The organism is Halobacillus sp. BAB-2008 (assembly GCF_000328325.1).
Lineage (GTDB): Bacteria > Bacillota > Bacilli > Bacillales > Halobacillaceae > Halobacillus.
In genome coordinates this window covers 1-57,671 of sequence record NZ_ANPF01000028.1, presented here as the reverse complement: position 1 = coordinate 57,671, position 57,671 = coordinate 1, and the positions used below count along the sequence as shown (strand labels likewise).

Sequence of the window (57,671 nt, the reverse complement as noted above, 5' to 3'; positions counted from 1 at the left end):
ATTTGTTCGGCGGCAACGTATAATGGAGGTTTCCAACCATAGGCATCTGCAACATTTTCATAACCCCAGTGAATATTCAGGTAAATGAATAACGGTCGGTTGCTGTCTTCCGGAAGCGTCGTATACTCATCACGAATGTACCCCGTAAATGAATTTCCCTTTACTTTGATCAATTGAAGGTCGGTCAGAGAGCTGCGTTGTTTGTTTATGACCGTTCCACCGTCTGCTGTACGGATAAATTCCGTCGAAGCGGATACCCGCTCATTCCGGGAATGCTTGAAAACGACATCGCTCTTACTCCTGCCGTCAGAAAGGGATCGTGCTGAGGTCTGCTCAAAAGGGATTTCTTCCCCTGACATTTCCACCCGCTCAAAGTGGGGATACCGATCCAGGAAAGCCTTGGCTGCGTAAGCAAGGAATCCCTCCGTCGTTGCTCCTTCGTAGGTGGCAAGGTGCCTTAGAATGAAGTTTTTCATAGAATCCGTCGCGACAACTTTTGAATTATCCCCTTCGGTAAAAGAGGATAAAAATTCCTTCCCTCCGACAGATACGCTTGCATTGAGGCCGTACACGACATTGTCACGGCCACTGAAGTCCGATTCCGGGATTTCCTTTACTCCTTCGAGCGGTTTCATATAGGTGCGGTAAGCAAAGACATCTTTTTTCCCATAATACATTAAGCGGTCATTATCCATTGAATCTCTCCTCTATTCTTCTATTTTGTCTATAAGACGAAAGGAAGCGATCGCATAGACTTCTTCCAGCGCCTTCTGAAATTCCGCTCGTCTGTCATTAGCAACCCGCGTTCGCAATGCGGCGTGAATCTCAGTTTTACGTTTTCCCTTCACCGCAAAAATGAAAGGAAACTGAAAACGCTGCTGATAGATTTCATTCAGATGATGGAAACTCCTGAATTCTTCTTCTGTTAAATCTCTCAGTCCCGCCTCTTCTTGTTCAGAAACAGATTGACTGCTCATTTTAATGTTTGCACCCAAGTCGGGGTGAGAACGGATAAGCTCCAGCTGTTCCGTTTGAGGAGAATCAGCCACGATTCCGACCATTTTCTCATGAAGGTCTTTCAGGGAGGTGAAAGGCCGGAACTTGACTGCTTTTTTCGCCACCCACGGGGAGCTTTCGAACACTCCACCGAGCTCCTGGATAAATTGCTCGTCATTCCAATCATTCAATTCTTGTAATCGGACCATCGCTTCCTCCTCCACCATGCTTTATTTACCTGAATTTTACTTAATATTCTGACAAAAGTCATTATGCAGCATCCACAAGTTTCACACACAATTTTAATCATAGTAACTAAATTCAGGCGCCTCTAGTAAGTGTCTGATTCGTAGTGCAAGTCGAAGACGGATGGTGACCTCTGAATCCGATACACGTTCCCCCAGCAGCTCTTCACATTTCTCAAGACGATACACCACTGTATTTCTGTGAACGTACAGCCGTTTTGCCGTTTCAGAGATTTGACAATGTGTTTCAAGAAAAACAAACAAAGTCTGAAGCAGCGTCTCTTCTTTATCCATCCCCCTGGAGAGTAAAGGCTTCAGGGAATGAGCGCAGAACTCCTGTAAATCTTCCCGAGGAATAATGCGCAGCAATTCTTCGATATCTTTCGTTTGATAGAGTTGAATAAACCCGTGCTTCCCGGCTAACGTTCCCGTCTTCATAGCTCTCTCAGCTTCCTTGAAGGCATTCTTCACCTGCAGAAGCCCCCTCGCAATATTGCTGACTCCAAAAGACAAAGAACGTTGAAAACGCTGTTCTATTTTCTTTTGAACCAACCCCAGGGAGGACCGGGCATAGGCATTAATATTTTCTACCGTGTCCTTCACTTCAAAGATGAGGACACACAGATCCCCCTTCGTGAATAAATGAGTGGATGAAGAAAGCCGGATTACTTCATCTTCCATATATTCATAGATGGCATCGATCGCTCTCTGATTCTGAGTATAGCTCCCTTCAGCAAGACTCCCATCTACTTTTCCTGCTGCACATATGTAATTCGCTTCCCTCTGCAGCGAGAATTCTTTCGCTCGGCTTACGACTTCATCATCGGAATGGTATAAACCCTCTGTGAAATGGAAAAAGAAATCATTCTTTACCCGTTTGGAGTACTGCTTCAGTGCATTTTCCTTTACGAGTTCAAAAGATATGACGTTGACAGCCTGTTCAATGGTAAGCATCTTTCCATGATCGGTCGGATGAAGTTCCCCCATGACAAGGAGGTACCCTGCTCTTTTCTCGTGTGTATGAACGACAAACACAGAGTAACACTCCCGATCAGACACGATGGAAAAACTGAAGAACGGAGTATCCGGAAAATAAGCAGAAAAATCTTTGAAATACAGCTCTCCAATCCCTTTTTTCAATCGTGTACTGACATTTGAATAAGCGATCGGCTTCGCATAAGGATCAAGCAGAACAACTGGATGGTCGATCGTTTCTGCAATGTTCCTCATCAATCCCTCCATCCCCTTGCCTCTCATCACATGATCGGTAAAGCGTTTATGCGTCTCCAATGCTTCCTTCAGCTCATTGGTACGCCGGTCGAGAATACTGCTCAAAATTTCATTGACAATATCCCCAAGAGAATTATCTGCAGGAATTTCAATGATTGGAAACCCGAGACTATCTCCTTCCCCCAATACCTCACCAGGGATCTCCTGTAAAAAACGTTTCGTTTTAATTCCGAGTGCAGCACATCCCTGACTATCCATATGTCGAACGAGGTCTACGAGCTCCGCAGGATTTTTCCGAACATGATAGGCAGTCGTGACAAGCATTTCATCCTGTTTCAAAAAGCGCGCGATGTCAGGTGCATCCATCATATTGACATGGAGCACTTCCCGGTCGATCCCCGTGACACCGGCAATCACTCTGCTGCCGCTCAACGCCGGAACATCTAAAACATTTTTTACTTTCAAACGAGTATCCCCCTAACTATTATTGCGTACATTTTATCACAAATTTCTGATAATTTATTGATGTTGCACAAATAAATGAGCAAAATCCTACATAATTGCTAATGATGTTCTTCCTGTCTATTGATACACTTACAACTACTATTATGGTTACAGGACCTTTCCTGTCTCCATTACCAGACAAAGGATGGATAGGAATGAATACCAATACGGGAAGAGATCAAATCAATATTCCTGCAAACGAGGAACTGATCGAATGGCTGGCATCCTACGGTAAAACAAAAGATGGAGGTGTCGAACGTCTCCTCTATACGGAGGCTTGGCTGAGTGCCCAGAACGCTTTGAAGGAACGCATGGAATCTATCGGACTCACTTCCCGCTTTGACAGTGTCGGCAATCTTTTTGGGAGATTGGAAGGAAGTGAGCCGGAAGCGGACTGCGTCCTGACCGGTTCTCATATCGATACCGTAAGGAACGGAGGCAAATATGATGGCGCCTACGGAATCATTGCGGGTCTGATTGCCGTTCAGCGACTAATGAATGAATTCGGAAGACCGAAGCGCTCGATTGAAATCGTTTCTCTCTGCGAAGAAGAGGGCAGCAGGTTTCCCATTACCTTCTGGGGTTCCGGACACATTACAGGACGATATGGTTTGGAGGATGGATCCAACATCCAGGATCATAACGGTATTTCCTTATATGAAGCGATGAAAGCATGCGGCTTCGATCCTGCCCGGTACACTTCCCCCGTTCGGAAGGATATCCATCGTTTCTTTGAGTGTCATATTGAACAGGGAATCGTCCTTGAAAAAACCGGATCAGCGCTGGGTATCGTCCGCCATATCGTCGGACAGAAACGCTTCACCATAAAAGTTAATGGAGAAAGTAATCACGCAGGTACGACACCAATGCCTTTTCGAAAAGATGCCCTCGCCGTTTCAGCGGATATCATTCATTTCATTACGAAAACGGCTGCATCCACACACCCGGACCTCGTCGCCACAGTCGGGCAGATCCGGCCGGTACCGAACGTTCCCAACGTCATTGCAGGGGAAGCCCTTTTCACCCTTGACGTCCGCCACCAGGATAAAGACATTCTCCAGGAATATTGTGAGGAAATCCACCGTTACTGTCTTCACTGCGAAGCCGCCTATCTCATGTCTGTCGATATGAAGCCCTGGCTTGAGGTAACGCCGGCAGAACTGGATCCGTCTCTGTTTCAATTAGCCTGCCATACGGCTGACAGGATGAACATTAACGCGAGAACGATCATCAGTGGAGCCGGACATGACGCACAGGTTTTCGCTCCTTTCTGTCCAACCTCTCTCCTATTCGTCCCGAGTCGAAATGGACGAAGCCACTGCCCGGAAGAATATACACCCCCCGAGGAACTGGAAAAGGGAATTGAGCTGCTCACAAGTATGCTTTATCAATCTGCTTATGTATAAGAAGGGAGAAAGAATATGACCTACCGTGACTTAAACACTCCAATACGAACCATTATGACACCAGGACCTGTGGAGGTGGACCCTCGAGTGCTTCGAGCCATGAGCACACCGATCGTCGGACAATTTGACCCCGCCTTTACCGCCATTATGAACGAAGTAATGGAAATGCTCCGGCAAACGTTTCAGACAAAGAACAAATGGGCATTTCCCGTCGACGGTACATCGAGATCCGGAATAGAAGCGATGCTGTGCAGCATCATCGAGCCGGGCGACAACGTTCTCGTCCCTATTTTCGGACGGTTCGGCTATCTTTTGACGGAAATCTGCGAGCGGTACGGAGCAGAGGTACACACGATGGAATGCCCCTGGGGAGAAGTGTTCGAGGAGGAGCAGGTAATCAAAGAAATAGAACGAATTTCTCCTAAAATCGTTGCCCTTGTCCACGGAGAGACATCGACCGGCCGGATGCAGCCTATGACGAAGATAGGACACGCATGTCGACAGGCGGGCGCCCTTTTTATTGTCGATGCTGTTGCCTCCATAGGTGGAGTGGAAATTAAAGTAGACGAATGGGAGATCGACGGAATTGTCGGCGGAACACAAAAATGCCTTTCCGTACCTTCCGGAATGGCACCGCTCACTTATAACGAACGAATTGAGGAACTAATCCGAGCGAGGAAGAAAGTCGAACGCGGCATCTCGACAGAAGGGGACCGCGAAAAAGAAGGACTCAGATCCAAACCATTTATTAAGAGCAACTACCTGGATTTAAGTATGCTGCAGGAGTATTGGGGGCCTAGAAGGCTGAATCACCACACAGAAGCTACGACCATGCTGTATGCTCTGAGAGAAGGCTTGCGCATCGTTCTGGAAGAAGGGCTGGAATATAGGTTTGAACGCCACAAGCACCATGAGTCCGCCCTCATCAAAGGATTAGAAGCAATGGGGCTGCAAATCTTCGGCAATCCAGCCTGCAAACTTCCGACCGTAACGTGTGTGACGATACCTTCTGAGATTGATGGGGAATCGGTACGAAGGATGCTGCTTGATGAATTCGGAATCGAGATCGCAAGTTCATTCGGTCCTCTCCAAGGAAAAATATGGAGAATAGGGACGATGGGTTACAGCTGCCGGAAGGAAAACATCCTTCACACATTGAGCGCGTTGGAAGCTGTTCTCATCCGACACGGCACAGATATCCAGCCTGGAAAAGCACTGCAGGCTGCTTTGGACAGCTACGGCGTACAGACATTCAGAAAGTCAGCGCAGCACTGACAGAAAGGGGACAGCTGATATGAATGGAACGTTGGACTTAATAATAAAACAGGCGTCCGTCGTTTTAGAAAGCGGTATCCTACAGAAGGATATCGGTATTAAAAACGGGAAGGTCGTCTCTATCGAAGATACGCTTTCCCAACCGGCCGCCGATGTGTATGATGCCTCCGGGCTGCACCTGTTCCCGGGGATGATTGACACCCATGTCCATTTCAATGAACCGGGACGGGAAGAATGGGAAGGGTTCGCTACCGGCTCACGCATGATGGCCGCCGGGGGCGCAACGATGTTCTTCGATATGCCTTTGAACGGCATACCGTCCACCACCACACGCGGAGCCCTCATCGAAAAGCAAAGAGTAGCAGCTCAAAAATCACTCATAGATTTCAGATTATGGGGTGGTTTGGTTCCCGGAAATGAACACCACCTCGCGTCCATGGCGGAGGAGGGGGTGATCGGCTTTAAAGCCTTTCTTTCTGAGACAGGAAACGATGAATTTGAAGCAGTCGATGACCATACCTTGATTCAAGGAATGAAAGAAATCGCAAAAACAGGAAAAGTCCTGGCTTTGCATGCTGAAAGTGGACCAATGACTGCATTTCTAACAAAGGAATTTTCAAAAAGAGGTAATGGTACACCGGAGGAATACCTCGCTTCCAGACCTGTCGAAGCAGAACTGGAAGCAGTGGAAAGAGCTATTTATTATGCGGAGATAGCGAAATGCCCTCTCCATTTCGTCCATATAAGCAGCAAGAGATCCTTAGAAAGAATTGAAGCAGCGAAAGCAAAGGGCATGGACATTACAGCCGAAACATGTGCCCACTATTTATTATTCAACCATATTGCATTAAAACAAAAAGGAGCCATCGCTAAATGCGCTCCTCCACTACGCTCCGAAGAGGAGCAAAAAGAATTGATTGAACTGGTGATGGAAGAGCGATTCGATTTCATTACTTCCGATCACTCTCCATGCCCCCCCGATATGAAATCATCGGACAACTTGTTTGAGTCATGGGGCGGTATCAGTGGTGGACAATTCACCCTACTATCTATGGTCGAGCTTGCCGTCACTTATAATATTCCTTTTGAAAAAATTGCTTCGTTGACTGCCGGCAATGCTGCAAGGCGGTTTCAATTGGAAAACAAAGGACATATCCGAATTGGTAACGATGCAGATTTCGCCTTAGTGAACACCAGAAGACCCTTCACCGTGACAGAGGACAACTTCCGGGCTAAGCATAAGCACAGCATATATATGGGACACACTTTCCCGAGCACGATCGAAGCATCTCTGTCACGAGGGAGGATGGTTTTCAAGCAAGACTACGAAAAGCAACGCACTCATTAAAAAAACCAGGGCTCCATCCTGCTAAAGGACGGTCACCCTGGTTTCTTTTCTTTCTACTGGATTTTCCAATGGATTTAAACCGGTGATTAAGCAGCCAGGACGGTCACCTGGATGAATCATGTTTGAACCCGGCGTCCCGGTCAAAATGACATCCCCGGGCTGTAACGTCATGATTTTCGAGAAAAAAGAAACGATGAAAGCTGGTGAATACATCATATTTCCTACTGTATTCTCATGCGTAACTTTTCCATTTAAGGTTGTCTTCACTATGACGTCTTCAAGAGAAGACCAATGATCTCCAGATACGAGATCGGACCCAAGGGAACAAAAGGTATCAAAGCTTTTGGACCACTGCAGATACTTATCATCGGCTCTATGAATGTCTTTCTCCGTCATATCAAGAGCTGTCGTGTACCCGGCAATAAAGCGCTGAGCCTCCCTCACCTCTATATCCCTGCAGGTTTTTCCTATAATAATAGCAAGCTCTCCTTCCGCTGCTACAGAAGTCGATCCCTTCGGAAGCTGCACCGCCGCTCCAGGACCGATCAACGTTGTTGGAGGCTTCATAAACGTAACCGGCTCCTTTTTCGGCGCTTCGCCTGTAAGCTCCATCGCTTTCTCTACATAGTTCATACCTACACCAAGAGTTTTCCCGGGACAGAGAAGCATATCATCCGGCTGAAGGTTCTCTAATTTCCGATAAGGAAAAGAGGAAAGCTTGTTTCTTCCGGAACTCCGATACCAACCCACAAGCTCTTCCCATTGTCCTTCCTTCAACAGCCCGTCCAAATCAATACTCCAGTTCTTTCCTTCTATATAATTGATTGTCTGCAGAGAAACAACCTTGCCTTCATGCACGATTCCACAGTAACTCTTCTGGTGTTCCTTGAACGCTGTCAGTTTCATAAGCATCCCCTTTTCGTAGTTCTTTACTAATCAAGCACGCCGTTTCTAATAATTTCAGATCCTGTCCCTTTGCCGCTATGAGCGATATGCTAACCGGTCCTTCGACCGTAGAAGGAAGAGGAATAGTAACCTGAGGGAGGCCGGCGAGACCGGCGATGCATGACAATTTCATTGTTTTGGTACGAATATCCTCCAAACGCGATGCGGGGGTACCTCTCTTCGGCGGGCCCGCAGGAGTAGTCGGAAGAAGAAGTACTCCGTCATCACCGATCCACGCATTCGTCCAAGCCTTGATTTTATTCCGGTAAGCCTTTCGTTCCGTCATATCCTGACCAGAGATAGAACGGGCCCAAAGAAGGCGTCTGTATATATCATAAGCAAACCTTGGACGAACGTCTGTTATCCACCCCCCGTGTTCCTGCCATATTTCCTGCGCCTGGAGCACCCGGAACGTATCCGCCCATTTCCCAAGACCATCCTCAGAAAGAAGGCGTGTTTCTTCTTCCTTAAACATCGCTTTCACTTGACGAAGCGGAGCGGCATAGCATTTATGTAAGTCGGGATCGAGCAGCTCCCATAGATCTGATGCGATTTTTATCTTTTCCAACCGCGGACTCCCTTTTCCCCTTCGGAAGAAAATATCCCCGACACGTGACAGTATCACAGGATCATCTGCCATCCAGCCTATCGTATCAAAACTGGGAGCCAGGGGGATGACCCCTTGAACGTCGATTGCTCCATGCGTCGGCCGAAATCCATATATTCCGCAGTAAGAACTTGGGATCCGCACAGATCCGCCCGTATCCGTCCCTAATGCGAAATGGACCTCACCACCCGATGCCGCTGCCGCCGATCCACTTGAGGAACCACCAGGAATACAGGCAGGGGACTTTGGATTGATTGGTGTACCATAGTGAACATTTTCTCCGTTCAAACTGTACATCAGCTCATCTGTATGAGTCATCCCGTGAAGTAATGCTCCTTCCTCAAGCAGCCGGTCTATGACAGGCGCATTGTACTGTGCAGGAGCATGGGTATTTAACCAATCCGGGTTACCTGCTGCGTTTGTGTGACCTGCCACAGAAATAACATCCTTCACACCGAAGGTTAAGCCGTCAAGAATCCCGGACCCAGTCGGTTCCTTCCGCATATCTTCTTTTATGAAAGCATCAGTCATCTCCTAAACTCCCCCATCTTAAAGATGTATCTTTCACAGGATCATAAGAAATCTTTCACTCATACACCCTCTATACCACTGAGATACCACGGCTCTTCCTTTTTATATCTTGACTTGACGAAGCTCACGTGCCGCTCTTTTAACAGCACGGATAATCCCTACGTAGCCTGTGCAGCGGCAGAGGTTTCCGGACAAACCTTCTCTAATTTGCACTTCTGTCGGTTCGGGGTATTCTGCCAATAATGCCTGAACGGCCATCACCATCCCCGGTGTGCAGTACCCGCACTGGAAACCTCCATCCTTCAGGAAACTTTCTTGGATTGGGTGAAGCGCCTTTTCTCCCTTCAATCCCTCAATGGTTTGGATGGACTTACCGGCAACCTGATACACATTCAGCAAACATGCGTTCATTAACACCTCGTCCACAAGTACTGAACAAGCACCGCAACGGCCGATTTCGCAGGAGATTTTTGTTCCTGTCATACCCAGGTAATCACGAAGGAAATCTACAAGCCGCATAGAGGGGTCGACGTAATACTCCTCATAATCCCCATTAATTGTAATACGGAGCGGAGAAGCGTCCTTTCTCCCCCTGGTTTCATCTTCCATTTCTCTCATATCCATTGCTTGTTCCTCCTGTCAGCAAGCGCTCCAAGGACGGCAGCAGGTGAAATAGGAAGGCGGTCCACCCAATGACCTGTTGCATGAAATACGGCGGAAGCAATGGCAGGTGCTGCTGCCACGGTGCCTATTTCCCCTACACCTCTCGGACCGTATTCATCCCCAAATTCCAATTCCTGGATTGGTTCCACCAGCATTGTCTTGGGAACATCCTTTATGGTAGGTATTAAATACTCATCCAAGTTCTCTGTCACATACCTCCCCTTATCCATAATGGCGTCTTCCATCAAGGCGTACCCAAGCCCCATAATGCCGCCGCCCTCGATTTGTCCACGATAGCCAATTAAGCTGACAACCGGCCCGGCGGCAACGATTTGATCCAAGTCCGTCACCGTCACCTGCCCTGAACACGTATCAACTTCCACCTGTGCATAAGCTGCACTGAATGTATAAAGAAAATGACCGCCATCTACTGGATCAGAAGTCGTTGGAAAATCAAATTCTGTTGTCACGCAAAGGGGTTTTCCGTTTGCAGCGTGTTTTGCTATTGTCTGAAAATCAAGCAGTCGTTCCTCCGATAAACGCTTATACACGCCACCCGGCCCGAGCCGTAATTCTTCGTACGGGTCCCCTGTTAATCTTGACGCTTCCTGTGTAATAAGCCTCTGGAACGGTTCCTTCATCCGGCGAAATGCATGCCATACCATGCTCGTTCCTCTCGATGCTGTCGTAGAGCCGGTCGAAGGTACTTTATCGGTGTCCCCGATAATAATTATCAAATCTTCGGTAGTAATATTCAGCTCCGCTACCCCGATCGTTTCTATTACGTTTAAAATCCCCTGCCCTACTTCTTCAAAACCAAAAGCCGCTTCGATTTTGCCGTCCTTCTTTAAAGTAAGACTCCCCCCTGCAGGATCAAGACGCCCATAACCAAGACCACCTCCATGCATGGATATGGAGATACCACTACCAGTGAGTTTCCCATTCCCGGGGACATTCAGTTCCTTTCTCTTTACATGTTCCACCACCTTTTCAAGAACAGCGGACGCTCCGTTTGTCGGGGCAATGCGATGATTGAGGGGGCCCGGATCGTCCACTCCCCGGATATTGATCTTCCTGAGTTCAAGCGGATCGATCCCAGCTGCCTCTGCCAGCCGGTCCAACTGCCCTTCAAGCGCAAAAGTCACCTGGTTTCCTCCGAATCCACGAAATTCGCCGGACACCCCGTTATTTGTAAACACGGCTTTCCCTTCTGTTTCGACATGCGGTACGATATATGGGCCGACGGCATGTTCTACAGCAAAGTCAAGGATCGCCGGACCTAGCGTGGCGTATGCTCCTGTGTCAGAGAGAATCTTAACCTGATGCGCTTGGAGTCTCCCCGCGCTGTCCATCCCGGTTCTCATGGTGATTTTCATTGGGTGCCGCTTGAGACCGGAAACAATGGACTCCCTCCTCGTCTGATGAATCTTGACCGGCCGCTTTGTCTTTAAAGCCAGAAGAGCAGCGTACGGCTGAATATTCAATTCATCTTTTCCACCGAACGAACCTCCCATAGGACTTGATATGATTCGAATATCTTCTTCCTTCATGTCAAGAATCCTCGCTAATTGGAAACGGTCTTTGTATCCATGCTGTGTCCCTACATAGACCGTCAACTTTCCATCAGCTTCGGGGACAATCACTCCCCCCTCTGTTTCCATATACGTATGCATCTGGCGGGGAACGGAATAAGTTTCTTCAATAATAGTCGTACAATAACCAAATCCTTCTGCTACATTCCCTTTTCTATGAGATGCCTCATGAAGAAGGTTCCCGGTTGGATGGAGAAGGATCGCAGCCTCATCCATGGCTTTTTCAGGATCATCGATTACAGGTAAAGGGGCATACTCTACATAGATCCGGGACAATGCTTTTTCTGCGATGGTCATAGAATCAGCCGCCACCGCCGCAACGGCATCTCCCACATATCGGACTCTATCTTCACAGAACACCGGTTGATCCGGTGTGATAATACCAAATCCATTAAGACCCGGAATATCGGCTGCTGTAATGACTGCCTGCACTCCTGGAATCTTTTCAGCAGCTGTTGTATCAATGGAGAGAATCTCCGCATGCGGATAACCACTTCTCAACACCTTCCCATAAAGCATGGAGGGGAAAGACAGATCACTTAAATATTGCAGTTCTCCTGAAACTTTCGCCTTTCCATCCGGACGGATCATCTGCTTATAAGATGACAATGTTTCCATTTTCTAGATTCCTCCAGTCCAAAGTTCATTCCTAAGCCTCTCCATCTCAAAGGCAACAATGTTCACTACGACCTGCCGGCAATATTCCTCGGATGCGAAAGGTGTAGGAGCCGGGTGGTATTCCTCTTCTATTATCTTTGCAACATCCTCCCATCGGTCTCGGCGAATCGCATGATCCCTGAGAAACAGCTCCGTCCTCTCCAGACGTCTCGGCTGGTATCCTCCTCCACCGACCGCTATACGTACTTTCTTTACGTTCTGATCGGAATCGATTTCAATGCCTCCCGCTACAGTAACGACAGATGGAATAAACCCCTCTCTCCTCCCTACTTTCCGGTAAAAGCATATTCTCTCTTCATCAGGTAGTCGAAAGGATACAAGAATCATATTTTTCGGTTTCGGTGACCGAATAAATGAACGAAGAGGTTCAACCATTTCTTTACCACCATGGAACCAAACAACTTTCGCTCCCAAAACCAGCAGCGCAGGCACAAGGTCGCCGATTCCATAGCCGACATTGCCTCCGATGACTGCCTGATTACGGACAGCCGGGGAAGCGATTCTTGAAGCTGCTTCCGAAAGAACTGGCCACTTCGCCTGAATCAATGGGTGAGAGGCACATTCCTGGAGCTTCGTCATCGCTCCAATAGACAATTCCCGTTCTCCATTCCTTACCAAATAGTCGACTTTATCAAGGTTTGGAATTGCTGACAGACTTACGATATGAAAGGGGATATCTTCACCTTTCTCCCGCTGTAACTGGAGGATCGTCCCTCCGGCTGTATAAACAGCATCAGATCCGTGCATGGTTTTCAACCGCCATGCTTCTGTTAATGTAACCGGAGAGGAAACGGCAGGGGGGTCAGTTGTCGTCATTTCGCTTCCACCTCCATACTTCTAACCCACGCATAATCCGCTCTCGTGTCAACGTCGAAGAAGCTCCATCCGTTTCGAAATGGTACACGCCTGCCTCTTTCTGCAAATTGCTTCAGTAATCGACCTGCCCCAGCATCTCCTTCCAAAGAAAGTAAGTGTTCGAAAATGGGAGCGCCCATTAATACAGGCGGCTGCACAATTCCCTCATGAACGGAAGCGACATAATAAATACCATGCTCCTTCTCAGCACTGTAGCAGGTGATCAGTTTATTGATGATACTCGCAGACAGGAATGGCTGGTCAGCAAGAAGCGTAATGACAAAGGATGCGCCATAAGCTTGAGCTGCCCGAACACCTTGGGCCAAGGATTTCGACTGTCCGTCAGCAGGTTCGGTGCATCGGACAGCACTCCACTTCTCAGAGAAAGACGGGTCTTTCAGGAGAGGATCGATCCAATGGAGCGTATCCCCCTTCCTTACGACAACAAACACATGATCCAGCGCCGAATCTAAGGCTCTGCTCAAAGCTCTGCTTCCAATCGTGCTTCCTTCAAAGGGTAGTGCAAGCTTGTTTTCCCCCATTCTCCTGCTCTGTCCAGCCGCAAGGAGGATCCCTACTTTATTCCAGCGTTTCACGGGCGACAGCCTCCTTCGAAACACCATGTACGATTTTGGATAAAGGAATGAGCTCCGCCATGATGCTTACTGCTATTTCTTCGGGCCCCTCCGCTTTGATTGATAAGCCGATAGGAGTGGTGATGAAGGGTGGAATCTCCTTGTTTCCCAACAGACGTTTCGTCCGTTGTTTTGAACCCAGGATCCCCAGATACTTCAATTGCTTCCCTATTAATTCCTGAAGGAACTCCCGGTCTTTTTGAAAACTGTGAGTCATAATCATTACACAGTCATTTGGCTGCCAATGGATATGCTTGATTATATCGGCCGGGGAGGCTGCTATTCTTTCATCTGCGGGACAGCATGAATCTTCTACAATCAAACCCGGACGCCAGTCTGCGAGAATCGTATAGTACCCGACTTTTTCAGCCAGTTCCAGCACCGGACGTGCATCTCTACCTGCACCGAGTATGACCAACCGCTGCTTAGGCTGGAAGGTATGGATGAATATATCTTCTTTCACGGACGTCCCCTGAATCCGCTGACTTCTTTCATTCGAACGGTAGGTTACCTCATGAAGAAGCTTCTGTTCTGCTGAATGAGAAAGCCAGTGATCACCGAATCTATTTCCTTCGCTTCCTTTATACATCACAAACGACGGTGATCCTTTTTCCGGGAGCGTCCGGATCATGGTTATCTGCTCCCCGCGTTCAAGAGCATCCCTTAAAGCAGCAAGCTCCTTCTGAACTTTGGGTGTAACCCATTCGACAAGAACATGAATGACACCATTGCACCCCGATCCTTCCCCCCAGGAAAGCATGTCAAATCCCCGCATATCATAGATAATCACTTCAGGATCTTTTGGTATTTTCCCCTGCTCCATCCTGGCAGCAAGATCCTGCTCGAGACAGCCTGCACTAAGCATGCCGTATTGGCAGCCGTCTCTGTCAATGATCATCCTCGCCCCTTCTTTTTTATAGGCGGAGCCTTCCACATAAACAATCGACGCCATCACACTGCCCAGGGACGGAATCCCCTTTAAATCTCTAAAAATTCCATGGATGTCGTCCATTCCGGCCTTCCCTCCTAATTTAGTCTTTTGTTCATTGTTATAATATTCCGATAATTAAAATTACAGAGATGTAATTATTTGTAACATTTGGTGTTATTACCATCAGTTTAGACCAAACGACTACTCAGGTCATTGTTCAAGATGACCAATAAAGCTCCGACTCTTCAGCACATTAAACAATTACGTTAACACAGGCGTACGCTTTATGAGTCTTTTAATCGATACGTCAGCTTCTTTTAAAACGACCGCTTTATCCATCGTATTCATTTTTCGATTTTCCATCAAAAACCTGCCCCCAACCATAGTCGATTCCACATCCGCCCGGGTAGCGGAATAGACAATTCTGGAAATCGGGTCCACTCCATGCATTGGATAGGTATGAAAATCTTCCAAATTCAATATCGACAAATCTGCTTTCTTTCCCACTTCGAGACTGCCGATCTCTTTTTCCATACCAACAGCTTTCGCGCCACCGATCGTTGCCATTCGAAATACGGTTCTGGCATCCATAGCTGTCGGACCATGAAAAGGTTTCGGCAGTAAAGCAGCAAGTCTCATCTCCTGAAACATATCCAGATTATTGTTACACGGTGCTCCGTCCGCACCTAAACTGAGCGAAATGCCGCGATCCAACATACCTTTCGTATCAGCAATGCCTGATGCAAGCTTCAAGTTCGACCCTGGACAATGGCTGACATGGACCCCTTTTTCCTTAATGATTCGTTTTTCCACTTCATCCAACCATACACAATGAGCAAGTATTAAACGCTCGTTGGCAAGGCCCAGATGATCCAGATAAACGACATTTCTCATACCGGTCTCCGCTTCAACGATGGCAATTTCCCCTCGATTTTCAGACGCGTGGGTGTGGACGAATATTTGACGTTCTTTTGAAAGGCGCGCAACTTCCCTTAACAACTCCTCCGTGCAAGAGACAGCAAATCTAGGCGAAAAAGCATAACGGATTCTTCCCCCGTCGTAGTTATGCCATTTATCCAACAAGTCGAGACTATCCATGACGGATCTCTCCGTCGTTTCCTGAAGCTCACGCGGCACCTCATCCCCCTTATCCATCATCACTTTCCCTGAGAGCGCTCGAATACCACTCTCCGACAAGGCCCGGAATGCCGAATCTGTATGATGGACCGTTTCCATATCCACTACAGTCGTCGTTCCGCTTTGAATCAATTCACCAATCCCAAGCATGGCGGAATAATACACAGATTCCTCATCATGAGCTGCTTCCAGCGGCCATATCCTGTTCTTTAACCAATCCATCAACTCCAAATCATCGCCGCGCCCCCGAAAGATCGTTTGACATAAATGGATGTGCGTTTGCACAAAACCGGGGATGACCGTTCTGCCACCGGCGTCCACCATTCGATGAGCACGGGATTCATGGAGATCTTTTCCAATTCCCGCAATAACATCCCCTTCTATTAATATATCGCCGCACAAAACCTCTTCGTCCGCATTCATCGTTACGATTTCCGCATTTTTAATTAACGTTATCTCCAACAAACCCACCCCTTCATTTAATAAGAGAGCAAGGAGATACTCCACCCCAACTGATCCACAGAGATCCCCCTCTGCGTTGCGTAGCCGGGAATTTACGGTTCCCTGTAGAAACACCCGAACCAATTATCAGGTTTATACGAACACTTTCAGCAATCGTACCCTGGTTTTTCCAATCACTCAACAGTTATGTCACATTATGTAACAAACAAATTCAATGGTTCCTTCGCCCTCCTTTGTTGATGAAATCCAAAAATTCAGAAATATTATAGTCAGTTTAACTAATGACCATCATCCATTCGTTAGATATAATGTCAACAAATCTTACATAACTTGTAATGAAACAGGAGGAGATCTTATCAGTTTACCTAATTTGGCATCTCAAACACCCCGTCCAGCACAGAAAAATCTGCCTGAAGGGGCTCCAAGGAAATTTCAAATGCCCCATATCTACGTCATCTTGTTTACATTCAGCGCTCTGGCAGCCATTGCTACCTACTTCATTCCCGCAGGAACCTACGACAGGATTGAGGGACCGGAGGGCAGAACTACGATTGATCCCACCTCTTATCAAGCAGCCGAATCCAACCCCACCAGTTTAATGGACTTTATGCTGGCTTTCCCCCAAGGATTGGTTAGCGCCGGTTCCGTGGTATTCTTCACCTTCATTATTGGCGGCTTATTCATGGTTCTTAGAAAAACGGGCATTATCGAAAACGCAGTAGATGGATTGACGAGGACATTTGCCGGCAGAAGCCTGGCGGTCGTCCCGGTTCTGATGATCACCTTTGCAGTCGTCTGCAGTTTAATAGGAACACAGGAACTGAGCCTCGTCTATGTGCCTGTCATCCTTCCTCTCATCATCGCACTGGGTTACGACTCCATGACCGCTGTAGCCATAGCCCTCTGTGCGACAACAGCAGGTTTCACTGCCGGATTCTTAAACCCGATTAACACGGGGCTCGGCCAGCAGCTTGCCGGTGTCCCTTTATACAGCGGCCTCGGTCTGCGCCTAGGAATATTCCTTATCATCATTACTATTGGTATCCTTTATGTCATGAAATACGCGAAGAATATACGCACTACTCCATCTGCCAGTTTTGTCTATGAAGAAGACAAAGAAAAACGACAGCTCTATTCTTCCGCCGATCAAACAAAACGCTACAAGGCAACAAAAAGACAAAAAGCAGCAGCCGTTACAGCGCTCCTTTTCTTCGGAATTCTTGTTTATGGTGTCCTGAAACATGGTTGGTTCATGATGGAAATGGCCGGGCTGTTCATTATGATGGGTATCGTGGTCGGTCTCGTGGCAGGATTGTCGACCAGTGATATATGCGATGGCTTTAATGAAGGCTTTAAAAACGTCCTGCTCGGCGCATTCATCGTAGGTGTCGCAAGAGCCGTAGCCGTCATCATGGAAGAAGCGCAAATTATGGATACGATTGTTTTTTATCTCGGAGAATGGGTCGGGCATTTCCCTTCCATTTTCAGCGCCATCGGCATGTTCGGTGTGCAATTACTGTTCAACTTCCTCGTGCCGTCAGGAAGTGGTCAAGCGCTCGTGACCATTCCGATCATGGCTCCTCTTGCCGAAATCATCGGCGTCACAAAACAAACAGCCGTACTCGCTTATCAATTAGGGGACGGGCTCGGAAATATTCTTTACCCGACGTCCGGATATTTCATGGCAACTCTGGTACTAGCCGGCGTGAAGTGGCAGAAGTGGGTCAAGTTCTACCTGCCACTGTTCGGGATGTGGGTGGGCGTCAGCATCCTCTTTCTCATCCTGGCACAATGGCTTCAGTGGACAGGAGTATAAAAAAAGAACAGCACCGAATTCGGTGCTGTTCTTTTTATGTTTGTTTCACCATTACAATCCGATTTTCTTTTTCCACAAAGCCGTTCTTTATGTAAAAATCGGCAGCGTCACCTGCATGGCTTGTCAGTAGATTAATAGAAGAAACACCTTTCTCCTCTAGGAATTCTTCTAAAGACCGCATTAAAAAAGAACCGGCACCCCGGCCCTGCAAACGATTGTCGATACAGAATTCCGCTATATAGAAGTTCCACCCTCCCGACGTCCGCCTGCTGTTTCCAATAGTAAAACCGATCATTTTCCCTTCCGCATACAAAGCCAGACCGAAACTTTTAGGTGTATTCATTAAATCGCGCAATCGTTCCTCTACAGCCGGCACGGACCATGATTCAAGCCAGGGGGCTGACTGAAAAATAGTCCGAAACAGCTCCACACAGGATACGAGGTCTTCTCCTTTCAAAGAAGCCGTGCTGTAGTTCAAACCTATCCCTCCATTAATTGAAAAAGCCGTAATAAATGAAACCCGCCAGCGAAAACAGCGGAATGACGAAGAGCAGCGACCCTCGTAAAGCCCGAAAATAAGAGCGGAAGCCTCCACCCTCATCACTAACGGAAGCGATCTCCATCGACAGCCAGATGATCGTAAGCAATCCCAGTCCAATACCCGCCAGAACATTCATTACGTCCACCTCCATTTTTTCCCTTTCCACTAGTTTACCACAGTCTCCCTTTTAAATGACCGAATTTTCAGTTTAATAAGGAATTAGTGGACGTATATTATATCTTTTTTCCGGTATACGCTGAGGACGAGTCCGAACACTAAAGCACTCATAACCGTCGGATAGAAGCCGTAGCTGAAAAACGGCAAAGAGATTCTCGTAATAGGAAGAAGACCCACGATCATCAATATATGATAGAAGGTTTGAACAGTGAAGAACACTCCTCCACCCGTCACCAACATTTTCCCGAACGGATCCCTTACCCTTAGATGAACGAGGACAAGACGTATGATAAGAAGGACGAGAACGAACAGGACTATGAACGCAGTAATCCAGCCAAAGTGATAGACGAGACTGGCATACATGAAATCTTCATATGGAGAAGTCAAAACATCCGGCTCACTCCTGTGTCCGAACCAGCCGCCGTTCAAGAGCATATATCTGACTCCCATATAGACAGCTCCACTTCCTTCTGTAAATTGCTCCGGATGAAGGAAGGCGAGCAATCGTTCTTTTTGATATACTTCCATGTGTTTCCATACCCATACACCACCACCAACTATAACTGCTGATCCACCGATTAATACCCCCGCAATCATCCTCCTGTGCCAGTTTGCATTCCATGCCATTGCAATAAAGGCAGTCAGTAATAGAAACAGCGATGCGATGTCGGGCATCATCACATAGAGAAACAAAGGAAGAGCAATCATGGCAAGACCTATCCATCTATTTGAACTTTTCTTTACGAAAAAGGCAGCGAATCCAACCAGCAGCAACGGGAGGAACATGAATGCTTTGAAAGAGAGGGGACCAGCCTGCAAAACTGGAGCTCCGTTGACAAAAGATACCGGAAGGACCAGTAAAGAAAACAGCCCTGCCACCCCGAATCCATACACTAACCCACCCCACTTCCTCAACAAACGATAGTCCAGAAAGAACAAAGCTGTCATAATCGCTATGCCTAGCGTTGTGTACAACACTTTGTTCCAAGTCGAGTATCCTTGGTCTATTCCGTAAACAAAAACCGGAAGAAAACTAAGAGTGATGGCGATACCGAGAAGCAATACCATCCACCAATCTGTCTTCGGACGATGAAGCTTATTTAAATCCATACCAAGGGAAACCGGGTTCCCCATTTGTTCCACCGCCTGTTGTTCTGCATGATCATGTGGGATACCTTCCTTAACGAGACGCTCCCTTTCGGTCTCTAAATGGCGAGCCAACTCTTCTCCTACCAGTTCCCTCGCTTCTTTGTTTTTAATATGTCCCTTTACTTGGTGTAAGAAATCACTTTCGACTCTGGTCATACGTGAATCACCGACTCAAGCAAGGGTTGAAACAGAGTCTTTTTCGTTCCAGGGGTAGTTTCGTACTTCTTCAGGAGTCTTTGACCTTTAGGTGTCAGTCGATAATATTTAACGTCCGATTCCCAGGATGAAGAGAGATAGGACTGGTTCTCCAGTTTGTGCAACAGAAGATAGAGTCTGCCTTCCTCGCCGTCAAACCTTGTAATCCCTCTCACTCTAAGCTGCTGCGTCAAATGATGCCCGTTTTTCTTATACACAAGCAGTTGGAAGACAACAAGTAACACATCAATATCCCTTTCTCCCTCCTGTTTCCGTATATGGTTGATAACGGTCTCCATTTTTTCTTCACTAAACCGAAGCCTGCCTAATGCTGTTTCATCTAGAGAATGTTTTAATCTCTTCAATCGTTCATCCATCATACAAATCTCCTCCCAATTGATTTTCAAGCAGTTCCTTCGCCCGTTTAAGACGGGTTTTGATCGTATTTTCACTCTTCTTTGTCACGTTTCCAATTTCCTTGGCAGTCATCTCTTCGTAATAATAGAGATAAATGACTTCCCGATACTTCGGAGGGAGCTGCATGACAGCCGTTATTAGTTCTACATCCATAAAGCCCCGAACAACCTTTTCCTCCGTGCCCAAAGGCTCCTCTTTCTGCCTAAGCGTCTCTTCTCCTACAGCGATGACTTTTCTGTTGTACCAGCTCTTTAAATAATCTTTGCATTGATTGATTGCAATTCGCCACAACCACGTTTTCAGTTTTGAGGTACCGTTATATTTATGCAGATTTGTATAGCACTTAATGAAAATCTCCTGGGTGAGGTCCTCCGCTATTGCCTGGTTTCTCACATATGTATAAACAAGCCGAAGCACATCATCTCCATACGTATGCATAATTTCCGCAATTGCCCGTTCCTTGTCTTCTAACATCGTGTATTTCTCGATTGATTGTTCCACATTCTCGCCTCCTGCCTATTTAACGACACTACCTGACTTATAGTTTTCTTTTTCACATAAAAAAAAGAAATTCCCGTTGAAAAGGAACTTCTTCTAACGATGAAAGATGGGGCGCAGTTCTTTCCAGTCCTTCCATATGTAATCCGTCGGTACTCCCTTACTACGACCGTCGTCTTTCCACGCTGTCTGCATACCGGCATTCCTTGCTCCTTCTATATCGTTCACGGGGTGATCGCCGAGGAATACACAAGTTTCTGGAGATACACACAAGGCATCCACAGCTCGTTGAAAAATACCAGGTTCAGGTTTCTTCATCCCTTCCGCTTCCGATACAAGAATAACATCCATATACGGATCCAACCCGAGCGCGGTGATGTTGGCCCTTTGAAAACCGCTTTTGCCATTAGTAATGATCCCGATAAGAAGCTTCTCCGCTTTCCACTTCCTGACCGTTTCCATCATGCCGGGAAAAGGAATGCAGTAGCACGGAAAATGGTTAATGTAGTCGGCCAGCAGCCACTCCCATGTCAAAGAGGAGATAGAAAACTCCTCGATGAGCTGCTGATATACAATATCCTTCCAAACGTATCCATGGTTATCCAGTTCGATGAAACGATCCACATAGTCCTGTTTTGGTACGTGAGACAATTGCTCCGTCAAACGGTCATACTGTGCCGTGACAAACCGTTTAAGGGAAGAATCCCTATCAAGCATCGTTCCATCTAAATCACAAAGAACGGCTTTAATCATGAACCAGAACCTCCATAAAAAAAGTAATGATAGTACTCCACCGGTTACAATCTCCCTAAAAAGAAAGGCAGATTCGGCGGCCAACCTCTATCGGTTTCCATTAAAAAGAATCACCATTCTCAATCATAGAACACCTTCCGATAGAATTGTATGATTTTAGTACCGATATAGCTGGAACGATCCGGGTACTCCTCCCTGTAATAAGCATTCCAATAGCTGATCACTCGGCTCTCGATAAGCTGATGGAAGACAGGGTTATCCAAAAGGAACCTGTTTAATTCCTCTGTATCGAGCCTCCGCCTGTTGTCATATATGACATGGAGGATTTCCTTCACATACTCCCCGGACAGACGAATTACATATGGCAGTACCCAAGGATACACGTTTTTAAAGCTCAGGATTTTCTCCAGCTGATTCTGTCTTACAAACCCATCATGATGCCTTGAAAAAAGGCAGGCCGCAATCATCTGCTGCTGATCCGTCATTTTATTAACCAGCCGAGAGGAGATTGGCTTATCGTACATTCGTTCAGGGATCACGAGTTCTGTTTCATGAAACCGTACACAAAAGGTTCCGGAAACATGGAACGGTTTTTTTCTCCATAAAGATAGAACTACCCGTACATCTTCTGCTAAACACGGTGGGAAGGCTTTTTCCAAGCAGCTTATACTGCGCTCCCTATTCAATTAAAAACCTGGTAAATGACATACCCGACGATCAGCAGCACGAGAAGCAGTGCCGTCCACTTTGCCCCGAGTGCTCCGACCAAATCCGGCAGTACCCCGCCTCCGGATGCACTCGATGAGTTACGCTTGATGTCCTTCGCACGCATACGTTCTCTTCTTTCTTCCGGTGTTTCCTTTGCTTCACTCATCCCCACTCCTCCTTTTTACAATTATTTCAAACGAATCTTTTTATCACAAGAAAAAAGATCACCACCACAGCGGAAACCGGTGTGGCAGTGACCTATTGTTTTAAAAGAAACCTACCGAGGATTCGTGAGTTGGCGGCTCTACAAAAACAATTCCTAATTCAAAGTGTTCCCCTTCATACATAGCACGCTGTACGTAGCGGTTTTCCCCCTCCGCGTCACGGACCTCCAGCTTCGTAAAAGCTCCGGTATTCTGCAGGGCTTCATAGAACTGATTCTCTGTACGGACAGGGATACTGTTCACACGCTCAATCACTTCACCGGGAACAAGCCCCATCTGACTGGCCGGGCTTCCAGGAAGAATACCCAGAATCCGAACGCCCTTTGGATTGGAGGAGAAGAAAGCCGGTCTGTCTTCCCTCACGCGGTGCAGGATATGAATCATTTCCCGCCCTAAAAGACTTACTATTACTGCCGCAAGGGAGAGGGCGTGGATGTAGAAGCTGGCACCCGCCAGGCAAAGGACCAGAAACGCAAGAAGGAACGTATGTCTTCCTAATGCCTTTGCTGCCACTTCCGGCGCCTGTCCCCGTGCCGTCCATTCCGATCCCATGACGAACGGAATAAGAATGAGGCCAAAGCCGTCCTGTCCAATCGGAAACAGCGGCCACCAGGAGGCGAGCGATTCGATACTTCCCGAAGGTAGAAGGGCAAAGAAAGGCACAACAGCGATATTCCGCGAACGGTGCTGTCCGATCCACATGCCTCGGCTTCCCATCACCCGCTCCGGATAAGTGTGAGAAGGTGTTGTCTTCAAAAAAAGAAACGCTTCGACAAACAATAACACCGCCAACACAAGGACTACCCCTGTCAGCGGAGTTTGTTCCAGAGATTCCACCCAGCCATTGGAACGATATCTTTCCGGCAGGAGCGGAAGGAACAAAAGCAGCAAATAACTGATTCCAAGCGTATAAGCCGGCGAGTACCAATTTGATTTTCCCGTCAAACTAACCAGAAGAAGAACGACCGATACAAGCAGAAGAAAAGAAAAGCTGATAACTATTCCTCCTCCGACAGCAAGAATGGATAACAGCAGCCCTGCAGCGATCGATAGTACGACCGTCCCGCGCCAATCGGAATATCGATCAAAAATACGAATGCCGAAGGTGGCACGCTCCTTCTTTATACGCTTCACAGCAAACCAAGCCATTCCAAAAAATGCTATGTACAAAAAGGGCTGGGCGAATGCTCGCCCGATCCCCCGCAAAAGCTCCCAAATCCAAACGTCCAACGTGATTCTCCTTTCTGAATCTTCTTGATGTATTATGTACGAAAAAATCCGCAGTCATCGACTACGGATATAGTTCGGCAAACTTCAACAGAATCCTCCTTATTGGAACAAGACGTCCAAGGCTTTCTGCATCTGTTTATCATTGTCCTCGTTACGAACTTCCTCAATAATTGCCTCTTCCAGTTTTCCACCGGTCTCTTCGTCGACTTCACCGGTTACGGAAAGGTCCGCTTCCTTCTGAAAATCTTTGACAGCGGCTTCCGTTCCTTTACTGAAATAGCCGTCCGTACGGCCGGGATCGTGACCGAGCCCCTTCAGCATCTTCTGGATGTTTCCTACTTTCTCATCCGTGTCATTGTATTTCAACGGTTCTTTGATTTCCACCGGATTGGTATAAAAATAGGCCGGCTGTTTTACTTCCACCGTCGGTTTGATCCCTTTTTCGTGGATCCAGTTACCGTCCGGTGTCAACCATTTGAAGAGGGTAAGTTTGATGGTGCTTCCATCCCCCATCGGAATCGCCTGCTGAACCGTACCTTTACCGAAACTCTTCGTTCCAACAAGGTCATAGCCTCCTGCTTCCTGCATCGATGCCGCTAATATCTCAGAGGCGGAAGCACTGCCTTCATCCATCAATACCGTAATCGGATAGTCCTTCTTCTTACTCTTACTGGAATATTCCTTCGAAATTTCTCCATTCCGATCTTCCACCTGTACGATCGGTTTATCATCCGTGAGGAATTCTTTCAGAATATCTTTGACATCCGTGAACAATCCCCCTGGATTTCCACGGACATCGATCACAAGACCTTCCATTCCATCCCCTTCCAGCTTCTGCAGGGCTTCATGAAATTCATCAGACGTCTGTTCCGAGAAGGAAGTAATCTCAATCACTCCGGCCTTTTTACCATCGATCGTCTTCATATCGCTGTAGACGGTCTCCAACGGAATATCGTCACGTACCAGCTTAATACTGAGCGGGTCCGTCACCCCGGGGCGGTCGATCTCGAGCGTTACCTCTGTTCCTTTTTCCCCACGGATCTTAAGAACCGCATCATACAAATCAAGGCCTTCGACACTTTTACCGTCCACCTTCAGAATCTGATCGTTCGGCTTCAGACCCGCTTCTTCCGCGGGGGAACCTTTAATTGGAGCAACAATGGTCACTTTATCATTGACCATGCTGACTTCTGCGCCGATTCCTTCAAAAGAAGACTCGATCGTCTCATTGAACTGCTCCATCGTTTCCTGATCCATGTAAACACTGTATGGATCTTCGAGCGTATCAAGCATACCCTGAACGGCGCCTTCAACGAGCTTCTTATCGTCTACCTCTTCTACGTAATTCTTCTTGATGACACCCATTGCCTGCTCAATTTTCTTCAAATCCTCCGAGCCAGCCATGTCCTTCAAGAATTCTTTCTGTTCATCTGCAGATAAGCTGCCAAAGTTCTCCGCGCCTTTATCTGCGACTTGTGCGGACTGCGATTGTTGTTCCCCACTGCCGAAGTACTCTATCCCTATGTAAGAGCCTGCTGCTCCCACGAGGACCGCAAGCGCCATCAACAGCGCGATGTAACGCGGTTTCCAATTCATCGCATTCACCCTTCTATAATGGATTTCCCTATGCTGATCGTGCTACCGATGAGCTCGGTGATCATAGACCAATGCCTCTATGTGCTACTACTATATGCATCTTTCCATAAGAGCATGTCCTCTCCATTATAAGTCATCCTCCGCCATCTATCTACCGGTATTTGGATGATATAGCAGGCCTAAAAAAAGAAAAACCACCTCTTTCAGTAAGAGGCAGCCTTCATCTGTCAGTATTGATATCCGTATTCTCCACGGCTTTCATCACGCACGATCATGCCGTCTTCAATCGCTATGACCCGCTTACGAATCGTATTCACGATTTCCTGGCTGTGTGTCGCCATTAACACAGTCGTTCCACCGGCATTAATCTCCTCCAGAATGTGCATGATCTCCCAAGACGTTTCCGGATCGAGATTTCCTGTCGGCTCATCTGCGATGACGACCTTCGGATGATTGACGATTGCACGGGCAATGGATACCCGCTGCTGTTCCCCGCCGGACAATTCATCCGGAAGAAAACGTGCCTTGTTTTTCAGGCGTACTTGATCAAGTACATCCATGACACGGCGGCGGATATTGGCCGGGTTCTCTTCGATTACTTCCAGAGCGAAAGCAACATTCTCATAGACGCTCAGCGTCGGCAGCAGTCTGAAGTCCTGGTAGACAACACCAATCTGCCTGCGCAGTTGAGGAATCTTGCGCTGCTTCATTGTGGACGTATCCATATTGTTTATCGTCACTTTGCCTGTTGTCGGCTTTTCTTCTCTGTAAATTAATTTCGTAAACGTAGACTTACCTGCTCCACTCGGACCGACGATATAGACGAATTCACCTTGATCAATCTTGACATCGACACCGTTCAGCGCTGTCACACCGTTGGTATAGGTTTTATATACCCCTTGCATTTCTATCATATAAGAATCACCTGTATTTCTATATTTGTTAATCCAGTTATCATTGACAAACAAGTCCATTATAACATTAATATTCGATGAATTTAGACATGAAATTATTACAATTGTTTTTCAATGTCGAAAAAAAAGAGCCCGGTACAACCCGGACTCCTTCGTTCTATTCTTCCATTGTAGACAACCAGTTGGCCACCAGGTCTGCATCTTCTTCTGATACATCCTGCTGCGGCATGCTGCCACGCCCATTTAAAATAATTTCCTTTATTTCGTCTGCAGAATACTTGGAACCGATCGTTGTCAACGAAGGCCCGAAGCCGCCTTCCAGATTCCCACCGTGACAGTTTGTACAATTAGCTTGATAAACGGCTTCCGCTGCTGAAGCGTCACCATTACTATCCGCACCCGCATCTTCTTCTGTCTGCTCATCTGATCCGGTATCATCCTGTGTTCCGTCTTCCTGTCCACCGCCACAGGCAGCAAGGACTAGTACAAGCCCTAAACATAATACCAACCACCACTTCTCCATCCAAAAAGTCCCCCTTCATGAAACGTACATTCTACTAACCTGTATTATAACCGAGTCACGTCGTTTTGAAACCCTCACCGAGAACTTCGGTCGCATTCATGGCGACAACGAATGCCCGCGGGTCCACCGTTTTAACCGTTTGTGTCAATTTAATGAATTCATTCTGCTGAACGACGCACATAACGACCTGTCTCTCTTTATCCGTATATCCGCCCGATCCGCTTAAAACCGTTACCCCGCGGTCGATCCGCTTGAATATGGCTGCCCTTACTCCATCCACTTCATCCGTTATAATGAGAACATTTTTTGATGTGTTTAATCCAACCTGAACGAAATCAATCGTACGGCTTGTTACAAACAATCCAATCAAGGCGTAAAGACCGGATTCAAGCGAAAAGACGAAAGCCGAAGTGATCACAATCGTTCCGTCCAGCATTGCAACGCAAATTCCGAGAGGGAGGTGTGTATACTTATGTACGACTTGAGCTGCCAGGTCAATCCCGCCTGTAGAAGCTCTGCCGCGAAATACGATGCCGAGACCCAGTCCTACTCCCATACCTCCGAAAATTGCCCCAAGAAGAGGATTGGGAGTCGCAGGGGCAAGTTCACTTGTCAGAAGCACGAATAGCGGGAGTGTAACCGTGCCGACAAACGATTTGATGCCGAAATTTTTGCCGAGAATCAGCAGTCCCATTATAAATAATGGGATATTCAGCGCCCATTGAACAATGCCGGGTTCCCATCCGAAGACGTACTTCGTAATGGTACTAATTCCAGCAACACCACCGGAAGCGATATTATTTGGCAATAAGAATAAATTAAATGCCAGCGCAACGAAGAATGCGCCTACTATAACCAACACATAATCGAACCCATGCCGGAGCAGCGGCGGCATCGGTTCTCTACGGTATTTTTTGCCATCATCATATTGTCCAACTCTCCCTGAACATTTGTCCCGTTTATTTAACCGATTGGAGTATAACACTAGGCACCCACCGTGTAAATGAATGCCGGATAACGTGTTACCAGAGTAAAGCGTCTATGTATAGTCTCATTCATTCCACCGTTTCTATCCATGAAAAAAAGCAGGGCACCCCTGCTTTTTTCACCGTTGGATTGACTCCTGTTCTTCCAACACCTCATGAAGAAGTTTCAGGACATCATCTCTCATATGTTCCCTCTCCATAGCAATAGAAAGAGTTGTTTTAATAAAGCCAAGTTGATCACCAACGTCATATCGGTCGCCAGTGAATCGATACCCATACACCGGCTGCTCTGCATTCAAACGTTCAATGGCATCGGTCAATTGAATCTCACCGCCGGCGCCTGATTCCTGCGTGGACAACAAACCCATGATATCGGGTGTGAATATGTAGCGGCCGATGATGGCAAGATTGGATGGGGCGTCTTCCACATTCGGTTTTTCAACGAAGCGCTTCACCCCGTAACGACGATCCTGCTGCTCCTCAGGGTCGATAATACCGTACCGGAAGGTCTCTTCTCTCGGCACTTCTTTAACACCAATCACAGAAGCCCCTGTTTCTTCATACTGTTCCATCAACTGCTTTAAACATGGCTTATCGGCACGCACAATATCATCACCAAGCAGAACCGCAAAAGGCTCATTACCTATAAATTTACGCGCGCACCAGACAGCATGACCGAGCCCCTTCGGCTCTTTCTGGCGAATATAGTGGATATCAACCTTCGCGGATTGCTTCACTTCCTGAAGCAGGTCAATCTTCCCTTTTTTGAAAAGGTTCTCCTCCAGCTCAAACGCGTGATCGAAATGATCTTCAATCGCACGTTTTCCTTTCCCTGTTACGATAATGATATCTTCTATCCCGGACTCAATGGCTTCTTCTACAATGTACTGTATAGTCGGCTTATCAACGATTGGCAGCATTTCTTTCGGCATCGCTTTCGTCGCCGGAAGAAACCTTGTCCCGAGCCCGGCAGCCGGTATAATTGCTTTTTTCACCTTCATCCTTCCTAACGCCTCCTCCGTATGTATCTGCTTTCATAGTAGCAGAATTTCGTTCTTCAGGAAAATCATCTATAATGACAAACAAAAAAAGCTTCCCGCCTTTTGGGCGGAAAGCTTTTATATCATTTATCCATTTGAGAACGAAGGTACGCATTGATGAACTTATCAAGGTCTCCATCCATGACAGCTTGTGTATTTCCATTTTCAATATTCGTCCGGTGATCTTTCACCATTGAATACGGGTGGAAGACGTAAGAACGGATCTGACTTCCCCAGCCGATTTCTTTCTGTTCTCCACGAATATCGTCTAGCTCCTGCTGCTGACGCTCAATCTCAAGTTGATAGAGCTTTGCCTTCAACATCTTCATAGCCTGCTCACGGTTTTTGATCTGAGAACGCTCAGACTGACAGGTTACAACTGTATTCGTTGGCAGGTGGGTAATCCGGACAGCGGAATCTGTTGTGTTAACGTGCTGCCCGCCGGCACCACTGGAACGATACGTATCGATCTTAAGATCTTCTGTTTTCACATCGATTTCCACTTCGTCATTGAATTCCGGCATTACTTCGCACGATACGAAAGATGTGTGACGACGGCCCGAGGAATCGAACGGAGATATCCGTACAAGGCGATGAACGCCTTTTTCCGCTTTCAAGTAGCCGTACGCATTATGACCTTTAATAAGAAGCGTGACACTCTTGACACCAGCTTCTTCTCCCGGAAGGTAATCCATCGTACTGACGGAAAAACCTTTCTTCTCTGCCCACCTGGTGTACATACGCAGCAGAAGGCTCGCCCAGTCTTGTGACTCTGTTCCACCTGCACCGGGATGAAGTTCGAGAATCGCATTATTTTTGTCGTAAGGCTCGCTGAGCAAAATGTTAAGCTCATACTCGTTCAAATCCTTAGAGAGCTGCTGGACTTCTTGTATAAGATCTTCCAGCAGTTCCTCATCCGCTTCCTCTTTTACAAGCTCATAGGAAACTTCAAGGTTTTCGTGGGATTCCTCGTGTGCTTCCAGTGTGTGGACTAAACCTTTCAGCCCGTTCACCTCGTCAATGACTTTTTGAGCCGTGTTTTGGTCGTCCCAAAAACCAGGCTCTGTCATTTGTTCCTCTAATTCTGCAATGCGGGTCTTCTTATGATCGACGTCAAAGAGACCCCCTGAAGTCCGCTAATCTCTTAGCTGTATTATCTAACTCGTGGCGAATTTCTGCCATATCCATAAATGATCACTCCTCTTAATATCTAACACACAAGGGAAGACACCCTCTTATATAAAGAGAGTGTCTTCAACCTTATTGACCGTGGCAATTCTTGTATTTCTTACCGCTTCCGCAAGGACAAGGGTCATTTCGACCGACTGTATCTTTCTTCACGAAAGGGGTCTTTTTCTTCGCTTCCTTGCTTTCCCCGCCGCCGGAGACGGCTTTCGCCCCCTGCGCAACTTCCTGTCGTTGAAGGTTGTTGCGAATCTGCGCTTTCATAATATAACGGGCCGCTTCTTCATCAATGTTTGCAATCATCTGTTCAAACATACGGAAGCCTTCAAAGTTATATTCACGAAGTGGGTCGTTCTGCCCATAAGCACGCAGATGAATTCCTTGACGAAGCTGGTCCATCTGATCAATGTGATCCATCCACTTCTGGTCGACGGAACGAAGCAGGATAACTTTCTCAAATTCCCGCATTTGTTCGGATGAAAGCTCTTCTTCCTTCTCGTCATAGCGCAGCTTGACTTTATCGAGGATCAGTTCCTTCATTTCTTCCGGATCTTTACCTTTCAGGTCATCAGCAGTAACGTCCCCTTCCTGAAGAAGGTTAGCTCTCAAATACTCTGCAACTGCTTCCAGGTTCCAGTTTTCGTCCTCGTCATCTGCCGTATGAACATCGACTGTTTGAGACACGACACGTTCTATCATCTGTTCTATGATTTCACGCAGGTTCTCAGAAGTCAGCACTTCATATCGTTGTTTATAGATAACTTCACGCTGCTGGCGAAGCACATCATCATAGGAAAGAACGGTTTTACGAGCATCAAAGTTGTTTCCTTCCACCCGTTTCTGGGCAGATTCAACAGCGCGGGAGATCATTTTACTTTCGATCGGTTGAGAATCATCCATACCGAGACGATCCATCATACTGCGAATATTGTCTGAGGCGAAGCGCCGCATCAATTCGTCATCCGTCGCCAGATAGAACTGGGACATACCAGGGTCCCCTTGACGACCGGAACGACCACGGAGCTGGTTATCGATCCGACGTGATTCATGACGCTCTGTACCGATGACAGCCAGTCCGCCAAGCTCTCTGACGCCTTCGCCTAACTTGATGTCCGTTCCACGACCGGCCATGTTAGTTGCGATTGTCACCGCACCTTTTTGACCTGCATTCTCAATGATTTCCGCTTCTCTGAAGTGGTTCTTCGCATTGAGGACGTTGTGCGGAACGCCGGCTTTATTCAAGTAGCGGGAGATAATTTCAGACGTCTCGACAGCAACGGTCCCGACAAGGACAGGCTGCCCAAGATCATAACGCTGTTTGATATCTTCCACTACCGCTTTGAATTTTCCATCCATCGTTTTATAAACGAGGTCCGGCTTATCATCACGCGCAATGTCGCGGTTCGTCGGAATGACAATAACACGCATATTATAAATGTTCAGAAATTCCTCTTCTTCTGTTTTTGCTGTACCGGTCATCCCGGAAAGCTTCTCGTACATACGGAAAAGGTTCTGGAATGTGATGGAGGCAAGCGTCTGGCTTTCATTTTGAATTTCCAAGCCTTCTTTTGCTTCGATAGCCTGGTGAAGACCATCACTGTACCGGCGTCCCTTCATCAGACGGCCTGTGAACTGGTCCACAATGACTACTTCTCCGTCTTCAATGACATAGTCCGTATCACGGTGCATAGAAGAATGGGCCTTCAGCGCCTGATTGATATGATGAATCAAAGAGACGTTGGACAAATCGAACAAGTTCTCAATTTTAAAGAACCGTTCTGCTTTATTAATACCTTCTTCTGTAAGCTGGGCATTTTTCGTTTTCTCATCATACGTAAAGTCCTCTTCTTTCTCAAGAAGACGGACGAACGAGTTTGCAGACTGATACAAGTCTGCAGACTTTGAAGCGGAGCCGGAAATGATCAACGGCGTACGTGCTTCGTCAATTAGAATAGAGTCGACCTCGTCAATAATGGCATAGTGTAACGGACGTTGGACCATCTGTTCCTTATAAAGCACCATATTGTCACGCAGGTAATCAAACCCGAATTCGTTATTCGTTCCGTACGTGATATCAGCCAGATAAGCATCACGTTTCTCTTCCTTGGACATCCCGTTCAGGTTAAGACCGACAGTCAATCCGAGGAATTGGAACAGCTCACCCATTTCCTTCGCGTCACGGCTGGCCAAGTAATCGTTGACCGTGATGATGTGTACACCTTTTCCTGTAATTGCGTTCAAGTAGGCAGGCATTGTGGAAGCAAGAGTTTTACCTTCCCCTGTCTTCATCTCTGCAATATTACCCTCATGCAGAGCGAGCGCGCCTAAAAGCTGGACTTTGAAGGGACGCATCTCAAGAACACGCTTAGAAGCTTCCCGGACGACCGAGAATGCCTCGACAAGCATATCATCCAGCTTCTCGCCTTTCTCATAACGCTCTTTAAATTCAGCTGTCTTATTTGTCAGTTCTTCATCGGATAATTTCTCTATTTGTGATTCCATTGCCTCAATATCGTCGGCAACCTTTTCTAACTTTTTGAGTTGGCGGTTATTTCCATCGCCAAATATTTTTTTTAACGTTCCAAGCATTGAAACCGCTCCTCTATTGATTTCCTATCTTCATTAAATAGTGTAATCCATGTCCTATCATAACACTAAGAGAAGCAGACTGACAATAAAGGAGACAAATGAGGAATTTGTGTGGAAATATTATATTGGGGAGGGGGTTACTTCCTCTTTTAGTGGCTCGTGGAGAAACTGATCCATATCGGAGACACGGCGGTTGGTGGCGGCAATAATCGTAACCAGTTGGGCAATCGTATCTTCCTGTCTTTTCAAACGTTCCTTAACATCCCTGCATTCGTTGCACATCATTCCATCCTCTCCTCATCTAATTAATCTTCTACACTGTTTATACTACATAAATAAGACTGGAGCGAGGAGCCAAATATCAATTCTTCACCGGTTTTCATGTCGAAAATTCCCTTTTCAGCGTATAAAAAAGGAAGAATTGCTACATCAAACTCTACAAACATTAAAAAATCCTCCTGCCGGGGCAGGAGGAGCATCTTTTCTTATATTAAGTTTCGATCAAGCCATAACGGCCATCCCGACGTTTGTAGACAATATTTGTTTCGTCGGTGCTTGCATTTGTGAAGACAAAGAAGTTATGACCCAGCATATCCATTTGAAGAGCCGCTTCTTCGCTGTCCATCGGTTTCAAGTCAAAACGTTTCGTTTTTACGATTTGTACATCGAGTTCATTCTCATCTTGGATCTGGCCCTGCTGAGACTCGCGTTCAAGTTCAGCAAAGACGTATTTCGGAGCACCCTCTTGGCGGAAACGGCGATTCACTTTCGTTTTATGCTTTCGAATCTGTCGTTCCAATTTATCTACCACAAGGTCGATGGCAGCATATAGATCTGTGTTATGTTCCTCGGCACGAAGAAGTAAATTCTTCATCGGGATCGTTACCTCGATTGTCTGCTCATCATTATAGACACTTAAGTTTACGTGTACCTCGGAAGTCGGGGGAGTGTCAAAGTAGCGTTCAAGCTTGCCCACCTTTTTCTCCACATAATCCTTGATAGAATCCGTCACTTCCAAGTTTTCACCACGAATGTTGTATTGTAGCATCAGAAGTGTCCTCCTTTCATCCTTATGTGATATATATTCTACCATACCCATGGCCTTTCCTGCATAAACTTTCTAAATATTTTGTCATATTTGTGTCGGTAATTGCTGGAAGGTGTCAATCGGAGGGAAAAACGTTGATTTTCGACGGTCGCATTAAGTAGAAAAATATAAACATCGGGTGGAAGAGGGTGTTTCTTCTATCAAAGGAGAACTTAAAAAAGCCCCCTTACTAAGAAGAGGACGGACTTGTTTCTCTCTATTAATGGCAGACATATGGATACAGATACCGCTGAACGTCCAGTTTCCAAGCTTCATAACTTGGAATGATCCGGGTACGAAGGAGAAGTATTTTCCCTTCTTCTGTATCTTCATCAAACCATGCCTGTAAATGAATGATCATCCGACTGAATTCTTCTAAAAGCAGGTGCATCCCCTCTTCGTTGAAGATGTCTGCTATCTGCTCATGGGTGTGGTTCATCTGGATGAAGGCATCCAGGATACCCTGGAAAACCACTGGTGTCCTGAATGAACCTCCATCACAGATTTGTTTTTCCACATATTCCAACCCTTCACTGATTGTATGTATTAGGTTGTCATATTGGATAAGCAAGTAGTGCTGAGCTTCTGCCAAAGCTTTCAAATAATCACCTATTCTACTTCTTATGGTCCAGATACATCCCGTCATAACCAGAAATGCTTTGATACGGATTTGTATAGCTTTGTTTTGATTTTTTCTGCTTCTTCATGTTCCGCATATCCCTTTTTAACCCTTCAAAAAGAAACTCCATCTTTTGATTAATCACAAGATCATGGTTACCGACAGCTCTAACCAGTTCTTGCTCTGATCGAGAAGGCTGAGGAAGATGGGGAAGCAAATCATCTCTTTTCGCTAAAAGTTTCTGAATATCTGCAATGATTCCCGCTCTATTCTGGTCCGTTACGGGCTGTTCTACAGTGTGTTTCAGTTCTTTCGTTACTGTTAGAAACTGCTCCCACACACACATCAAGCATTCCCGCCGGAACCATGCTGAAGTTTCCTGTCAGCAAGCAGCACCTGCTTCCAAGTATCACGAAACTCCTCCACCATTCCTTGAACTTCATCAAGAACGCCGGTATCATTTTTCGTATTCGCTTCGATCAAGCGACGGTTCATATAATCATAGAGCGGAAGAATCTGTTTCGATACCTCATACTGATCGTCGATGGTGACCATCAGCTCCTGGATAATCTTCTGGGCTTTTTGAATGTTTGTATTTTTTGCTTCGATCTCGTTGCTTTCCATCGCTTTTTTCCCGGCTTTAATAAACTTAATACAGCCATTATAAAGCATGAGCGTCAGTTCCCCGGGAGAAGCTGTGGAAACAGAGTTGTTTTGATACGCTTGAATAGACATCTATCAAACACTTCCTTTAATTAAAAAAGTTCTGCATAATATATGCGGATTGGGAATTCATCTTCTGAATGGCACTCTCCATTGCGCCAAATTGCCGCCAGTACCTATCCTCTATGGATGTCAGACGGTCCTCGAAATCTGTCATTTCCTCATTGATATCCTTGATCTGTCTCCCCAGCAGGAAATTATTGTCCAGGCTCGTCGGTTTTCCGGCTTTGCTCTCAATCGACTTGACCGCTTCCGTCATCGTCGCCTCCAACCTGCGCGCAATACCAGGATTCTCTTCCGTTCCTGCAAAAAGCTGGCGAACGGAGGATGGATCCTCCTGGAGTGCTTTACGAAGGTCCGCCTCGGTAATTTCCAGTTTCCCACGATCCAGATAGTTGGAGGAGGTCTTAATGCCGATGTCGGCCAGCTGGGTAAACGCACCACCTGTCTCCACGGGAGTGTACCAATTCTGGCGCATTTTACTCAGAGCACTACTGATGACGGAATCGCCTCTAAGCATCCCGCTCTTCGATTTCTCTTCCCATAATTCAATTTCGTTCTCTTCCATTGCTTTTTTTTGTTCTGCTGTCAACGGTTGAAAGTCGCGGTAACGCTTCTCCTGAAGCTTTCCATTCAAGTCTTCGATGATGGAATTATATTTATCAACAAACTCTTTCACTTTATCAAAGGAGTCATCGACGTTATTGGAAACACTGATCGTAGACGTCCCGACTTCGTGGAAGGTGAAATTCATGCCGTTTAAACTATAATCGTTTGTGTGTGACGTCATTTCAAAGGAATTATTGTATTTGAAACGGGCATCTGTCCCGCCTTTCTCATTTAAAACCCATCCAGTCCCATCATTTGACCCGTTCTTAATATTTAGTGTATCGGCTAGAAAAGGAGCCGTACTTCCATTAAAGCCGATTTCCGCACCAAGAAATTTGTTTTCGTCTTTATTAAAGTTTCCTGTTACGGTACGCTCCATCATTACCTTGTCTGCACCTTTATCATAAAAAGCCCGGACACCAAGATCCGAGTCACTGATTTCCTTTAACAAGTCATTCAACGACTTATCCCCGGATACATCGAAGGACACTGTCGTTTCTTCTCCCTCCGCATTGTAGGTCGTAATCGAGAAGGCTTCATCCAGTGTCAGTCCGTTTATAAAATTGTCTTTTTGATTTTGAAGTGCATCATCAGGATCGAAGCTTCCATTAGTTATGCGGCTCTCGCTGTAGTTGTAAGCCCGTTCAGCAAGTGCCAGCACTTCTACTTTATAACTGCCGTTATCTGCCGTCGCGGTCCCTGTTGCAGACACAGCATCGCTCGATGAGCTTGTCGTTTTTTGGGAATAGGTGCGTTCCAACCGCATATCGAACGCCATTTCATCCAATTCCGAAAGCAGCTTGTTCACATCACGATAGGAGTCTCTCTGGTAAGTGAGCCACTCCCGTTTCTGCTCCATTTTGTCTAGCGGCATACGTTCCGCTTTCATCAAGTCTTTTATAATCTGATCTGTATCCATTCCGGATGCAAGACCGCCAATTCGCATATCACTCATATGATCACCTGCTTATATTTTATGATCGACAAGGAACCCCAGCTTCTCTGCAATCGCCGCGTACATATCAAGAAGCTTCTTCGGAGGCACTTCCTTAACGACCTCTCTCGTTTCATTATCAACGACGGTTACATAGTACTCGCCAAGCTTGTCATGAAATTGGAACTGAAGCGAAGTTCTTACCGGTTTCAGAAACTCATTTACACTTTCCACCATTTGTTTCACTTTCTCTTTCTCATTCCGATCGGAAAAATAGACCGCTTTTTGTAAACCTTCCTGCGCGACTGAACCTTGCTTCTGAGCGGTTGTTGTAGGACTAAGGGGCATAATGCTCTGCAGAAGTGATTGATGCTTAGTTATATCCACACCGAACAACTCCTTAAATCTCATTCGCTTTATAATAATATCGGAATAAGAGAAATTAGTTTAATAGAACGGGGAAGAAAAGAATTGCTTACCTATATACAATCTGAACCAAGACACCGACTATACCCTTTTACCTCCAATACCTCTAGCGATGAATTAATCCGTATGGAAGCTTTTTAACAAATCGAGCATATGATCGGGAGCAGAGGCTGCTGCCTTGTTTTCATCCTTAATAGAGATATAAATTTCTTCGCGGTGGATGGCGATATCTTTCGGGGCTTCGATACCAAGTTTCACCTGACCACCTTCGACGGCTGTAATCGTGACAATAATATCGTCGCCAATTCGAAGCGACTCCCCTTCCTTCCTGTTAAGAACGAGCATGATTGCCACCACCTTTTATTTCCTGAAGAAGTTCATGTTTCGTCCGGTAGACGGAATCATTCAAAATGATTTGTTTTCCCTCTTTTGTCCTGACATTGATAACGATCGGTGCCTGAAGGTTTAACGTAGATTTCTCAAACGGATCTTCTAACGTGACGACACTGTACACCGCTACTTCTTCCAGTCCTTTAATCCCCATAGATTTCTCATCAAAATCGAAAGAATAATTTTTATAGAAAAGGTACGGATTCGTTACGATCAAAGCTACATCCGCTTCTTCGACGGACTGTAATACGAAGTAGGTTCCAGTGTCATCGATTGGAAGTAAAACAAATTGATGATAGTCTTCAAACCCGGGCAAACCATGGGCGAATACTAAAAGATCGCTGTCCGTTACTTCCAACTCAGAAAAATATTTTGTCTGTATATACATGCTTACACCTTCCAATCAATCTTCAATTCTGGATAGTGGGCCATCTCCACTTGGACAGCCCCCTTTCTATAGATGTGTTCTGGTTTATGGGGCACGGTTTCAATTATTGGTTTCCTTGGTGTCACGGAAATTTCCGCTTTCCCAGGCTCATAAGAAAGAGCAACGAGTTCGTAGACAGGACGGCCGCCAGGGGTGAAAGTGAAGTCATAGCCGCTGTTACGCTGAGCTTGATCGGCAATTGGACTGCCGCCGTTTTCAATCCTCATCAGCTCGTCTCCTTCGCCGGCCACCCTTGCGATCCCTGACAGCAGGTCTTCCCTTGCCATTCCTGCGAGCTCTCTTGTACGTACAGGGGAACTTTTTAAATCGATGTTATGCCATGCATTCGTTTGGTCAATCGTAAGCTTCCCTTTTTTCTGGCGTATGGTTACATCAGCTTTAGGTTGTTCTATCGACTGCTCGGCCCTTGGTTGACGGATTGTTTGTTCCGGTCTCTTTGTCAAAATGCTGATCTTCCCCGGAGAGGTCTGTAATTGGATTTGCGGGACGCCCATGTTTCTCTTCCCTTTCGTAAAAAGAAGCTTCCTCTATACCAGAGAAAGCTTCCTATTTTAGTGATATTCGTCAGCGCAGGAAGTCCATCAGTGTTGGCTGGATGATCCTCGCACCGACGCCCATTGCAGCCCGGTGGATGCTCTCCTGTGTCTTTAAATTCGTAATTACTTTCTCTATATCGGCATCTTCGTTATCGGACATCATTTTCGTCGCACTGATTTTCTGCGTCTCCAGACGGTCTTCAATCAGCTCAACACGGTTCATCCGAGCTCCAAGGTCTGCGCGTTCGTTTACGATATCGTTGATATGTCCGTCAAAGGTATCAAGAAAGCTGCCAAGCTCCTCTTCGGTACCGTTTCCTTCAAGGGCTGATGCAAAGTTCTCCAAGTCCTGAAACAAATCCTGATTGAAGACATTTCCTCCTGTGACGTTCGTTTGGATTTTTACTCCAGCAGATACTTCGATGAGGACCGGATCTGAACTCGGCGGACCGGAATTTTCCAAATCACTGATATCAAAAGGCGCTTCCAGCGTATTTGCCCCGTTGAAAATATATTTGTCGTTCACCTTCGTATTAGCTATCGTACCGAGGTGTTCTTTCAACTGACGTATTTCTTTAGCGACAGCGGTGCGTTGTCCTTCTTCATATGTATCGTTACTCGCCTGTACCGTCAGCTCTCGTATTCTCTGCATTGCCTGCGTCGCCTTATCAAGAGAGGAGTCCGTATTGTCCATCCAGTTGTGCACCTCGCCGATATTCCGTTGGAACTGCTCTACTTCCTCTACTTGAGAGCGGTAATTCATTCCTTTCATTGCAACAACAGGATCCTGAGACTGCCTGCTTATTTTCTTCCCAGTTGCAAGCTGATCCTGGTATATTCCCATATTGCGGTAGCTGTCGCTCAAGTTGCGCATCATATTGTTCGACAGCATGGATTGCGTAACACGCATTTAGGTTCACCTTCCTTTCTACACACCCATCCGGTTGATGATTGTATCGAGCATCTCATCTATGACAGTGATATTTCTGGCTGCTGCGTTATAGGCATGCTGAAATTTAATCATGTTAGACATCTCTTCATCGAGAGAAACCGAGCTGACTGACTGCCGCTGCTCATCCACGGCTGATTTCAACGTGCCGGCATTTCTGGACATGCGTGATGCTTCCTGTGCTTCTACGCCCATCGTTCCTATCATCGATTGGTAGAAGCTGTTTAATGACGTCTCTTCTCCAAAAAGAGCATTAGCTTCGTTCTGCACTTCAGAGAGTCTCAGAGCATTTTCTCCGTTCCCTGTCTGCAAGGCTCCTGCTGCTGCGATATGATCCGGATCTGTCTGAATCTCATCCGTGAGAGACAGCCTGCCCGCAATTCCTTCTACTACACCATCTTCATTTACTTCGGTCATATCAATAGCGAAGAAATCAGGAACAGCATCCCCGTTTTTTATACTGTTCAGAGACTGTCCTTCTTTATGAATCGTATTGAAAGCGTCAGCAAAACCAGTCGCCATCCGATCAAGATTGGAAAGCATCTCTGCATACGTTCCTTTCTGTTCTCCAGCCTCGATATACCCGCCTGATTCGATCAATGCTTTCAGTTTCCCCTGAGATCCAAAACTTTCAATGGAATACGTCTCTTCTCCTATTTGTATACCATTGGCTGCCGGTCCTCCGTTCTCGTAAGAAACTTGGACAGTATTCACTTCATTAACAGCTCCATCAACAAGTTTCGCTGCTGGAGTCAAATCCTGACCGTCCTTGTCAACTAACGAAATTGTTACATTCCCCATAGCCAGAGGACTTGCCGAATCCGCCGTGTTTTCGTAGCTTACCTGAACGTTCACATGTTTGGAAAGCTGATCAATGAGGCGATCCCGTTCGTCATATAAATCATTAGGAACAAGGCCGTGCGGCTCGACTTCTGAAATCTGCCGATTGATGTTGTTGATTTGATTGGCAATCGAATTGATCTCTGTCTCTGTCACACGTGTTTCCTGTTTGATATCCTTCTGAATCGTCTGAAGGGTGCCCGCCAGGTAATTAAACGTATCCGCTACTGCTTCGCCCCGTTGTTTTACGACGGACCTTGCTCCGGAATTCTCCGGATTCGTGGATAAATCCTGGAGAGATTTCCAAAAGCGGTCCATCGTTGCAGACAAGCCATCCTCAGAAGGTTCATTCATGACCGTCTCCAATCTGCCCAACGCTTCCGAGCGGGAGTCATAATAGCCGGATTTACTGTTTTCCCCACGAAATTGGTGATCGAGGAATCCCGTACGTACACGTTCGATGGAGCCTGCCTGCACTCCGCTTCCCACCTGACCGGGTATTTGCGGTCGGTTCCTTGAAGCAGGAGGGAAAGGACCAGTCTGCTCAAAATTTACGCGCTGCCTCGTATATCCTTCTGTATTCGCATTAGCAATGTTGTGGCTTGTCGTGTATAAAGCGGACTGCTGGGCGTAGAGTCCCCGCTTTGCCACTTCCAGTCCGTGGAAAGTTGATACCATATTCTTTTGCTCCTCTTCTGTTAAGCTTTGGAATCAAACAGCGAGCGCTTCGGCGCACCACTATCACCTGGGTTTTCGTTTTGAGCATAGTTCATCGACTGAATGGATGGCTGCAGAAGATCCAGGGATAGGGAAACGAACTGCAAGGACTGCTTTGTAAGTTCCGCATTCAACTCTTCCTGACTCTTCAAGTCTGCAAGAACATGAAGAAGCGACTCATATGCTCCTTCCAGCATCTGCTTATCCTGCCCTTCAAGACATTCACAAATGGCGGAAACCGTAGGGTTATCCATATTCATTCCTGTTTTGTGAAGCCAGCTGTCGACGGCTGTCCTGCGTTCTTTCTCTATTTTCTCTATCGCCTGAATGTGTTTACGCTCTTTAGTCAACAGCTGCTGAATTGCCTTTGTATCATTAGATTTTAAAGCACTTGTCTTTTGCGTCGACAACGCGAGAAGACTCTCATGCAGCTGTTGCAGGCGTCCCATTTCTTCAACGATCGCATTTACTGTCATATCCGTTCTCCTTTATTCTTTGGTTGACCAGAAATCGAGCATTTTCTTAGCAACCGCATTCGTATCTACCTTGTATTGATCAGAATCAATATCTGCTTTGATCTTCTCGATGAGATTCATGCGGGCTTGATCCGGCTTGTCCGCCTCCTGCATCATCTTCGCTTCCTTGGAAATGTGCAGCTGATCATTCTTCTGCTGCATACGGACGTCCTGTTGTTTCTGGATTTGTTTCTGATAGGGATTAAAATTAGTGGAATTCGGCCCGTTGATTTTCATCGTGTTCACCTCGTTTCCAGTCCGGTTGTATTTACCTCTTTTATCGGTATCGTTCTTTTGTAGTTTAATATGCCTTATTAATCATTTTCTACTGAATAATAAGTCCTGCTCACACGCTCTTTCTCAGCTGCACGCTTTCGATTCTCCAGTGCTTTATTTCTTTCATCGACAGCAACACCACGCGTGATATCTTCCCGGCATCCTTTACAGATTCTACCTTCAGATATCGACGTCCCGCATTTCTCACAAGGGTAATCTAAATTCGGAAATTGGGAGGGATGCAGGCGCTTTTGTTTTACAAACTGCCTGATTCTCTCCTCCGAAACGCCAGTCTTAGCAACAATTTCTGCCACCACAGCCGTCCGGTTCTGTTTTTTACGCATAAAAGTGTACACGGCTTGAAAATCGCTCTCTTCCTTCTGCTTACAGTTCGGACAAACTACCGAAGAACCTTTTATGAAAATGCCGTTACATCTGGGACAATTCGCCACTTCTCCCATCATTCCGCCTCCCAAATCTCTCTTTTATATTATATCGTCAGAAAAAAGAGATTCCAAAGTCCGGAGAGTATATTCATCGAAAAAGCGTAAAAGAATAGACCGCCGGGCAACCCGATTGTTTCAGAAGGGCTGCCATATGGCGGATGGTCCTTCCTGTCGTATAGATATCATCGACGATCACGCAGGGACCATCAACTTCTGTCACCAGCGAAAAAGGATTGATGCCGCGAAGTCGTCCTTGGCGGCCCTTCTTCGCCTGTTTCCCAGAATGAACACGCTTGAATGCATGGATTGGCTTAAGACCAAGATGATGAATGATTGCTTCTGACTGATTGAACCCACGCTCTTTCTCTCTTTCTATACTTAAAGGAACGGCAAGAAATGAGACTTCGCCAAGCTGCTCACGCTTAAAAATCCGCTGAACTTCTGGTATTAATGCCTCCAAAAGAGCATAATCCCCCCGATACTTCCACCGCGCCACGAAATCTTTTGCAGCCTCTTCATAGCTGAAAACAGACCGGTTCCATTCGAGTAAGCCGGGATTCGTAACCTGCCACTGCCGGCAGTCCGGACAGATGCCGTCTCCATCCGGACGCCCGCACTTCAAACAACCGGGATTCTCAATTATCCTAAAAGCATGGGAGCAGGACCGACAGCATTGTTTCTTATCAGGAAGTCTCCAAAAAGTAACCCATGTTACATCCGGAATAATCTCCCCGTGACAGATCAGACACTTCATAATTTCCTGCCAAGCTTGTTCATATAAAGAATCGAATCTACCGCATCCAACATATCGTCGGTTTTGCCTGCGTGAAAAAAGTACACGTCCCCGTCCGGGTCTTCCGGACTCCGCCCGGCTCGGCCGGCAATTTGTACGAGTGCCGGTTCATCAAATACGGCGTGACCGGCATCAATTACATACACATCAACCGAAGGGAAAGTAACGCCTCTTTCCAGGATCGTCGTCGTAACAAGCATCCGGTAATTCTTCTCACGGAATGCGTCCACCTTAGCCGCCCTGTCCGGATCATCCGCATGGACAGCCGTCACACAATAACCTAATTGTTTAAGCATTCGTGCAACCTCTTCCGCTTTTTTAATAGATGGAAGAAATAGAAGCAGCTGCCGAGAAGACGTCTGTTGTTCGGCAATCATTTGTAAAATTTTCGGTGGAAGCATTCCCTTTTTTAAATAGGAATTTAAATGGAAAAGGAGCTTTAATATGGGAACTGGAAGAGGGTGGCCGTGGAATCTTTTTGGAATGAAAACGGCAGGAAGGGACTTATTGCGAATGCGTTTTCTTTCCGCTTTGCGAGGAGTAGCTGTCAAATAGACGATAGCAGCATCTGTTTTGGCTGCGCGTCTGGAAGCGTAATGAAGATTCGGATCGTTATGGTAAGGGAAAGCGTCGACTTCATCAATGATTAAAAAGTCGAAAGCACGTGCAAAGCGGTAAAGTTGGTGGGTCGTTGCTATTAGAAAAGGAGCATCGCTAGTTTTGGTCGGGCTTTCTCCATACAACCCCTGAATTGGAACATCAGGAAATGCCCGCTGAAGACGTGGAAGTAATTCGCGTACAACATCCGTTCTAGGAGTGGCAAGGCAGATTCTTTTACCTGCTTCAAGAGCAGCGGAAAGGCCGGAAAACAGCATTTCGGTTTTCCCCGCTCCACAAACGGCCCAAACCAGCAGTTCCCCCGATCCGCGGTCAACGAGATCGCGGATGGTTTCGGCAGCATTATCCTGGGAGACTGTGCGTCTGCCTGTCCATTTGCAGGGGGATGAAAAAAACGGCCAAGTTACGTTAGGACTTCCGTAATAGAGGGGTTCACAGGATAACACCCTCCCCATTTGAATGCACGAACGGCAGTACGTGCAAGTATCACCACAATGGGGCATGTTTCCAAAAAGATGGGGAGACGAATTGCCGCACCTCCGACAAAGGTAACCGGACCAAGACATTTCGATAGATGAGAGAGGTGTAACATAATGAGGAGGTGTATCAAAAGGGAGCTCGTGTTTCAACAACAATTTTCCAGCCAGTTCCGGAGTGGTATGAGCGGGGGAATCGTGCGGGAGCCAGGAATAATCGTCTTTCTTTTTGTTCAACCATAATTTCACCATTGATTCACCTTCCATGTGATAATTAGAGCCTGTTTGAGTCTCACAAACAGGCTCCCTTTATCCTCAGGAGCGGCGGTACCAACCCAGACCGATCGCTCCCTCACCCAGGTGCGTACCGATGACAGGGCCGAAGTAACTGACAGACATTTCCACATTATCATAGGAAGACTCCAGTTCTTCTTTAATCTGCTCCGCTTCCGCAGGACGGTTGGCATGAATGATACAAGCACGGTAGTTCCCGCCATTGCGGACGTCCTCATCAAACAGTTGGAGAATTCGCTTGATCGCTTTTTTATTTGTACGGATCTTTTCGAAAGGAACAATTTGCTTATCTACGAAATGAAGCACAGGCTTCACCTGCAGCAGGCTTCCAACAAACGCTTGAGCGCCGTTCAATCTCCCGCCGCGGTGAAGGTGGCTGAGATCATCCACCATGAAATAAGCGCGCATGCTCGCTTTCATTTCTTCCAAGCGACTCAGAATTTGACCCGGTGTCGCACCATTCGCAGCCAACTCAGACGCTTCAAGAGCATAATAGCCCTGCATGTGACAACTGATCTCTGAGTCGAAAACATACACTTCCATGTTTTCTACCATTTCACCTGCTGTCACCATCGCCTGGTATGTACCACTGATTCCACTCGAAAGATGGATGGCAACGACCGCATCATACTCTTTCGCAAGGTCTTCCAGCTTTTTCGTCATCAATCCAATAGCAGGTTGGGATGTTTTAGGAAGCTTCCCCCCTTCTCTTACCATGTCATAAAAGTCATCTGCTTTAATATCGATCTCTTCCTGGTACGATTCTTCTCCAAAAATAACGTTTAACGGCACCATATGTATATGATTCGTCTGTCGGACCTGCTTCGGTAAATATGCTGTACTATCCGTAATTACCGCTGTTTTCATCCGATTCAACTCCTTGCTTTAATATTTAACATTCCTCTAACTATGCACGAAAACCTTCCAGCTTCTTCTTCCTCTTATTTTACATGAAGGGGTGTAACAATGCATCAGAAAACTAACACCGGCCCCATCTACAAAAAAGGGGTCGTTTTTCAGGTATACATTTCGTATGCCTGAAAAACGACCCGCTTGTTTCCAAAGGTCAGAGTGGGTTAAATAACTTCTACCCATCCATTCTTTATTGCTGTAACAACAGCCTGCGTACGGTCATTGACATTCATCTTCTGAAGGATATTACTCACATGGTTTTTAACGGTTTTCTCACTGATGTACAGAGACTCTGCTACACCTCGGTTACTGTTTCCATCGGCAAGAAGCTGAAGCACTTCACACTCGCGACGGGTCAAGAGATGAAGTGGCTTACGGTATTCGATCGTACGGTATGCGCTGCTTCCTTTCGTCTCAGAAAGGCGGCGATATTCCGCAACTAAATTATGAGTCACTTTCGGATGCAGGTAAGAACCGCCTGCCCCTACAACTTTGATTGCTTCAATCAAAGCGTCTGAATCCATTTCTTTCAGCAAGTACCCCTGCGCACCAGTTTTCAACGCATGAGTCACATAGTTTTCGTCGTCATGGATAGAAAGAATGATCACTTTCATTTCCGGATAACGCTTTGTAATCTCCGCAGTCGCCTCGACTCCGTTCATGCTCGGCATGTTGATATCCATTAACACAACATCCGGCATGTATTCTTCGATGATTTGAAGGGCTGTATCTCCATCGTCGCCTTCTGCCACGACTTCGAAACTGGATTCAAAATCCAAAATTCTTTTTACGCCCTCCCGAAATAATTTGTGATCGTCGATTAGGACTATTCTGGTCGTCATGATTACTTCCTCCTGATTCTTATACATAGAATGGTTTTCACGTTCCCCTGAAACCTATTCCTTCTCTGTCTACATCTATCTTTATCTGTGTTTGGTCGATCTACCCTAATCCTATTTCTATTATAAACGATACACGTCCATTTACATAGTTTTTGTATAGAATATCAATTTATTGGTAAATGGATCGTGACAATGGTCCCTTCTCCAGGGCTGGAATCGATATGAAGGTCCCCCTCGAGCATGTCGACACGTTCCCTCATTCCGACCAACCCGAATGACTTCTCTTTTTTCGCCGAAGGGTCGAAGCCTTTCCCATCATCTTTCACAATGATGGTTGCCGCGTGGGGCTGAATCTCAATTTTCACTTTAACTTCTTTTGCTTCTGCATGCTTAACGGCATTCTGGACGGCTTCCTGTATTAATCTAAAAAGTGCAACTTCGTACTTGGACTCCAACCTCTCCTCAGAACCGAAAGATGTAAAGGAGAAAACCATTCCTTCATTATAATCTTCGACCGTTGTGAGGTATTTCTTAAGTGTAGGAATCAAACCGAGATCGTCAAGCGCCATTGGTCGGAGGTCGTATATAATGCGGCGCACTTCGTACAGAGCAGACCGAACCATAGATCGGACACTCTTTACCTCTGCCATCGCTTCTTCAATGCCCCGTTCACGATATGTGCGGTCGACAAGGTCGGACCGCAGCATCACGTTCGCCAGCATCTGTGCCGGCCCATCATGGATTTCTCTGGACAAGCGCCGGCGTTCTTCCTCCTGCGCCTCAATGATCTGCAGGCCGAACTGCTGCTTTTCTTTTGCCGTCTCAAGCACATCGGACACATGCTTGAAGTCTTCTGTCAAATAATTGAGGACGACCGAAATCTTTCCACTCAAGGCCTCCGCCCGCCCAATCGTCTCTTCCAGGTTGCGCAGCCTTCTTTCTATGTCATCCCGGCGTTCACGCAGTTGTTTCTCTTTTTCTCGTTTCATGGATAGATCCATCTGCAAAGCGTGCGTCTGTTCATACACTTTACGGATTTCATCTTCTGAATATTTCTGGAATTCTTTGCTAACTTCGGATAAGCGTATACGCGAGAAACGTACTTTTCGGTCCAGAATGTCTCCCTCCTCAATAAGAGTGAGCACTTGGTCCTTTGTTTCCGCAAGCTCTTTATTCAGTGTTTCGAATTCGCTCCGGGATTCTTCACCAATTTGAAATATCTCATCCTTACTGTTGGTGACCGTCTCGACCATTTCATTAATAATATAGTCAAGGGCGATATCCCCATTTTTCCTTTCGCTCATGACAAGTCCCTCCATCAATATTCACATAATCATTCGTATGGCCCATGTCCATTTGTGGGGGTGTTCGCTGAACAATGAACAAAAAAGTATATAGCAAATACTTCTTTTATCAGCCTATGTAATTAGTTCCCCGAGATTGCCGATTATTCCTTCCCTCTATATAATTGAATACAGGAGGTTTGTTAATCGATGTTAGAAACGTATTATACCGTAAAGCCGGAAGGTTCAGAAGAAGTCGTCATTCAAAAATCCCGTTTCATCGGCTATGTGAAACGCTGCGAAACAGAAGAGGAAGCACAATCATTCATTCAGGAAATCAAGAAAAAACACAGTGATGCAACCCATAACTGCTCCGCCTATATGATTGGAGAACATGATTTGATACAAAAAGCCAACGATGACGGAGAGCCAAGCGGCACAGCAGGGGTGCCGATGCTTGAAGTACTTAAGAAAAAGGGGCTTAAAGATACAGCCGTTGTCGTCACCCGTTACTTCGGTGGTATCAAACTCGGAGCGGGCGGTCTCATTCGCGCCTATTCCTCTACGGCCTCTGCTGCCATCAATACGACCGGTGTAGTGAAGAGGCAGTTAATGAAAGAAATAAAGGTAAAAGTGGAATATCACTTACTTGGAAAAGTGGAAAACGAAGTAAGGAATTCCAAATATACACTCGAAACGGTTAATTATCTCGAAAATGTGGAATTGATAGTATATGTAGTAAGTGGAGAAGAAGAAGCATTCATCTCATGGATGACCGATTTGACAAGCGCACAGGCTGAAATCCATGAGGGTACAACTTCTTATGTAGAAAAGGATGTCAAACCCGAGTAAAGGAGCCCGTCTATGATATGAAAAGGAAAAAAACAAGAATTTTCCTTTTGTCTCTATTTTTCGTATTGCTGATCGCCATCGGCGCTGCCGGTGGATACGCTCTTTATTTAACCGATCAGGTCAAACAGACTGCCACGGAGTCCCACCAGGAATTAGACCGGGGAGATAAATCAGAAAAAAGAACGAAAGCTGTAAACCCGGGGTCCGACCACATTTCCGTCCTTTTCGTCGGGGTAGATGAAACTGCAGCCGAGGCACCCTCACGCTCTGATGCTCTTGTCCTCGCAACATTCAATGATGAAAACAAATCCATAAAGATGGTCAATATCCCAAGGGATTCTTATACCTACATTCCAGAGGTCGGCTATCAGGATAAAATCACCCACGCCCATGCGTTCGGCGGAGTGGATGCAACAGTAGAAACCGTGGAGCAAATGCTGGATGTTCCTGTCGATTATTATGTCCGGCTCGATTTCCAATCTTTCGTTGACATCGTCGACGCTATCGGAGGCATTACCTATGACGTCCCATTCGATATGACAGAACAGGACAGCTCCCGGGAAGCAGGTGTCATTAAACTGGAGGAAGGGGTTCAACTCTTGAATGGAGAGGAAGCCCTTGCCTTGGCTAGGACACGCAAATACGACAGCGATCTTGCACGAGGACAGCGGCAGATGGACATTATCCAGGAGATCATCAGTGAAACAATTTCTACCCGTTCCCTGAACAATATGGACAGCATCCTCACTTCAGTCAGTGAGAATATGAAGACGAACTTGACCTTTGATGAAATGATATCCTTTAAAGACTATCTGTTACAAAAGGACGGACTTGATTTCGATAAACTCCAGTTGGATGGAGAAGGCATGTATATAAATGGTGGATGGTATTATCAAGTCGACCAGGAGAGCCTGACGACAACGATTGGTTCATTAAAAACACATCTCGACATGGATCAACCATTTGTAGAAACGGACGAGCCGGAACTCAGTCCGTCTTCTGGAGAAGAGCAAGCCATGCCGAATGAATGAAGTATTTGCAGAAATTATTTCCCAGGCAATAAGATATAATAAAAAGAAGGTGCCCGGCATTAGCCGGCGCACCTTCTTTTTATCTTCGATTTCGATCACGTATCATGTTCAGAATTGGTCTGTATTCTTTTCCAATTAATCCTGTAACTTCGACAATCAGTTCAATCATAATAATGAGTGCCAGAATAACAGCCATGGCTCCAAGGATCGTTGCCTGGGAGAAGATAACTGCCGCAAGACTGAACAAAGCACTGACTGCATAAATCATCAATACCGTTTCGGGATGACTATACCCCAAATTAAGGAGGCAGTGGTGCAGGTGAGATTTGTCAGGTGCCGAAAGCGGCTTTCGCTGAATAATTCGACGTACAATTGCAAACAGCGTATCAGATATCGGTACACCGAGAATGATGACTGGAATAATGAAGGAAAACAACGTGACGTTCTTAAAGCCGAGTAAAGACAACACACTAATCATAAACCCGAGGAAAAGTGCTCCTGTGTCGCCCATGAAGATCTTAGCCGGGTAAAAGTTATAGACAAGGAAGCCAAGTGTACTTCCAAGCATCATCAGACCGGCAAAAACAACGAATACGTTCCCCATCGTGATGGCGATACCGGAAATCGTCAGTAAGGCAATAGCTGAAACACCTGCGGCTAAGCCGTCCAAGCCGTCTATGAGATTGATGGCGTTAGTAATGCCCACAATCCATAAAATAGTAATCGGTATACTCAAATATCCAAAATCAAGCTGGCCTCCGAAAGGTAAATTGATGAACTCGACCTGAACGCCGCCGATAACAACAATCGCAGCTGCAAGAAGCTGTCCGGCAAGCTTTACTTTAGCCGAAAGCTCTCGCATATCATCAACGACACCAGTAATAATAATCACTGTCGCACCGATCAGCACCGGCCAAGTGTAGGAGCTTTCCGGAAAGAAGAAAATTATCCCCAATGCAAAGCTGAGAAAAATAGCTAAGCCGCCAAGCCGCGGCATTACATTTTTGTGTACTTTTCGATGGTTCGGTTTATCTGTAGCACCTATCTTCAATGCCATTTTCTTGACGAGCGGTGTGATGAGCACAGATGCAATCAAGCAAAACAGCAAGGCCTTGTATTCCATAAAGACCCTCCTCCGGTTTATTATGTCCTCTCCCTGTATGTCGTAAGCTTTAATATTTTTCCAAATGGATTCGAATAAGAACCCTTTGTCCACGACATATTAACCATAAGAATTATAGCACAACAATTTCATGTCAAACATAACAATTTCTTTAAAATTCCGCCACCCATTTACTAAAAATGGCAAATGGTTTTCCACATCTGGCTTATCCCCTTTTTATCACCCTTCTAATCCTCTCACATTTATATTTAAATTCTGAATGTTTTCGTTTGAATTCGTTTTGTTTGCACCAGTTTTTTATACTCTATAAGCTCGGAAAGTATGTTTTTAAATCTTTAGGAGGATTATGACACCATGACTACGTCAGAAAGAAAAAAATTAGAAAAATCCCTTAAGCCTCACTGGGTCTGGGCTATTGCCTTTGGTTCCGCCATTGGCTGGGGAGCATTTGTGCTGCCTACCGATTGGATTAATCAAGCAGGGCCTATGGGCGTGACGATCGGTATTCTTCTTGGAGCTGTCCTGATGATGATTATCGGCGTCAGCTACGGGTTTCTGATTGAGAAATTCCCCGTAACCGGAGGGGAATTCGCCTATGCCTATATAGGATTCGGTCGAAAGGTTGCTTTTTTCGCCGGCTGGTTTTTAACACTTGGTTATATTTGTATCGTTGCATTGAATGCATCAGCGCTGGCTCTGCTCGCTAAATTTCTTTTTCCGGAATTCGTCCATACCGGAAACCTATACACAGTGGCGGGCTATGACGTATCCATCATTCAAATTGCTATTGCCAGTATCGCTCTTATTGTATTCGCATTATTAAACATCCGTGGAGCGAGCTTTTCCGGGCGTACACAATTCTTTTTCAGCATGCTGCTCATTGCCGGAATTGTGCTGCTCGCGATCGGAGCAATCCTGACGGAGGGCCCGAGCCTTACCAATATGTCTCCTGGATTCTCGCCTGATAAGACACCAATTGGTTCCATTTTAACAATATTAGCCCTGGCTCCTTTTGCTTATGTAGGATTTGATAATATCCCCCAGGCAGCAGAAGAGTTCGAATTCGAGCCGAAGAAAGCCTTCGGATTGATTATCTGGTCTCTTCTCGCAGCCGGACTCGCTTACAGTATAATGATCTGGGTGACAGCGAGCTCCATGCCATGGCAGGAACTTCTTACCTATATACAAGACACGGGATCGGTATGGGGGACAGGAGATGCGATTGAAAGTTACCTTGGAAGAGCCGGTGTCTTCATTATTGCCCTGGCTGTCTGTATGGGAATATTTACTGGATTGAACGGTTTTTACATTTCGTCAAGCAGACTGACGTTTGCTATGAGCCGCGCCCGAATTCTCCCAGATGCTTTCCGGCGCCTTCATCCGAAATATAATACGCCATACATCGGCATCCTATTTACGATGTTCTTTTGTCTGTTTGCCCCGTGGTTCGGCAGAGAGGCATTGCTGTGGGTCGTAGACATGTCTTCGACTGGTGTAGCTGTCGCATATTTCTTCTGTACCGCTGCAGCTTATAAATTTTTGGCTTGGTCGGAACAAGATAAACACGGGAGCTTCCCTAAAACCGTTGCCCCCGGAAGGAAAGCATTGTCCTTGATCGGAATAATCAGCTCCATCGGGTTCCTCGCCTTGCTCCTGCTGCCATGGTCTCCCGCAGCACTAGGAAGGGAATCCTACATCGCTCTCGGTGTTTGGATTATGATCGGACTCGCCTTTTATCTCTTTAATGCTAAACGTTACAACAGCATCAGCCGCAAAGAAATGAACTACCTCATTTTTGAAAAAGAAGAAATCGATTAATAAAAGAACCTTCCTTATAACAGGAAGGTTCTTTGCTTTTGTTATAGATTTAGACGGAAAAACAACGTGAAAGTTTCAGAATTCGGGATAATATGACAAATAAATTACAAATCTATACACCTGTGTAACTTGTTCTTCCATTATCGACAATTGTGATAGAATAGAACATCGAGAGGTTAAGAATTGAGGTGTAACCATTGGCTAAACGAATTGTACGCGTTCGAAGGCGCAGCCGAAAGAAAAAGATAAGAAGGCTCGTGTTCGTCCTGTTATTACTTGGACTATTAGTGGGGAGCGGCTTTTATTACGTTTCCCAAGTTTATACAGCATCTTTTGAAGGGTTAGATCGCGGCGAGAAGTCTGATCTGCGGGAAGAAGCCGTAGATATCGGGGATGATCCAATATCTATTCTGCTCCTTGGAGTAGAAGATTACTCCACAAACGGACAAGCCGGGCGGGCGGATACCCAAATTGTCATGACACTCGATCCAAAAACGAATGAAGTGACGATGACATCTGTACCGCGGGATACGCAGATTGAACTACCTGCATCCAAAGTCGGGGAAGAGTATGCCGGCTACCATAAATTAAACGCATCCTATTCAATCGGGGAACTTTCCGGATACGGGGCCGAACGCTTAGCGGTTGAAACGATTGAAGATGAGCTAGGCATTCCTATAGATAAATATGTCACCGTAAACTTCCAAGGGTTCACTGAAATTGTTGATGCACTTGGAGGAGTAACGGTTGATGTCAAAGAAGGGTTCTGGGAACGGAGCCACCTCGATCATGATAAACGAATTGAATTTGAAGCAGGACCACAAAAGATGGATGGAGAAGAAGCCCTCGCCTTTGTTCGGATGAGAAAACAGGCAGCCGCCGTCAACTATCCACGGGATGAAAGACAGAGACAATTCATCAAGGCCGCCATGGACGAGGCTATCTCAGCCGGTACCATCTTTAAAGTTGGAGAAATTACTGATATTTTAGGGAAGAACATTCAAACGAATTTGAGTCCACGTGAAATTTACGCGATTCAGAAAGCCTTCTCTTCCGAGTCTAATGCGAAGACATTTGAAATTGAAGGTGTCAATGAACGGTTGCAGGATGGACTGTATTACTTCACTCCTGATGAGGAGAGTCTCTTTGATGTTCAAACGAAATTGAGAGATGCTCTGAATCTCGATCCACCAGCTGAACAAGAAAATGGCCAGACGAATGAATCTAGTTACGAAGAAACCGACAGTGGCTATAACCAGTCCAATGAATACAACTCATCGGACTCGCAGTATGAAGAAGACAACTATTATTCCCAATAACGAAGCAGCGCCCGCAAATAATGCGGGCGCTTTTTTTCATCATACCAATCAAAAAGAACTCCCCACTCCTGTTTGGAAGTTCTAAAGATGTTATGTATGGATTATATTGCCGTACGCTGGAAGATCAAGATACCGTTCACCCTGCGGAAAGAGTACGGTCCATCGAACGTCAGGAAGCTCTCATCTTCCTGTCTGCGAATTCCGATCCGCTTCACAATTGCTTTACTTCTAAGCAAATTACGGAAGGTGTCTTCCGTCAGGTGCCGAAGAGGCTCAATGACAATTGTCTTATCGATACGCACACTATAGCGCCCGGTGATCGATAGTTCATCCTGATCCAAAAGTAATTTAGTCAAATGCGCCAAACCACTTCATCCTCTCATGCTCATTTTTTCACGAATCCCCCAGTACGTCCCCCTCCTTTTAATAGTAATAAAAAAAACGGAAGATGAACACAGGATTTTTTCCTATAAAATAAAGTAGAGGAAAAATTATCATATTGACTCGTCGTATATATTACGATATAAAGCGTTGCTACATAAAAATACCTCCCCTATATAAGAGGAGGTTCAACACTATTCTTCTATAATGCGGTAATTGGTATGAGCCACTACAGTTCTGTCATACTCAAAGTCAATCTCTGCTAAATTGTCCATGATGGTCAGGTCGACGATGACAGACTGTTGGCATTGACTGGGGATTACTCTTCCTTTAAAAACAATATCGTTTCTTTCAAACGTTACTATTTGACCGGGTGTTGCAATGCGATCATCAGGCTTTATCATCTTTCTCTACCCTTTCTCATATTCATATTTTCAACAAAGTTGAATTCATTTTACATCTAATTGACAAACAATTCAAATAAAATGTTTTACAGGATATATTACTCGATTCCATAAAAAAAAACAAGTCGAACCAGACTTAAACTGTTATACCCTCCTAACAATTATGTCAAAACATGTGGTAAAATATTCTATAATTTCCCGTTACATAGAAAGGAAGTCTATGGTGCACACACCTTTGCCGAGAGTCAAGAAAGTTATTCTAAGTATCTTCGCAATTACCTTTGTATTATTCATTACCGGAATCATCATACTCTACAACTTAGGGAGTGGCTTTTTGTTCATAGAGGATTCAGAAGACGTGCAGCCGGCAGATGCTCTCATTGTTTTGAGCGGCGAATCCAACCGTCTCCCTTATGCCGTCGATCTTTTCAATCAAGGACTTGCCGATTCTATCATTCTCACAAATTCTACAGAGAAGGGCGTAACACGAGAGGACGCAGAGAACCTGGGTGTTCCATCGGACGCGATTATTGAAGAAACGAAGGCCGAGAGCACCTTGGATAATGCTGTATTATCCGAAGAAATCATGTTCAAATACGACTTCACTTCAGCAATTGTGGTAACAAGCGATTACCATTCCCGGAGGACGAAGATGACCTTTGATAAGATCTATGAAGATTCCATCGAACTTTCCTATGCTTTCGCTCCCTCCTTTTTCGACGCAAGTGACGGATTGAATGAGCGGGAACAAAAAATGACGTTCAGTGAGTATGTGAAGTATATCGCCTATTCCGTCAGACTGCTGACTTATTAATCGGGTAGAGGGCAGAGTCCCCTCTGCCTTTTCTTTTTTCTGGAAATCACTAGATTAGTCCCATAGACATTCGAAGCTTTATTTTATATTATGAAAGCGATTTCATTATTATAAGGGGGAATGCAGAAAATGAAAAAGTGGTCGATTATTTCATTCGTAGGGATAGCACTTTTGTTTTTGCTTTTTGCGCAACCGTTTGCACAGAAAGCGGATGCGGCGGAGACTACATATGACAAGGTAGTTCTTCGCGGCAGTGCGGAGTCATTGGATTGGGGGTCGGATAATCATCCACTTGCTTATGATGCAGAGAAGCAGCTTTGGGAAAGTGCACCTGTGGAACTAAAGGGTGGAAAACTCGTGGAATATAAGTTCGTCTATGACGGCAAGTGGATGGAAGGATCGAACTTGACGTTCATTCCTTCTCAAGATGGGAAATATATCTTCACCTTCCATCCGGACAAAGAAAGGACCGTTGATATCCGCTTAGCGGATACCCACAGCGGCAGTGTCACGTTGAATTTGTCTGTGCCTGAAGAGACACCGGACTGGGCAATCCCGACTGTCGCATCAAGCAAAAACGGTTTCAATTACACCGTCAGCCCGATGGAGAAAACAGGAGACGGCATCTACACCCTCCGCGTTGTCGGGGATGCTTCCGAGAGGCTTACCTACTTCTACAGCCTTTCAGGTGAAGCTTATAAGGAAGATCGGACAGATCCGCGGACCGTAACGCTGCGTGAAGACGGCGACAACGTGTACGATAAAGTCGACAAATGGTTGACAATTCCAGTCGCCCAATCTGTGCGTCATGATTTTAATCACGCCCCTTACACTCCTAATAAAAAAGACGTCGTCCAGGTAGAAGTAGAGGTCCAGCATTTCGGCCCAATTGACGCGGGCGCGGTCTACTACACGACAGACGGATCGATTCCAGATGGAAAACGCGGAACAGTTGTTCAAGGCAGGACGTCCTTCCTTACTGTTCAAGAGACATCTACTGCCCCGGACGGTTTACAGACGTCCATATTGGAAGGCACCATTCCTGCTCAAAAGAACAAGACCCGCGTCAAATATAAGATAGATGTGTGGAACAAGTCATCTGAAGGGTCCCAGTTTGCTGATAATAACGCGTTGACATCTGAGGAAGCAACGGAGTTCGCTTACTATGTCGATGACTATAAATCGCCGAAATGGGCAAAAGAAGCAGTCATCTATCAAGTATTCGTCGACCGTTTCCGGGACGGAGATGTAAGGAACAACACCTCTGTTCAGCCTGACCTTCCGAAAGACGAACAGCTGAAAGGCTGGATGGGAGGAGACCTTCAGGGAGTGATCGATAAGCTGGATTACATCGAGGAACTGGGTGTCAATACGTTATGGATCTCACCGATCTATGAAGGGCCTTATTCCCACGGCTATCATCCAACCGATTTCATGAAAGTTGATCCCAGGTTCGGCAGCAATCAGCTGATGAAAGAACTGGTCAAAAAAGCGCACAAACGGGATATGAAAGTCATCTATGATCTCGTTCCCAACCACACATCGAACCAGCATGACTTTTTCCAAGATGCTCTTTCCAAAGGAACAGACAGTAAATACTATGACTGGTACACGTTTACCAAATGGCCGGACGAATACGATACTTTCTACAGTGTCAAAGAGCTTCCGGAGCTGAACAATGACAATCCGGACACGAGGGACTACATGCTGAATGAAGTCGTTCCATTCTGGATGGAAGACATCGGTGTCGACGGCTTTCGTCTTGATTATGCCAAAGGACCGAGCCAGAGCTTCTGGGTCGACTTTCGACATAAAGTAAAGTCGATTGATTCCAACGCATTCATTTTCGGAGAGGTATGGGATGACTTGGATACGATCACTTCCTACACCGGGAAGCTTGACGGCGCTATTGATTTCGAAACGCAAACCGCTCTTCACGGCGCATTTATTCAAGGAAAATCGATGAACGAACTGGCTGCTTCGCTTGAAACCATCCAAAACGGGTATGCCGAGGAATTCGTCGCTGCTACGTTCCTTGACAGCCACGATATGCCTCGCTTCTTCTATGAAGCGAAGGAAAATGAAACGACCATGAAAAACGCGGCCACTCTTCAATTCCTGCTTCCGGGAGCACCGATCATTTATTACGGTGATGAAGTAGGGCTGTCCCAAAGCGGTGACCACAATGCTGTAGAAGAATGGAAGGACCGCTATTACCGCGAATTTATGCCCTGGAATAAGCAGGAACAAAACAGGGAAATCAAAAATCATTACAAGAAGTTGATTGATATCCGCACGAAGGAGCAGGCGCTCACCCACGGCGATTTCAGGATTGTTTACTCTGATGAAGACGTCCTTGTTTTTGAAAGGAAAACACGTAAAAATCATGTATTAGTCGTCGTTAACCAGGGAACAGAGAATCGACGCCTGGACGCTTTTGAATTATACAATCAGCGTACCCCTAATCGTGTGCAGCTCCAATCACTGTTGGACAAGGATAAATACAAGAGTCATAAAGGGAAATTGATGATTGAAAGTGAAGCAAAAACAGTATCCGCCTATGAAGTCAAAGGTAAACTGAGATAAATAAGTGAGCCTCCGTATAGATGGAGGGG

General features: G+C 46.1%; 59 protein-coding genes, 1 pseudogene and 1 riboswitch (1 of these 61 running past the window's edge). Of the genes and pseudogenes, 10 read left to right on the top strand and 50 right to left on the bottom strand.

All coding sequences use genetic code 11. From position 1 onward, the window contains the following. Positions 1 to 1,205 (bottom strand): annotated as a pseudogene (gene pucL, locus D479_RS08000) (factor-independent urate hydroxylase); it reaches 286 nt to the left of the window's first position. 93 nt (positions 1,206 to 1,298) lie between these two features. Beyond that, on the bottom strand, positions 1,299 to 2,936 hold the full coding sequence (locus D479_RS07990; RefSeq protein ID WP_008635637.1) for a PucR family transcriptional regulator: 1,638 nt from the start codon (positions 2,934 to 2,936) through the stop codon (positions 1,299 to 1,301). 194 nt (positions 2,937 to 3,130) lie between these two features. On the opposite strand from D479_RS07990, the gene D479_RS07985 reads away from it, so the two are divergent. The 3 genes from D479_RS07985 to allB are packed head-to-tail and all read left to right on the top strand — an operon-like array spanning position 3,131 to position 7,004. Next, complete coding sequence (locus D479_RS07985) at positions 3,131 to 4,381, top strand: M20 family metallo-hydrolase (protein WP_008635635.1); 1,251 nt, start codon at positions 3,131 to 3,133, stop codon at positions 4,379 to 4,381. 15 nt (positions 4,382 to 4,396) lie between these two features. After that, the gene (locus tag D479_RS07980; protein WP_039871115.1) at positions 4,397 to 5,656 is read left to right on the top strand and encodes an alanine--glyoxylate aminotransferase family protein; all 1,260 of its coding nucleotides are present in this window, start codon (positions 4,397 to 4,399) and stop codon (positions 5,654 to 5,656) included. A gap of 19 nt (positions 5,657 to 5,675) precedes the next feature. Then, positions 5,676 to 7,004: an allantoinase AllB gene (gene allB / locus D479_RS07975; protein WP_008635631.1), complete on the top strand. Its 1,329-nt coding sequence runs from the start codon at positions 5,676 to 5,678 to the stop codon at positions 7,002 to 7,004. A 21-nt stretch (positions 7,005 to 7,025) separates the two neighbouring features. Here the strand turns inward: allB and D479_RS07970 are convergent, their stop codons facing one another. From D479_RS07970 to D479_RS07935, 8 genes are all read right to left on the bottom strand, one after another. Next, on the bottom strand, positions 7,026 to 7,910 hold the full coding sequence (locus D479_RS07970) for a fumarylacetoacetate hydrolase family protein (protein ID WP_008635630.1): 885 nt from the start codon (positions 7,908 to 7,910) through the stop codon (positions 7,026 to 7,028). Continuing rightward, the gene (locus tag D479_RS07965) at positions 7,855 to 9,087 is read right to left on the bottom strand and encodes an amidase (protein ID WP_008635629.1); all 1,233 of its coding nucleotides are present in this window, start codon (positions 9,085 to 9,087) and stop codon (positions 7,855 to 7,857) included. The genes D479_RS07970 and D479_RS07965 overlap by 56 nt, the downstream gene beginning before the upstream one ends. Before the next feature lie 102 nt (positions 9,088 to 9,189). Further along, positions 9,190 to 9,711, bottom strand: coding sequence for a (2Fe-2S)-binding protein (locus D479_RS07960; protein WP_008635628.1), 522 nt, complete (start codon positions 9,709 to 9,711; stop codon positions 9,190 to 9,192). Then, complete coding sequence (gene pucD, locus D479_RS07955) at positions 9,702 to 11,960, bottom strand: xanthine dehydrogenase subunit D (RefSeq protein WP_008635627.1); 2,259 nt, start codon at positions 11,958 to 11,960, stop codon at positions 9,702 to 9,704. The genes D479_RS07960 and pucD overlap by 10 nt, the downstream gene beginning before the upstream one ends. Before the next feature lie 3 nt (positions 11,961 to 11,963). Then, positions 11,964 to 12,836 (bottom strand): FAD binding domain-containing protein, encoded by an 873-nt coding sequence (locus D479_RS07950; protein WP_008635626.1) that lies wholly within the window; start codon positions 12,834 to 12,836, stop codon positions 11,964 to 11,966. Beyond that, entirely contained in the window at positions 12,833 to 13,471 is a 639-nt protein-coding gene (locus tag D479_RS07945; protein WP_008635625.1) for an NTP transferase domain-containing protein, read from the bottom strand. The genes D479_RS07950 and D479_RS07945 overlap by 4 nt, the downstream gene beginning before the upstream one ends. Beyond that, positions 13,455 to 14,522 (bottom strand): XdhC/CoxI family protein, encoded by a 1,068-nt coding sequence (locus D479_RS07940; protein ID WP_008635618.1) that lies wholly within the window; start codon positions 14,520 to 14,522, stop codon positions 13,455 to 13,457. The genes D479_RS07945 and D479_RS07940 overlap by 17 nt, the downstream gene beginning before the upstream one ends. Before the next feature lie 180 nt (positions 14,523 to 14,702). Beyond that, positions 14,703 to 16,040: a 5'-deoxyadenosine deaminase gene (locus tag D479_RS07935; protein ID WP_039871122.1), complete on the bottom strand. Its 1,338-nt coding sequence runs from the start codon at positions 16,038 to 16,040 to the stop codon at positions 14,703 to 14,705. A 60-nt stretch (positions 16,041 to 16,100) separates the two neighbouring features. Beyond that, a riboswitch (purine riboswitch) is annotated at positions 16,101 to 16,200 on the bottom strand. A 276-nt stretch (positions 16,201 to 16,476) separates the two neighbouring features. On the opposite strand from D479_RS07935, the gene D479_RS07930 reads away from it, so the two are divergent. After that, positions 16,477 to 17,856 (top strand): AbgT family transporter, encoded by a 1,380-nt coding sequence (locus D479_RS07930; protein WP_008635614.1) that lies wholly within the window; start codon positions 16,477 to 16,479, stop codon positions 17,854 to 17,856. 34 nt (positions 17,857 to 17,890) lie between these two features. Here the strand turns inward: D479_RS07930 and D479_RS07925 are convergent, their stop codons facing one another. The 37 genes from D479_RS07925 to D479_RS07755 all read right to left on the bottom strand — a co-directional run bounded on the left by D479_RS07925 (position 17,891) and on the right by D479_RS07755 (position 47,335). Beyond that, the gene (locus D479_RS07925; RefSeq protein WP_008635612.1) at positions 17,891 to 18,334 is read right to left on the bottom strand and encodes a GNAT family N-acetyltransferase; all 444 of its coding nucleotides are present in this window, start codon (positions 18,332 to 18,334) and stop codon (positions 17,891 to 17,893) included. Positions 18,335 to 18,347: 13 nt separating this feature from the next. Next, positions 18,348 to 18,533 (bottom strand): hypothetical protein, encoded by a 186-nt coding sequence (locus D479_RS20695; RefSeq protein WP_008635609.1) that lies wholly within the window; start codon positions 18,531 to 18,533, stop codon positions 18,348 to 18,350. Between the two features lie 83 nt (positions 18,534 to 18,616). Next, the gene (locus tag D479_RS07915; RefSeq protein WP_008635607.1) at positions 18,617 to 19,879 is read right to left on the bottom strand and encodes an FtsW/RodA/SpoVE family cell cycle protein; all 1,263 of its coding nucleotides are present in this window, start codon (positions 19,877 to 19,879) and stop codon (positions 18,617 to 18,619) included. Next, positions 19,876 to 20,298 carry a PadR family transcriptional regulator gene (locus tag D479_RS07910; protein ID WP_008635605.1) on the bottom strand — a complete coding sequence of 141 codons (423 nt, stop codon included), beginning with the start codon at positions 20,296 to 20,298 and terminating at the stop codon, positions 19,876 to 19,878. Before D479_RS07910 ends, D479_RS07915 begins: the two co-directional genes overlap by 4 nt. Further along, positions 20,288 to 20,836: a sigma-70 family RNA polymerase sigma factor gene (locus tag D479_RS07905; RefSeq protein WP_008635603.1), complete on the bottom strand. Its 549-nt coding sequence runs from the start codon at positions 20,834 to 20,836 to the stop codon at positions 20,288 to 20,290. The genes D479_RS07910 and D479_RS07905 overlap by 11 nt, the downstream gene beginning before the upstream one ends. A gap of 93 nt (positions 20,837 to 20,929) precedes the next feature. After that, positions 20,930 to 21,586, bottom strand: a complete 657-nt coding sequence (locus tag D479_RS07900) for an HAD family hydrolase (protein ID WP_008635601.1) — start codon at positions 21,584 to 21,586, stop codon at positions 20,930 to 20,932. A gap of 119 nt (positions 21,587 to 21,705) precedes the next feature. Further along, complete coding sequence (locus D479_RS07895; protein ID WP_152413351.1) at positions 21,706 to 22,071, bottom strand: hypothetical protein; 366 nt, start codon at positions 22,069 to 22,071, stop codon at positions 21,706 to 21,708. A gap of 197 nt (positions 22,072 to 22,268) precedes the next feature. Further along, complete coding sequence (locus tag D479_RS07890) at positions 22,269 to 22,460, bottom strand: DUF6366 family protein (protein ID WP_008635597.1); 192 nt, start codon at positions 22,458 to 22,460, stop codon at positions 22,269 to 22,271. Between the two features lie 100 nt (positions 22,461 to 22,560). Then, a complete protein-coding gene (locus tag D479_RS07885; protein WP_008635594.1) occupies positions 22,561 to 23,748 on the bottom strand; it encodes a PDZ domain-containing protein in 1,188 nt (395 codons plus the stop codon). 99 nt (positions 23,749 to 23,847) lie between these two features. Then, positions 23,848 to 25,344, bottom strand: coding sequence for a S41 family peptidase (locus D479_RS07880; RefSeq protein ID WP_008635592.1), 1,497 nt, complete (start codon positions 25,342 to 25,344; stop codon positions 23,848 to 23,850). 227 nt (positions 25,345 to 25,571) lie between these two features. Next, positions 25,572 to 26,258, bottom strand: a complete 687-nt coding sequence (gene ftsE, locus D479_RS07875; protein ID WP_008635590.1) for a cell division ATP-binding protein FtsE — start codon at positions 26,256 to 26,258, stop codon at positions 25,572 to 25,574. A gap of 157 nt (positions 26,259 to 26,415) precedes the next feature. Continuing rightward, positions 26,416 to 26,781 (bottom strand): cytochrome c551, encoded by a 366-nt coding sequence (cccB, locus tag D479_RS07870; RefSeq protein ID WP_008635588.1) that lies wholly within the window; start codon positions 26,779 to 26,781, stop codon positions 26,416 to 26,418. Positions 26,782 to 26,836: 55 nt separating this feature from the next. Further along, a complete protein-coding gene (locus tag D479_RS07865; protein WP_008635586.1) occupies positions 26,837 to 27,676 on the bottom strand; it encodes a YitT family protein in 840 nt (279 codons plus the stop codon). A 210-nt stretch (positions 27,677 to 27,886) separates the two neighbouring features. Continuing rightward, on the bottom strand, positions 27,887 to 28,768 hold the full coding sequence (galU, locus tag D479_RS07860) for a UTP--glucose-1-phosphate uridylyltransferase GalU (protein WP_008635584.1): 882 nt from the start codon (positions 28,766 to 28,768) through the stop codon (positions 27,887 to 27,889). Positions 28,769 to 28,890: 122 nt separating this feature from the next. Continuing rightward, positions 28,891 to 29,995 (bottom strand): peptide chain release factor 2 gene (prfB, locus tag D479_RS07855; protein WP_152413350.1). Its coding sequence is split into 2 segments (ribosomal slippage): positions 28,891 to 29,922 and positions 29,924 to 29,995, totalling 1,104 coding nucleotides; the frame shifts between segments, so codons are not numbered across the junction. Between the two features lie 72 nt (positions 29,996 to 30,067). After that, complete coding sequence (gene secA / locus D479_RS07850; protein WP_008635580.1) at positions 30,068 to 32,581, bottom strand: preprotein translocase subunit SecA; 2,514 nt, start codon at positions 32,579 to 32,581, stop codon at positions 30,068 to 30,070. Between the two features lie 120 nt (positions 32,582 to 32,701). Next, a complete protein-coding gene (locus D479_RS20690) occupies positions 32,702 to 32,866 on the bottom strand; it encodes a hypothetical protein (RefSeq protein WP_161484909.1) in 165 nt (54 codons plus the stop codon). 20 nt (positions 32,867 to 32,886) lie between these two features. Beyond that, complete coding sequence (locus D479_RS20685) at positions 32,887 to 33,027, bottom strand: hypothetical protein (RefSeq protein WP_161484910.1); 141 nt, start codon at positions 33,025 to 33,027, stop codon at positions 32,887 to 32,889. A 44-nt stretch (positions 33,028 to 33,071) separates the two neighbouring features. Next, positions 33,072 to 33,629: a ribosome-associated translation inhibitor RaiA gene (gene raiA / locus D479_RS07845; protein ID WP_008635578.1), complete on the bottom strand. Its 558-nt coding sequence runs from the start codon at positions 33,627 to 33,629 to the stop codon at positions 33,072 to 33,074. A 259-nt stretch (positions 33,630 to 33,888) separates the two neighbouring features. After that, positions 33,889 to 34,269 (bottom strand): hypothetical protein, encoded by a 381-nt coding sequence (locus D479_RS07840; protein ID WP_008635575.1) that lies wholly within the window; start codon positions 34,267 to 34,269, stop codon positions 33,889 to 33,891. A gap of 13 nt (positions 34,270 to 34,282) precedes the next feature. After that, positions 34,283 to 34,633, bottom strand: coding sequence for a hypothetical protein (locus D479_RS07835; protein WP_008635569.1), 351 nt, complete (start codon positions 34,631 to 34,633; stop codon positions 34,283 to 34,285). Then, on the bottom strand, positions 34,633 to 35,022 hold the full coding sequence (gene fliS, locus D479_RS07830; protein WP_008635562.1) for a flagellar export chaperone FliS: 390 nt from the start codon (positions 35,020 to 35,022) through the stop codon (positions 34,633 to 34,635). Before fliS ends, D479_RS07835 begins: the two co-directional genes overlap by 1 nt. Before the next feature lie 16 nt (positions 35,023 to 35,038). After that, entirely contained in the window at positions 35,039 to 36,574 is a 1,536-nt protein-coding gene (locus tag D479_RS07825) for a flagellar hook-associated protein 2 (protein WP_008635561.1), read from the bottom strand. Positions 36,575 to 36,586: 12 nt separating this feature from the next. After that, entirely contained in the window at positions 36,587 to 36,940 is a 354-nt protein-coding gene (flaG, locus tag D479_RS07820) for a flagellar protein FlaG (protein WP_008635560.1), read from the bottom strand. Between the two features lie 156 nt (positions 36,941 to 37,096). Beyond that, entirely contained in the window at positions 37,097 to 37,324 is a 228-nt protein-coding gene (csrA, locus tag D479_RS07815) for a carbon storage regulator CsrA (protein ID WP_008635559.1), read from the bottom strand. Next, positions 37,311 to 37,757, bottom strand: coding sequence for a flagellar assembly protein FliW (fliW, locus tag D479_RS07810; protein ID WP_008635557.1), 447 nt, complete (start codon positions 37,755 to 37,757; stop codon positions 37,311 to 37,313). The genes csrA and fliW overlap by 14 nt, the downstream gene beginning before the upstream one ends. A 2-nt stretch (positions 37,758 to 37,759) precedes the next feature. Continuing rightward, entirely contained in the window at positions 37,760 to 38,311 is a 552-nt protein-coding gene (locus tag D479_RS07805) for a DUF6470 family protein (protein ID WP_008635556.1), read from the bottom strand. 70 nt (positions 38,312 to 38,381) lie between these two features. Continuing rightward, positions 38,382 to 39,263: a flagellar hook-associated protein FlgL gene (flgL, locus tag D479_RS07800; protein WP_008635555.1), complete on the bottom strand. Its 882-nt coding sequence runs from the start codon at positions 39,261 to 39,263 to the stop codon at positions 38,382 to 38,384. Positions 39,264 to 39,281: 18 nt separating this feature from the next. Continuing rightward, the gene (gene flgK, locus D479_RS07795) at positions 39,282 to 40,820 is read right to left on the bottom strand and encodes a flagellar hook-associated protein FlgK (protein WP_008635554.1); all 1,539 of its coding nucleotides are present in this window, start codon (positions 40,818 to 40,820) and stop codon (positions 39,282 to 39,284) included. A 20-nt stretch (positions 40,821 to 40,840) separates the two neighbouring features. After that, positions 40,841 to 41,335 (bottom strand): flagellar protein FlgN, encoded by a 495-nt coding sequence (locus tag D479_RS07790; protein WP_008635553.1) that lies wholly within the window; start codon positions 41,333 to 41,335, stop codon positions 40,841 to 40,843. A 12-nt stretch (positions 41,336 to 41,347) separates the two neighbouring features. Then, positions 41,348 to 41,611, bottom strand: coding sequence for a flagellar biosynthesis anti-sigma factor FlgM (gene flgM, locus D479_RS07785; protein ID WP_008635552.1), 264 nt, complete (start codon positions 41,609 to 41,611; stop codon positions 41,348 to 41,350). A 77-nt stretch (positions 41,612 to 41,688) separates the two neighbouring features. After that, complete coding sequence (locus D479_RS07780; protein WP_008635551.1) at positions 41,689 to 42,111, bottom strand: TIGR03826 family flagellar region protein; 423 nt, start codon at positions 42,109 to 42,111, stop codon at positions 41,689 to 41,691. A gap of 73 nt (positions 42,112 to 42,184) precedes the next feature. Beyond that, positions 42,185 to 42,718, bottom strand: coding sequence for a ComF family protein (locus tag D479_RS07775; RefSeq protein WP_008635550.1), 534 nt, complete (start codon positions 42,716 to 42,718; stop codon positions 42,185 to 42,187). 128 nt (positions 42,719 to 42,846) lie between these two features. Continuing rightward, positions 42,847 to 43,962 carry a DNA/RNA helicase gene (locus tag D479_RS07770; protein ID WP_035388326.1) on the bottom strand — a complete coding sequence of 372 codons (1,116 nt, stop codon included), beginning with the start codon at positions 43,960 to 43,962 and terminating at the stop codon, positions 42,847 to 42,849. 336 nt (positions 43,963 to 44,298) lie between these two features. Further along, entirely contained in the window at positions 44,299 to 45,144 is an 846-nt protein-coding gene (locus tag D479_RS07765) for a DegV family protein (RefSeq protein ID WP_008635536.1), read from the bottom strand. A gap of 209 nt (positions 45,145 to 45,353) precedes the next feature. Next, a complete protein-coding gene (locus D479_RS07760; protein WP_008635534.1) occupies positions 45,354 to 46,031 on the bottom strand; it encodes a response regulator transcription factor in 678 nt (225 codons plus the stop codon). A 164-nt stretch (positions 46,032 to 46,195) separates the two neighbouring features. Continuing rightward, the gene (locus D479_RS07755; protein ID WP_008635532.1) at positions 46,196 to 47,335 is read right to left on the bottom strand and encodes a sensor histidine kinase; all 1,140 of its coding nucleotides are present in this window, start codon (positions 47,333 to 47,335) and stop codon (positions 46,196 to 46,198) included. A 189-nt stretch (positions 47,336 to 47,524) separates the two neighbouring features. Between D479_RS07755 and D479_RS07750 the strand changes: the two genes are divergently transcribed. Further along, the gene (locus tag D479_RS07750) at positions 47,525 to 48,166 is read left to right on the top strand and encodes a YigZ family protein (RefSeq protein WP_008635529.1); all 642 of its coding nucleotides are present in this window, start codon (positions 47,525 to 47,527) and stop codon (positions 48,164 to 48,166) included. A 17-nt stretch (positions 48,167 to 48,183) separates the two neighbouring features. Further along, entirely contained in the window at positions 48,184 to 49,197 is a 1,014-nt protein-coding gene (locus D479_RS07745) for an LCP family protein (RefSeq protein ID WP_008635527.1), read from the top strand. Positions 49,198 to 49,276: 79 nt separating this feature from the next. On the opposite strand, the gene D479_RS07740 is transcribed toward D479_RS07745, so the two are convergent. After that, entirely contained in the window at positions 49,277 to 50,320 is a 1,044-nt protein-coding gene (locus D479_RS07740; protein WP_008635524.1) for an MraY family glycosyltransferase, read from the bottom strand. 354 nt (positions 50,321 to 50,674) lie between these two features. Here D479_RS07740 and D479_RS07735 point away from each other — a divergent pair, with 354 nt between their 5' ends. Next, on the top strand, positions 50,675 to 52,138 hold the full coding sequence (locus tag D479_RS07735; protein WP_008635522.1) for an APC family permease: 1,464 nt from the start codon (positions 50,675 to 50,677) through the stop codon (positions 52,136 to 52,138). Between the two features lie 197 nt (positions 52,139 to 52,335). Next, positions 52,336 to 53,457 carry an LCP family protein gene (locus D479_RS07730; protein ID WP_026578196.1) on the top strand — a complete coding sequence of 374 codons (1,122 nt, stop codon included), beginning with the start codon at positions 52,336 to 52,338 and terminating at the stop codon, positions 53,455 to 53,457. A gap of 101 nt (positions 53,458 to 53,558) precedes the next feature. Here the strand turns inward: D479_RS07730 and D479_RS07725 are convergent, their stop codons facing one another. Then, positions 53,559 to 53,822, bottom strand: coding sequence for a hypothetical protein (locus D479_RS07725; protein ID WP_008635517.1), 264 nt, complete (start codon positions 53,820 to 53,822; stop codon positions 53,559 to 53,561). 210 nt (positions 53,823 to 54,032) lie between these two features. After that, positions 54,033 to 54,242, bottom strand: coding sequence for a YkvS family protein (locus tag D479_RS07720; protein ID WP_008635516.1), 210 nt, complete (start codon positions 54,240 to 54,242; stop codon positions 54,033 to 54,035). A 223-nt stretch (positions 54,243 to 54,465) separates the two neighbouring features. On the opposite strand from D479_RS07720, the gene D479_RS07715 reads away from it, so the two are divergent. Together D479_RS07715 and D479_RS07710 are read left to right on the top strand one after the other, a co-directional pair. Continuing rightward, complete coding sequence (locus tag D479_RS07715) at positions 54,466 to 55,056, top strand: YdcF family protein (RefSeq protein ID WP_039871100.1); 591 nt, start codon at positions 54,466 to 54,468, stop codon at positions 55,054 to 55,056. A 129-nt stretch (positions 55,057 to 55,185) separates the two neighbouring features. After that, on the top strand, positions 55,186 to 57,642 hold the full coding sequence (locus tag D479_RS07710) for a glycoside hydrolase family 13 protein (protein WP_008635511.1): 2,457 nt from the start codon (positions 55,186 to 55,188) through the stop codon (positions 57,640 to 57,642). The last annotated feature ends 29 nt before the right edge of the window (positions 57,643 to 57,671 follow it).

Bases quoted from the DNA above. Each gene is read 5' to 3' on its own strand.
- D479_RS07985 (WP_008635635.1), top strand. From the start codon at position 3,131: ATGAATACCAATACGGGAAGAGATCAAATCAATATTCCTGCAAACGAG.
- D479_RS07980 (WP_039871115.1), top strand. From the start codon at position 4,397: ATGACCTACCGTGACTTAAACACTCCAATACGAACCATTATGACACCA.
- allB (WP_008635631.1), top strand. From the start codon at position 5,676: ATGAATGGAACGTTGGACTTAATAATAAAACAGGCGTCCGTCGTTTTA.
- D479_RS07970 (WP_008635630.1), bottom strand. From the start codon at position 7,910: ATGAAACTGACAGCGTTCAAGGAACACCAGAAGAGTTACTGTGGAATC.
- D479_RS07965 (WP_008635629.1), bottom strand. From the start codon at position 9,087: ATGACTGATGCTTTCATAAAAGAAGATATGCGGAAGGAACCGACTGGG.
- D479_RS07960 (WP_008635628.1), bottom strand. From the start codon at position 9,711: ATGGATATGAGAGAAATGGAAGATGAAACCAGGGGGAGAAAGGACGCT.
- pucD (WP_008635627.1), bottom strand. From the start codon at position 11,960: ATGGAAACATTGTCATCTTATAAGCAGATGATCCGTCCGGATGGAAAG.
- D479_RS07950 (WP_008635626.1), bottom strand. From the start codon at position 12,836: ATGACGACAACTGACCCCCCTGCCGTTTCCTCTCCGGTTACATTAACA.
- D479_RS07940 (WP_008635618.1), bottom strand. From the start codon at position 14,522: ATGGACGACATCCATGGAATTTTTAGAGATTTAAAGGGGATTCCGTCC.
- D479_RS07930 (WP_008635614.1), top strand. From the start codon at position 16,477: ATGCCCCATATCTACGTCATCTTGTTTACATTCAGCGCTCTGGCAGCC.
- D479_RS20695 (WP_008635609.1), bottom strand. From the start codon at position 18,533: ATGAATGTTCTGGCGGGTATTGGACTGGGATTGCTTACGATCATCTGG.
- D479_RS07915 (WP_008635607.1), bottom strand. From the start codon at position 19,879: ATGACCAGAGTCGAAAGTGATTTCTTACACCAAGTAAAGGGACATATT.
- D479_RS07910 (WP_008635605.1), bottom strand. From the start codon at position 20,298: ATGATGGATGAACGATTGAAGAGATTAAAACATTCTCTAGATGAAACA.
- D479_RS07900 (WP_008635601.1), bottom strand. From the start codon at position 21,586: ATGATTAAAGCCGTTCTTTGTGATTTAGATGGAACGATGCTTGATAGG.
- D479_RS07895 (WP_152413351.1), bottom strand. From the start codon at position 22,071: ATGACGGATCAGCAGCAGATGATTGCGGCCTGCCTTTTTTCAAGGCAT.
- D479_RS07890 (WP_008635597.1), bottom strand. From the start codon at position 22,460: ATGAGTGAAGCAAAGGAAACACCGGAAGAAAGAAGAGAACGTATGCGT.
- D479_RS07880 (WP_008635592.1), bottom strand. From the start codon at position 25,344: ATGAATTGGAAACCGCGTTACATCGCGCTGTTGATGGCGCTTGCGGTC.
- ftsE (WP_008635590.1), bottom strand. From the start codon at position 26,258: ATGATAGAAATGCAAGGGGTATATAAAACCTATACCAACGGTGTGACA.
- cccB (WP_008635588.1), bottom strand. From the start codon at position 26,781: ATGGAGAAGTGGTGGTTGGTATTATGTTTAGGGCTTGTACTAGTCCTT.
- D479_RS07865 (WP_008635586.1), bottom strand. From the start codon at position 27,676: ATGCCGCCGCTGCTCCGGCATGGGTTCGATTATGTGTTGGTTATAGTA.
- galU (WP_008635584.1), bottom strand. From the start codon at position 28,768: ATGAAGGTGAAAAAAGCAATTATACCGGCTGCCGGGCTCGGGACAAGG.
- secA (WP_008635580.1), bottom strand. From the start codon at position 32,581: ATGCTTGGAACGTTAAAAAAAATATTTGGCGATGGAAATAACCGCCAA.
- D479_RS20690 (WP_161484909.1), bottom strand. From the start codon at position 32,866: ATGATGTGCAACGAATGCAGGGATGTTAAGGAACGTTTGAAAAGACAG.
- D479_RS20685 (WP_161484910.1), bottom strand. From the start codon at position 33,027: ATGTTTGTAGAGTTTGATGTAGCAATTCTTCCTTTTTTATACGCTGAA.
- raiA (WP_008635578.1), bottom strand. From the start codon at position 33,629: ATGCTACAATACAACATTCGTGGTGAAAACTTGGAAGTGACGGATTCT.
- D479_RS07835 (WP_008635569.1), bottom strand. From the start codon at position 34,633: ATGTGTGTGTGGGAGCAGTTTCTAACAGTAACGAAAGAACTGAAACAC.
- fliS (WP_008635562.1), bottom strand. From the start codon at position 35,022: ATGTCTATTCAAGCGTATCAAAACAACTCTGTTTCCACAGCTTCTCCC.
- D479_RS07825 (WP_008635561.1), bottom strand. From the start codon at position 36,574: ATGAGTGATATGCGAATTGGCGGTCTTGCATCCGGAATGGATACAGAT.
- csrA (WP_008635559.1), bottom strand. From the start codon at position 37,324: ATGCTCGTTCTTAACAGGAAGGAAGGGGAGTCGCTTCGAATTGGCGAC.
- fliW (WP_008635557.1), bottom strand. From the start codon at position 37,757: ATGTATATACAGACAAAATATTTTTCTGAGTTGGAAGTAACGGACAGC.
- D479_RS07805 (WP_008635556.1), bottom strand. From the start codon at position 38,311: ATGGGCGTCCCGCAAATCCAATTACAGACCTCTCCGGGGAAGATCAGC.
- flgL (WP_008635555.1), bottom strand. From the start codon at position 39,263: ATGCGTGTTACGCAATCCATGCTGTCGAACAATATGATGCGCAACTTG.
- flgK (WP_008635554.1), bottom strand. From the start codon at position 40,820: ATGGTATCAACTTTCCACGGACTGGAAGTGGCAAAGCGGGGACTCTAC.
- D479_RS07790 (WP_008635553.1), bottom strand. From the start codon at position 41,335: ATGACAGTAAATGCGATCGTTGAAGAAATGGGACGCCTGCAACAGCTG.
- flgM (WP_008635552.1), bottom strand. From the start codon at position 41,611: ATGAAAATCAACGGGCCGAATTCCACTAATTTTAATCCCTATCAGAAA.
- D479_RS07780 (WP_008635551.1), bottom strand. From the start codon at position 42,111: ATGGGAGAAGTGGCGAATTGTCCCAGATGTAACGGCATTTTCATAAAA.
- D479_RS07770 (WP_035388326.1), bottom strand. From the start codon at position 43,962: ATGGGGAGGGTGTTATCCTGTGAACCCCTCTATTACGGAAGTCCTAAC.
- D479_RS07765 (WP_008635536.1), bottom strand. From the start codon at position 45,144: ATGAAAACAGCGGTAATTACGGATAGTACAGCATATTTACCGAAGCAG.
- D479_RS07760 (WP_008635534.1), bottom strand. From the start codon at position 46,031: ATGACGACCAGAATAGTCCTAATCGACGATCACAAATTATTTCGGGAG.
- D479_RS07755 (WP_008635532.1), bottom strand. From the start codon at position 47,335: ATGAGCGAAAGGAAAAATGGGGATATCGCCCTTGACTATATTATTAAT.
- D479_RS07750 (WP_008635529.1), top strand. From the start codon at position 47,525: ATGTTAGAAACGTATTATACCGTAAAGCCGGAAGGTTCAGAAGAAGTC.
- D479_RS07745 (WP_008635527.1), top strand. From the start codon at position 48,184: ATGAAAAGGAAAAAAACAAGAATTTTCCTTTTGTCTCTATTTTTCGTA.
- D479_RS07740 (WP_008635524.1), bottom strand. From the start codon at position 50,320: ATGGAATACAAGGCCTTGCTGTTTTGCTTGATTGCATCTGTGCTCATC.
- D479_RS07735 (WP_008635522.1), top strand. From the start codon at position 50,675: ATGACTACGTCAGAAAGAAAAAAATTAGAAAAATCCCTTAAGCCTCAC.
- D479_RS07720 (WP_008635516.1), bottom strand. From the start codon at position 54,242: ATGATAAAGCCTGATGATCGCATTGCAACACCCGGTCAAATAGTAACG.
- D479_RS07710 (WP_008635511.1), top strand. From the start codon at position 55,186: ATGAAAAAGTGGTCGATTATTTCATTCGTAGGGATAGCACTTTTGTTT.